We start from the raw sequence: 55,430 nt of genomic DNA, 5'->3' as shown, positions 1-55,430 counted from the left end.
ACCTGGATGACCGCCAGGCCAATCAGGTGCCGTCCGACGACGCTTATCGGACGACCTTTACCTTTGGTCGCGAAGCCATGCTCGAGCTGACCCACAACTGGGGCACCGAGGACGACAATGATTTCGCCTACCACAATGGCAACGACCAGCCTCAGGGCTTTGGTCATATTGGAATCGCTGTGCCCGACGTGTACTCCGCCTGTGAGCGTTTCGAACACCTCGGCGTAGAGTTTGTGAAGAAGCCGGACGACGGCAAGATGAAGGGACTGGCCTTTATCAAAGACCCGGACGGCTACTGGATTGAAATCCTGCAGCCGGACATGATGCAGAAGCAAAGCAAAAACGGCTGATACCCGTCAGCCTGCGGTATCGGCACCTTTCTTGGTGTCGGTGCCGGCTTTTCCTCCGTAGCGGGATGCCACGATCACCGCTGCCGTCAAAATGAACGCCCCGGCAATGCCGATGGGGCCCAGAATCTCGCCCAGAAACACCCACGCCAACAACGCCACGAACAATGGTTCCAGGGTCACGATGATGCTGGACAGTGTTGCAGGCGTGGTTTGCATGCCTGCGAAGAAACTCACGTAGCCGATGCAGGTGGGCACCACACCCACGTACACCACCATCAGCCACTGATGAAACGCCAGGGTGTCCAGGCCTTCGAAGCCGCCGGACAGCCACACCACTGGAAACAGGATCAGGGCCGCGGTGAAAAAGCAGATGAACGCGGTTGTGAACACCGGTGTACCTGTAGAGCTGTAGCGGCTGGTCAGGGTAAAACCTGTGTAAACCAGCGCGGCAAAAAGCGCGATCAAAATGCCAGCGAGGCGCAAGGTGCCCGCGGTGTCCATGTCGCTCAGTACCAGCATAGAGGTACCGAAGATGGCGGCGACCAGAGACAGTACAGTCAGCAGCCCCGGTTTTTCGCCGAGCAGTGGCGCGGCCAGCAAGGCAACGAATACCGGCGGAAGGCACAGGGCAATCAGGGTGGCGATGCCGGCACCGGTGAGATCAACGGCCAGCAGGTAGCTGCCCTGGTAGAACGCCTGGAACAGGCCCAGTGCAGCCAGCGGGATCAGGGCTTTCTTGCCCAGGTGACGCAGGGAGCTGCCCGGCACCCGGGCTCCGGGGTTGGCGCGTTCCAGTTGCCGCTGTTCCCGGCGCATCAGCAGCCAGAAAAACGGCAAGGCGACAGCCAACCGAAGGAAGCCCAGAGTTATGGCTTCCAGCTCGGTACCGGTAAACAGGAATTTTGCGACAATGCCCGTGGTCGCCCAGAGCAGGGCTGCCAGGGCGATCAGTAGAGCGCCTCGAATCATTCAATAATCAACACAATCAGCTCTTTGGGACCGTGGACACCGTAAGCAAGGGTTTGCTCAATGTCCGCCGTTTTGGATGGCCCGGAGATTAGCAGGGCATTGGTGGGCATGCCAGCTTTCCAGTTCTGGACCTGCATGGCCTCGTGGAAAGTGGTGTACAGCTCGCTGGCAAACAGCACCGCTATGTGAATTGGAGCCACCAGGCTCATCAGCCGGGGTTCGTCCGAGTTCGGCCATAGAATCAGCGAGCCGGTTTCGGCGATGCCGCCCCGGGTGGAGGTGATGCTGGCATCCACGTCATTGAACAGAACCGACTGCCAGCTTTCGATGGGCTCGTCGTAAATCAGCAGGTGGGGCAGGTCTTCCCGCCCGAGGGTGGCGGAGCGGAGTTTTACGCCGATCTCATGCTCCTTGGGTATTAGCAGATTGCGAGCGCCGCGAGTGCCGAGTATTTCTGCAAGCCGGTCTACCCAGCTGTCCTCGGTGCAGTGGTGCACCTCGCCGTGAACGGATTCGATCATTTTCTCGAACAGGGCAATCCTTTCGGTGGTTGACCAGTCCGGTCGTTTCAGCACGGAAAAATCGCACTCCGGGGCGGTCAGCTCGCCGCCAGTCCGGTTGCGCAGGCGCTGCAGAATGGTGTCGCGAGAACTCACTGGCCGCGCTCCTTGAGCTGTTCGTGGAGGGTTTTGGGCGCTAGCTTGGGCGAGGTGCGGAACTGGGTCCAGCTGCCCATCTTGCCGGGCTGCAGCATGCGAAAGCGCGCGGCCAGGTTAGTGCCAAACCGATAGGCGCCGGGGTGCGCGTGCATCCAGCTCCAGCCTTTCCAGATCATGGCTTCCACCGCATTGCGCTTGGCGCCGTGACCACGAACCTTGGCTGGGTGCAGTTTGTCGCCATCCACCGATTCCTGGCGCAGGCGCACCAGCAGATCGGGGATCGGGATCTTCACCGGGCATACTTCGCCGCAGGCACCACACAGGCTGGAGGCGCTGGGTAGGTGTCGGCCTTCGTCCAGGCCAATCAGGTGCGGCATCAGAATCTTGCCGATCGGGCCGGGGTAGGTGGTGCCGTAGGTGTGGCCGCCAACGCGGGTATACACCGGGCAATGATTCATGCAGGCGCCGCAGCGGATGCAACGCAGGGTGTCCAGCAGTTCATCGTCCTGATAAATCGACGACCGGCCATTGTCCACCAGTACCACGTGCACTTCTTCCGGGCCGTCCAGCTCTTCGGCCTTGCGGGGCCCGGAGATCATGTTGAAGTAGGTTGTGATGTGCTGGCCGGTGGCAGAGCGGGTCAGCAGGGCGAGCAGGGCAGAGACATCCTCAAGGTTCGGCACCACTTTTTCGATACCCGTAACCGCAATGTGGCACTTTGGCACGGTGGTGGTCATGCGGCCATTGCCTTCGTTTTCCACCAGGCACAGGGTGCCGGTTTCGGCCACGGCAAAGTTCACCCCGGACACGCCGACATCGGCGTTCATGAATTTCTCGCGCAGCTGCAGGCGAGCAGCGGCGGTCAGGTATTCCACATCATTCGACAGGTCGGTGCCGGTTTTCTCGTGCAACAGCTTGGAGATCTCACCGGTGTTCTTGTGGATCGCTGGCATGATGATGTGAGAGGGCGTTTCCTCGGCCAGCTGCACAATGTACTCGCCCAAATCGGATTCAAGGGCTTCGATGCCCTGTTCCTTGAGGTAATGGTTCAGTTCCATTTCCTCAGACACCATCGACTTGCCCTTAATCACTGTCTTGGCATCCCGCGCCTTGCAGATATCGCGCACAATGCGGCAGGCCTCGTCACCGTCCACGGCCCAGTGCACCTTGATACTGTTCTCGGTCAGCTTCTGCTCCAGCTGCTCGAGCAGGTCGGGCAGATTGGCCAGGGCGCGCATGCGCACGTTGGCACCGAGATCACGCAGGGTTTCCAGATCCCAACCTTCAAAGGCGCTCTTGCGCTTGGTCATCAGCCCGTCCATCGCCTTGCGGAAGTTCTGGCGAATCTGCGGGTTGTGCAACGCTTCGTGGGCCCGTGGGTGGAACTCTTTTACATCAACGTGGTGAGGTGAGTGCCGGGCGGTGTCGCTCATGACCGCTCTCCCTTATCGCCGCCGGTGCGGTCCCACAGGAAACTGAGAATGTGCTGGCCGGACATGGCCTTCTGGTTTTTCTCCGCATAGCCATGAATGTTCATCAGGCAGCCGCAATCGGTGGTGACAAACTCCCTGGCGCCGGTGTCCACCAGGGCGTCCACTTTTTCGCTCACCATGGCGCTAGAAATCTCGGGGTGCCGGATGGCAAAGGTGCCGCCAAACCCGCAGCATTCCTCTGCGCGAACCTGCTCAACCAGGTTGACGTTATCGAGTTGGCCCAGCAGTTTCGGCCCCACTTCGGCCACGCCCATTTCCCGGCGTGCAGAACAGGAAGTGTGCATGGCCACGGTGGTGGGCTCGCCCGCATCTTTGAGCTTGATATGGCAAACGTTGAGCAGGAAATCGGTGAGTTCCCAGATCCGGCCGGCCACTTCCGCGGCCCGAACTTCGTCCTCAGTGCCCTTGAACAGGTCCGGGTAGTGCTTGCGCATCATGCCGCCGCAGGAGCCGGAGGGCACCACAATGGGGTAGTCCTCGGGAAACAGACCCAGCTGGGCCCTGGCGACAGCGCGGGCTTCGTCGTGGTAGCCGGAGGTGAAGGCCGGTTGGCCGCAACAGGTCTGGTCCTGCGGGAAAATCACCTCAATGCCTTCGCGCTCGAGCAGCTGAATGCCCGCCATGCCCGCGTCCGGGTAAAACATGTCCACCAGGCAGGTACCGAAGAAATACACTTTGGAGGGTTTCGAGGGGTAAAGCTTAATAGGGTCAGCCATGACGCCGATGCTCACGCTCATTAGTGTTGTTGTTCCACTAATGATAGGAATCGGGAACCGCTGATGCCAGACGACTTTTAGGTAGGTAGTAGTACGTAGGCAGCGGCGGGTGCCGCCGCCCACGGAGCAGATTATTTCACGGCCAGGCGTGCTGCGTTCTTTTCAACGGTGCGTTCGCCAATACCTTTCACATTGGCCAGATCCTGCGGCGCGCTGAAAGGACCATTGGCTTCGCGGTAGGCCACAATGGCTTCGGCCTTGCTCTGGCCAACACCGGTCAGTTCGGCCAGCGTGGCAACATCGGCAGTGTTGATATTGATGGCGGCCGGTTCAGCGTGAGCAAATCCGGTAACCAGGCTGAACAGCAGTACGAGAGTGGCAAAAAAAGGAGTGCGTTTCATCGAAAGTGAGTTCCTGATGCTGAGTTGTCGTCTTTTTAGTGTTGTCGGGACGCAAACAGCCGGAACGAATGCACGGACAGGACCACACTCCTTGTGGTCCCGTTTTCCGTGGCTGACCCTCGCCTGATCCTTCAGGCCATGTGCTCATCCTGAGCACTTCATCCTTGCGATCTTCCCTGCAAGCCCCTGATCCTTAGGGCAACTCCAAATCCCTGGAGTTATCGTCCTTGAGCCAACGATCCTTGCTGGCTTGTCATCCCTGACAGATACGATTCTATCGACGACACATTTTGGCAAAACCGGACAATCGCGCCAGAGCGTGTGAGACATCTCCTACGGCGGTGTAAGTGCTGCTTATCGGATGCCAGAGAGCACCAGCATTGTGCGCACCAATGCTGGGCAAGCAGGACAGGCCAGCGCACAATAAGAAGCATGCTATTTATGCCTGAAACCTGCCATTCCCTTCCCTCGAAATTTTACAAGTCATTGATATTTAATGGATGGGAAAGCTATGACCGAAGGCTTGTGCACCAGCAACGTGCGAACGTGCACCGCAGGTATAGGTTTTGGTGCGTTTTGATGGGGCAAAAGTGCTGATGAGAGTCTTGGGTTTAGCGCTAACTAACTGAAAATAATTGGATTATTTTGGTGCTGGAACGACTAATGCAGAGCAGGAGGTGCTTCAGACGAATTGCACAACCTCCCTAAAAACGAAAAGGATGACGAAATGAGCATCAAAAAACACGTGAAACTGGGCCTCTCTGCACTGGCGCTTTCCATCTCTTTCAACTCCCTGGCCGCCGAAGACCCCATCAAAGTCGGCATCCTGCACTCTTTGTCCGGCACTATGGCGATCAGTGAATCCACCCTGAAAGACACCATGCTGATGCTGATTGAAAAGCAGAACGAGGCCGGCGGTGTTCTGGGCCGTCAGCTTGAGCCGGTGGTTGTGGACCCCGCCTCCAACTGGCCGCTGTTTGCCGAGAAAGCCCGCGAGCTGCTTGCGAAAGAAGAAGTAGACGTAATCTTCGGCAACTGGACCTCGGTTTCCCGTAAGTCCGTACTGCCGGTGGTGGAAGAGCTGAACGGCCTGCTGTTCTATCCGGTGCAGTACGAAGGTGAAGAATCCTCCGAGAACGTGTTCTACACCGGTGCCGCGCCCAACCAGCAAGCGATTCCGGCGGTGGACTACCTGATGAACGACATCGGCGTTGAGCGCTGGGTTCTGGCAGGCACCGACTACGTCTACCCGCGCACCACCAACAAAATCCTCGAGACCTACCTCAAGGATAAGGGCGTGGCCGCCGACGACATCATGATCAACTACACGCCGTTTGGTCACTCCAACTGGCAAGCCATCGTCTCCGACATCAAGACGTTCGGTAACGCCGGCAAGAAAACTGCCGTGGTTTCCACCATCAACGGCGACGCCAACGTGCCGTTCTACCGTGAGTTGGGTAACCAGGGCATCGACGCCGCCGACATCCCGGTGGTTGCTTTCTCTGTAGGTGAGCAGGAGCTGTCCGGTATCGACACCGGCCCGCTGGTTGGCCACCTGGCCGCCTGGAACTACTTCATGAGCGTGGACAACGACGCCAACTACGACTTCATCGACGCCTGGGTTGAGTACACCGGCAACGAAGACGCCGTCACCAACGACCCGATGGAAGCGCACTACATCGGCTTCAACATGTACGTCGAAGCGGTCAAGAAAGCGGGTACTGCTGAGGTGGACGCGGTGAAAGACGCGATCATTGGCGTGAGCGTGCCGAACCTCACCGGCGGCTACGCCACCATGATGCCCAACCACCACATCACCAAGCCGGTACTGATTGGCGAAATTCAGGACAACGGCCAGTTCTCCGTGGTTTGGGAAACCGCCTCCACCGTGGCTGGCGATGCCTGGTCTGACTTCCTGCCGGGTTCCAAGGACCTGATCAGTGACTGGCGCAAGCCGCTGTTCTGCGGAAACTTCAACGTGGTTACCGGCACCTGTGGCGGCAAGGTGGTTGCCGAGTAAGGCCTGAGGCCATCAGCAACCAACTGCGGGCGGGGCCTCGGTCTCGCCCGCGCTTTACCACCGTTTTCGCTCCACCCTCTATTCCCAAGAACAGGACGCAACCATGGGCATCTACCGACTGCTCAGCCATCTGCTGCTCGCCTGCTGTCTGCTCTGGCCCGGCCTTACCCTGGCCCAAGTAGAAGACACTGAAGCACAACAATTACTCACCGCGCTGGCCGATTCCTCCTTTGCCGAAAAGAAAGCGGTGGTGAACCGCATCGCCGGCAGTGGTGATGACCGTGCCCGTTACTGGCTGGAATCCTTCGGCGCCAACAAACTCGGGCGCATCGAAGACAGCGGCCAATTCATCATCGTGTTGTCCAACCGCGGCCGTAACTGGACCGTGGAAGACGCACTGACCAGAGAAAACCTGGGCGAGATCTCCCGCCGCGACATCGACACCATTCGCGTCAACAACGCCCTGCGTAACGAACTCGAAGGCATCCTGTCGGTGATCGATCTGAAGAGCCCCGATGAGGACCAACGACTAACCGCCGCCCGCGCCCTAAAAGGCAGCGTGAGTGGCACCCTGGCCGGGCGCCTGCCAACGCTGATTAGCGAAGAGCAAAGCGCCGATGTACAGGCCGCGCTCACCGAAGCCCTGGCGATTTACCAGGTGGAAGAGCAGGGCGACATTTCTGCCGTGGCCACACTCTCCGGCAGCCTCAACTCCGAAGCTCGCGCCGCCCTGCAACAGGCCATGCGCAGCGATGATCCGGCGCTTTCCGCAGCTGCTTCCAAGGCCATGGAAAGCATCGAGCAGAAACTGAAACTGAACCGTGCCGCCGAAACCCTGTATTTCGGCCTGTCCCTCGGTTCGGTGCTAGTGCTGGCGGCCATTGGCCTGGCCATCACCTTCGGCGTGATGGGTGTAATCAACATGGCCCACGGCGAGCTGATCATGCTCGGCGCCTACACTACCTGGGGTATGCAGCAGCTTCTGCCGGGCCAGCCGGGCCTGGCGCTGATGCTGTCCATCCCCGCCGGATTCCTGGTGGCGGCCCTAGCGGGCATCGCCATTGAACGCACCGTCATCCAGCACCTGAAAGGCCGCCCGCTGGAAACTCTTCTAGCCACCTTCGGTGTCAGTCTGATCCTGCAACAGCTGGTGCGCACCGTGGTTTCTCCGCTCAACCGCACCGTGATCACCCCGGACTGGATGAGCGGCTCGGTGATGATCAACGAAGCGCTGTCACTGACCCTGAACCGCCTTTACGTAGTCGGCTTCGCTCTAGTGGTGTTCGCCGGTCTGATGCTGATCATGCGCAAGACCCGGCTTGGCCTGGACGTGCGCGCCGTTACCCAGAACCGGGCCATGGCTCGTTCCATGGGCATCAAGGCCACCAAGGTGGACATCCTCACCTTCGGCCTGGGTTCCGGCGTGGCTGGCCTGGCCGGTGTGGCGCTGTCCCAGATCACCAACGTCGGCCCGAACCTGGGCCAGGCCTACATCATCGATTCCTTCATGGTGGTGGTGTTCGGCGGCGTCGGAAACCTCTGGGGCACCTTATTGGCCGGCCTGTCGCTGGGCACCATCAACCAGCTGCTGGAACCCTGGGCCGGTGCCGTCCTCGCCAAGATCCTGGTACTGGTTCTGATCATCCTGTTCATTCAAAAACGCCCCCGGGGACTCTTTCCCCAGAAGGGCCGTGCGGCGGAGGGTTAAGGTATGTGGCTAACGCGACCTTTGCGTGAACGCTCCACGCAACTGTTCCTGGGCGTGCTGTTCGCCGCCCTGATTATCGTCACCGCGCTGCACCTGCTGATGCCGCAGGACAGCGCCCTGTATGTGAGTTCCTACACCGTCACCCTGCTGGGTAAATACCTGTGCTACGCGCTGCTGGCGGTGGCGGTGGATCTGGTCTGGGGTTACCTGGGTATCCTCAGCCTGGGCCACGGCGCCTTCTTTGCCCTCGGCGGTTACGCCATGGGCATGTACCTGATGCGTCAGATCGGTGATCGCGGCGTCTACGGCGACCCGCTCCTGCCGGACTTCATGGTGTTCCTGAACTGGCAGGAGCTGCCCTGGTACTGGCTTGGCTTCGACATGGCCTGGTTCGCCTTCATCATGGTGCTGCTGGCGCCGGGCCTGCTGGCCCTGGTGTTCGGCTTCCTGGCGTTCCGCTCGCGGGTGACCGGGGTGTACCTTTCCATCATCACCCAGGCGCTCACCTTCGCGCTGATGCTGGCGTTCTTCCGCAACGAAATGGGCTTTGGCGGCAACAACGGACTGACCGATTTCAAAGACCTGCTCGGCTTTGACCTGCGTACCGACGCCACCCGCCTCGGCCTGTTCCTGGCAACCGGCATCGCTCTGGCCATCGGCTACGTGATCTGCCGAGGCATTGTCACCAGCAAACTCGGCCGCGTCAGCGTGGCCTGCCGCGATGCTGAAGCCCGCACCCGCTTCCTGGGTTACCGGGTAGAGCGTGTGCAGCTGTTCGTGTTCGTGGTGTCCGCCATGATGGCGGGTGTCGCCGGCGCGCTCTACGTGCCGCAAGTCGGCATCATCAACCCGAGCGAATTCTCGCCGCTGTTCTCCATCGAAATCGTGGTGTGGGTGGCCCTCGGTGGCCGGGCCACCCTGTACGGCGCGGTCATTGGCGCCATTCTGGTGAACTACGGCAAAACCGTGTTCACCGGCATCATGCCGGACGCCTGGCTGTTCGCCCTCGGCGGCCTGTTCGTGCTGGTGACCGTGTTCCTGCCCAAGGGCATTGCCGGCCTGCTGTTCGACCGTAAGAAAGCCAAGGAAGAACCCGACACCCCGGCGCAGGAGGCCACAGCATGAGCATCTTTCAGCAGCTGACCAACCGCGACCAGGTGTTCGACTTCCTGGCACCGGAAGTCTCACCGGTGGACGTGCGCCACGGCCCTATCCTGTATCTGGAGGACGTGAGCGTGAGCTTCGATGGTTTCAAGGCCATCAATAACCTCAACCTCACCATCGACGACGGGGAACTGCGCTGCATCATCGGCCCCAACGGCGCAGGCAAAACCACCATGATGGACATCATCACCGGCAAAACCCGCCCGGACACCGGTTCGGTGTGGTTCGGCAGCCGCCATAACCTGCTCACCAAGAGCGAGCCGGACATCGCCTCCCTCGGCATCGGCCGAAAGTTCCAGAAACCCACGGTGTTTGAAGCCCTCACCGTGTTCGAAAACCTGGAACTGGCCATGGCCGCCGACAAGCGCGTGTTTCCCACACTCACCGCCGTGATGAAACCGGAATACCGGGACCGCATCGACGAAGTGGTGGAAATGATCGGCCTGAAGGACCTGCGCGTCGCGCCCGCCGGCATCCTCTCCCACGGCCAGAAGCAGTGGCTGGAAATCGGCATGCTGCTGATGCAACGGCCCCGGTTGCTGCTGGTGGATGAGCCGGTAGCAGGCATGACCGAGCAGGAAATGGAACGCACCGCCGAACTGCTCACCAGCCTCGCAGGCAAGCAGTCCGTAGTGGTGGTGGAGCACGACATGGGCTTTGTGCGCTCCATCGCCCGCCAGGTAACCGTGCTGCACCAGGGCAGCGTGCTGGCGGAAGGCACCATGGACCAGGTCTCAAACGACCCGGAAGTGATCAAGGTGTATCTCGGGGAGGAGGCGTGATGACGACTGAAAACCTGATGCTGAAAGTCGACAAGCTCAATCAATACTACGGCGAAAGCCACACCCTCTGGGATCTGGAGCTGGACGTACCCCAGGGCCAGTGCACCTGCGTGATGGGCCGCAACGGCGTGGGCAAAACCACGCTGATGAAATGCATCATGGGTGAGGAAAGCGTGAAAAACGGTTCCCTTGAATTCGCCCAGGACGTGGAACTCACCGAGAAGAAAATCGAAGACCGCTCCCGCCTTGGCATCGGCTACGTGCCCCAGGGCCGGCAGATTTTCCCGCTGCTGACCGTGGAAGAAAACCTGCGCACCGGCCTGGCCGTGCGCAAAGACGGCCGCAAGAAAATCCCCGAGCGCATCTACGAGCTGTTCCCGGTATTGAAAGAAATGAGGCACCGCCGCGGTGGCGACCTCTCCGGCGGTCAGCAACAGCAGCTGGCCATTGGCCGGGCGCTGGTGATCGAGCCGCGCCTGCTGATCCTGGACGAGCCGGGGGAAGGCATCCAGCCCAACATCGTCGCCCAGATTGGCGAAGTCATCCGCAAGCTGATCAAAGAAGACGGCCTGACCGTACTACTGGTGGAGCAAAAACTGCCGTTCGCCCGCAAATACGCCGACCGCTTCGCCATCCTAGACCGTGGCCGCCGGGTGGCCGAAGGCGAAATTGCCGAGCTCACCGACGAACTCATCAAGAAGCACCTGACGGTATGACGGTCTTCCAGCGCATAGAGCCCGCCGATGGCACCGCGCCCGATTCTGGCCACCGCTTCGACGCGGGCCGGCGCTGGGCGGCGTCTATCGAACTGGGCTTCCAGCTGCGCCCGGACGGCGACAACACCACGACCCGCATGACCGGCATTAGCCACCAGGGGCCTTTGAGAGTGCAGCGCCCGTTCTACCCGGAAGGCCGCAACGGTTGCTGCCACGTGTACCTGCTGCACCCACCGGGCGGACTGGTCAGCGGCGATGCCTTGAGCATCGAGACCGAGGTGGGCGAGGGCGCCCACACCCTGCTCACCACACCCGCGGCCGCGAAACTATACAAAGCCGACAGCCACGGCGTGGCCTGGGCCCAGCACACGAAACTTACGGTCGCCAAAGGCGGCATTCTCGAATACCTGCCCCAGGAAACCCTGGCCTTCGACGGCTCCCGGGGCGAACAGACCACCACCATCGAACTGCAAACCGGCGCCAAATGCCTAGGCTGGGAAATCCTCGCCCTCGGCCGACCGGCCAGCGACCTGCCGTTCGTTACCGGGCATCTGGAACAGAAGTTCCGCCTGCTCATGGACGGCCGCCCTTTATGGCTGGAACGCCAACCCATGGACCCGGCCCACCCAAGATTCAAAGGCCACTGGGGCCAGGGCGGCGCCACCGTGCAGGCCACCTTGTGGGTAGTGGGCCTGGACGACGAAGCCGGCGCCATCGAAGCCCTGAGAGAAACCCTGCCCGAAAACCACCGCTGGGCCGTCACCCGCCGCCGCGGCGTGGTGCTGCTGCGCTACCTGGGGCAGGAACGCAACGAAGCCTGGGCCCTGTGCCAACAAGCCTGGGAACTGCTGCGACCACGGCTCACCGGGCTGCCGGCCAGCGTGCCCAGAATCTGGCTGACCTGAACAAGACTCACATACAGAACAAGAGCCTAAGAGAGAAATAACTGATGGAACTGACCCCCAGAGACAAAGACAAGCTGCTGCTGTTCACCGCCGCGCTGTTGGCCGAACGCCGCAAGGCCAAGGGCCTGAAGCTCAACTACCCGGAAGCCGTCGCCCTGATCAGCGCTGAAATCATGGAAGGCGCGAGAGAGGGCCGCAGCGTGGCTGAAATGATGACCGCTGGCACCAAAGTGCTCACCCGTGAAGACGTCATGGAAGGGGTGGCAGAAATGGTGGATGAAGTGCAGGTAGAAGCCACCTTCCCCGACGGCACCAAACTCGTCACCGTCCACAATCCCATCGTGTAAGGAGCCCGCCATGATCCCTGGTGAATACCAGCTCAAAGACGGCGACATCGAACTCTGTGCCGGCCTCGAGAGAATTCAGATTGAAGTCGCCAACACCGGCGACCGCCCGGTCCAGATCGGCTCTCACTACCACTTCGCCGAAGCCAACCCGGCCCTGACGTTTGATCGCGCCAAAGCCCGCGGCTACCGCCTCGACGTCGCCGCCGGCACCGCCATCCGTTTCGAACCAGGCCAAAGCCGCGAAGTCACCCTGATTCCGTTCAGCGGTAGTCGTGAGATTTATGGATTCAGAGGCGAAGTTATGGGTTCTCTGGAGGACACGAAATGAAAATCACCAGACAAGCCTACGCCGACATGTACGGCCCCACCGTAGGCGACCGGGTAAGGCTCGGCGACACTGATCTATGGATCGAAGTGGAAAGCGACAGCACCCACTATGGCGACGAAGTAAAATTCGGCGGCGGCAAAGTCATAAGAGATGGCATGGGCCAGAGCCAGCGCGCGGACGATACCGTGATGGACACCGTCATCACCAACGCCCTGATCCTCGACTGGTGGGGCATCGTAAAAGCCGACGTTGGCCTCCAGAACGGCCGCATCGCCGCCATCGGCAAAGCCGGCAACCCGGACACCCAGCCAGACGTTACCATCGTGATCGGCCCCGGCACCGAAATCATCGCCGGTGAAGGTAAAATCCTCACCGCCGGCGGCATCGACGCCCACATCCACTTCATCTGCCCCCAGCAGGTCGAAGAGGCTTTGATGAGCGGCGTAACCACCATGCTCGGCGGCGGCACCGGCCCGGCCACCGGCAGCAACGCCACCACCTGCACTCCCGGTGCATGGCACATGGGAAAAATGCTGCAAGCCGTAGACTCCCTGCCCATGAACATCGGCTTCCTCGGCAAAGGCAACGCCTCCCTGCCGGAAGCCCTCGAACTGCAAATCGAAGCCGGCGCCATCGGCCTGAAACTGCACGAAGACTGGGGCACCACGCCAGCCTCCATCGACAACTGCCTCACCGTGGCCGACAAATACGACGTACAGGTGGCCATCCACACCGACACCCTGAACGAATCCGGCTTCGTGGAAGACACCCTGGCCGCGTTCAAAGAACGTTGTATCCACACCTACCACACCGAAGGCGCCGGCGGCGGCCACGCCCCCGACATCATCACCGCCTGCTCCAAGGATTACGTACTGCCGTCGTCCACCAACCCGACCCGGCCCTACACCGTGAACACCATCGACGAACACCTCGACATGCTGATGGTGTGCCACCACCTGGACCCCAACATCCCGGAAGACGTCGCCTTCGCCGACTCCCGCATTCGCCGCGAGACCATCGCCGCTGAAGACATCCTCCACGACCTGGGCGTGATCTCCATGATCGCCTCCGATTCCCAGGCCATGGGCCGGGTGGGCGAAGTGGTGTGCCGCACCTGGCAGACCGCCCACAAGATGAAACAGCAGCGCGGCCTGCTTCCGGAAGACGAAGCCCTGGGCGCCGACAACCTGCGCGCCAAGCGTTACATCGCCAAGTACACCATCAACCCCGCCATCACCCACGGCATCGGCCATGAAGTGGGCTCGGTGGAAGTGGGCAAACTGGCAGACCTGGTGCTGTGGAGCCCGGCCTTCTTCGGCGTGAAACCCGCCGTGATTCTGAAGGGCGGCATGATCGCCGCCGCGCCCATGGGTGACCCGAATGCCTCCATACCCACACCCCAGCCGGTGCATTACCGCCCGATGTTCGGCGCCTTCGGCAAAGCCGCCAGTGCCACCCGCCTGAGCTTTGTCAGCCAGGCCGCCATCGATGCCGGCATCAAGGAAAAGCTGGGGCTGGATAGCCGCCTGTCCGCCTGCAAAGGCGTGCGCACCGTGCGCAAGGGCGATATGAAACTGAACGCCGAATGCCCGCACATCACCGTAGACCCGCAAACCTACGAAGTGCACGCCGACGGCGAACTGCTTACCTGTGAGCCGGCCACCGAACTGCCGCTGGCCCAGCGTTACCACCTTTTTTAAAAAGACAGCTCATGGCTGTTCTAGGAGATCGACATGCTTGAACTCACCCAACGGGTCGGCCCCGTCGAAACCAGCGAAATTCACGACCACCTCACGCTGCCCTTCGAGCTGCGCATGCGCGGCCGCCTGCGGGCGAAAACCGACACCGGCTACGACGTCGGCCTGTTCCTCGATCGCGGCCAGGTATTGCGCGAAGGCGCCTTTTTGCAGGCCGAAACCGGCGAGATTGTCCGCATTCGCGCCGCCGATGAACCGGTCGTTACCGCCCGCATCGAACCCGGCCTGGGCCTGGCGCGGTTGTGTTACCACCTGGGCAACCGCCATGTGTCCCTCGCCATAGGCAGCGACGAAACCGCAACAGATGGCAAGACGGACTGGGTCCGCTTCCCGCCCGATCACGTGCTGGAAGAACTGGCCGAACGCCTGGGCGCTACCCTGGAACACCACCGCGCCCCATTCGATCCGGAACCCGGTGCCTACGCTCAAGCCGGGCAAGGCGAGCACTCCCATTCACATGGACACAGCCACTCTCATAGTCAGTCTCACAGCCACTCACATAGCCATGGCCACGGCAATGACCACACTCACTCTCACTGACAGCAGCCAAACCGCCGTGGGCGACCTGGCCCTGCTGGGCCTGCTGCAACTGGTCAGCCCCGCGCTGCCCATCGGCGCCTTTGCCTGGTCCCAGGGTTTGGAAAGCGCCTTTGAGCTGGGTTGGGTGAACAATGAGAACGAGCTGGGTGACTGGCTGGAAGGCGTGCTGGAAGACGGCCTGACACAATGCGAATTGCCGCTGCTGGTACGCCTGCAGCAGGCCTGGGCCAACCATGACGGCAACGCCGTGGCCGACTGGAACGACTGGCTGCACGCTACCCGGGAAACCGCCGAACTGGTGGATGAAGACCTGCGCCTGGGCGCGGCCCTGGTGCGCCTCCTCGGCAGCCTGGAACTGCTGCCGGAAAAAGGCCTGCTACCCCAAGACCCCGGCTACGTCACCCTGTTTGCCTGGGCCGCCCATGTTCGAGCCGTGCCCGCACGGCAAACCCTGCTCGGCTTCGCCTGGGCCTGGCTGGAGAACCAGCTGGCGGTGGCGTGCAAAGCCATGCCCCTGGGCCACACCGCCGCCCAGCGCCTGACCGAACGGCTGCGCCCGAAACTGGTGATGGCAGTGGATGACGCCTTACAGAAAGAAGATCACGAACTCGGCCCGGTACTGCCCGGCCTGGCGCTCGGCAGCGCCCTGCACGAAACCCAGTATTCACGGCTTTTCAGAAGCTGAATTAACAAAGAACAGAAACAGGAGAACACGCCATGAAACATTGTCTGAGAGTTGGAGTCGGCGGCCCGGTAGGCTCCGGTAAAACCGCCCTGTTGCGCCAGCTGTGCAAGGCCCTGAAAGACCACTACGACATCGCCGTAGTCACCAACGATATATACACCCGGGAAGACGCCGACTTCCTCCTGCGCCACGAAGCCCTGGATGCCGATCGCATCCTCGGCGTGGAAACCGGCGGCTGCCCGCACACCGCTATCCGCGAAGATGCCTCCATGAACCTTGCGGCCATCGACGACTTGCAAGGCCGCCACCCGAACCTGGAACTGGTACTGGTGGAATCCGGCGGCGACAACCTCTCCGCCACCTTCAGCCCGGAACTGTCCGATCTCACCCTGTACGTGATCGACGTGTCCGCCGGCGACAAGATCCCCCGCAAAGGCGGCCCCGGCATCACCAAATCCGACCTGCTGATCATCAACAAGATCGACATCGCCGAACAGGTGCACGCCTCCCTGGAGGTGATGGACCGAGACTCAAAGAAAATGCGCGGCGAACGCCCCTTCGTGTTCACCAACCTGTACGACGGAGTAGGGCTGGAAACAATCATCAGCTTCATTCTGGAGCGTGGCATGTTGCCTGAGCGCCGCCCCGGAAAAGTTGCTGAACCCGCCTGAACCAACTGATTAAACGATTAACGCACTACGGAGATACAACCATGAAACTACGCAACCAACTCGCCCTGACTGCCAGCCTGATCTTCGCCTCTGGCGCTGCCTGGGGGCACCCGGGGCATGAGGCCATTGGGGATGTTTTGCATATTGAGTATTTGGTGGCGGCTGGGGCTGCAGTGAGCATAGCGGTGTATGGGATGATGAATCGTAGGCGTAATGGGAGGAGCTGAATCAGTTGTCGCAGTTTTGTTTATACCTCTAGCAAAAGACTATGGGACGCAGAATGCTGTACCGCGTTGCAGTGCAGTATTCTGTTATCAAGATTTTATGATTTTTGTAACGAGAGCAGACAGATAGGTCTGAGATGGTCTAATGTAGGTAGCTAAATGCTACGGACGCGCTGACTATTAAGGATGACTGTAGATGGGGCTCTCAGACACCAAAAGGCCACTTGCAGAGATGCGATATTGCCTACTCCTCGTTTTGCCTACTTGTATTACGCAACTCCATTCGAAATTGAGCATTTAAGTCTAGTCGCATTACCCATCGCTCGCCCGCTTGCCCATGAGTTACCACTGTCGTAGATCGTTAAATAAGATCAAAAATTAATCTTGGGTAAATAGTTTCAGCCAGACATCGCTGTTTTAGTTCATCAAATTCACTAATAATATAACGTTATGGTGTTGGTTTTTTTATGAAGAATATACTGCATATTTCGGACTTTCATCTTTCTGGTGGACCTAATGGTCTTAGCCCTAAAATTGCTAAAGAGGTTGTAGGGGCGTTAAAAAAAGATGTTGACGAAATGTCTCTAGAGATGAATGGCTCAGTTGATACTATTTTCATAACCGGTGATCTTACTTTTTCAGGAAAAAAAGAAGATTTTGAGAAATTCAAAAGTATCGTTGTCGATGACCTTTCAGGTCACTTCGGTTTAGAGAGAGACGATATATTTATCGTTCCTGGAAATCATGACTGTGATAGAAGTTCTATCTCAAGGACAGAGAAACCTTTCAGAGACAAGCAGAGCTTCAAAGAAATAGACGAGTTGTGCAGCGATGTCCAACTGGAGAAAGAAGGTTGGCCACGAATAGAGGCATTTTATAATTGGTTTAATGATAACTTTAGGGAAAATAAAAATAGTATTTATAATTCTAAGTTGACTAATATTTATAAGATTTCAAATAATTTATTCGTTGTAGGTGTGAGCTCGGCGTGGTTGGCACAGGATGATGAAGATGAAGGTAAGCTTGTAATAGGTGCTTCTCAAATAAAGTTGATAAAAGAAAAGGTCCCAAAGTCAGCTGATATAGTCTTATTGATGCATCATCCGATTGATTGGTTGCACCCAGAAGAAATTAGTCGATTTTCTAATGTTGTTGAAAAGAGAGTTTGTGCTCTCTTCTTTGGGCATATGCATGAATTTGGGCAAAGCTTAGAAGCCAACTTCCAATATGATATAACGTTGAAGCTTCAGGCAGGAACTTTTGATTCAAGACATAAAAGTTCTGGGTACTCGTTGGTAAGCCTTCAAAAAGAAAATGATTTTTCTTATGGGGAGGTCTTTTACAGAAAATACAATGGACTTGAGCGAAGTTTTGAGTCGTGGATTGAGCGAGGAGAGAATGGCAGATTTTCTTTTTCGACGGTTGGAGACCTAACTTTTGATAAAGGTAAGTTTGCAAAGTCGTCATCGCTTAAGCTTCAAGAATTAAATGATGGTCTCATAGTGAATTTAGGGGTGTCGAAGTCCTCTAAAAAGAATATTTCTAGCTTATTCGTAGAGCCAAATTTATCAAAGCCGCACGCGTCAGGGTTAATAAAGTGTAAATCAGATTTTAGCAAGGTTTCTGAAATCGAGAGCTATGAAGGTGTTTGTTTCGTATTTGCTGGTCAAAATGAGGGGAAAAGTTTCTTTATTGATTATCTTTTAGCGAATGGATTGGAGCGTCAATCGAAGAGAGTTTTCGACAAGATTGTTATAAAGCTTGACGCTGAGGTTGGCGATCTTAAGGGTGAAGCTAAGATCTTAAAAAAACTATCTGGTTTCTATTTTGATGACGATATAAGTACTTCGTTCGAGAGTTTTGTTAAGCGCAGCATTAAGGCCGGTAATGCTATCATACTAATCGATAATATTTGTCGCTCAAAATTTAAGTTCGAAATTTTTGAGTTTGTTGAATCTTTTTCTGGGTGTAGTTTTATTTTTACTTGCAGTGCCAGTTCTGAAATGGAGTTGCTAGAAGATATTAGGGGGTTCGAACGAAATGATGTCGCTCTTGTTGGTTTGGGTGGCGCGAAGCGTAAGAATGTACGGCAAATGATTTCGAATTGGACGGCTTTATCACCTATCGGATCGGAAAAAGCAATCTATGATAGTTTGATGGGTGTAATAAATAAGTCTCAGCTGCCTCATAATAATTTCATTTATTCAATGTTGCTGGCAATTTATGAAAATGAAAAGGAGTTGAGTAAAATTTTTAATGAATCAGATATCATTGAAAATTTTATAGAAATTCTGCTTAGAAAACATAATATGAATACGCCTGCGGACAAGCCGCAATATAAGGACTTGCTGAGGTTCATGGCATTTCTTGCTAAGCATGCGATTCTTGATTCGATGTATGTTTTCTCAAAAAACGATCTTGTTGACGTGGCAAGAGACTATAATAAAAAAACATTCCATGATTTTTCTTATGAAGATTATTTTTATCCGCTGATAAATTCTGGGATATTGAAAAAGTCAGAGGGTGGTTTCGTATTTTCTCAAAGCTGTTTTATGAACTATGCTGCAGCTTATTACATGAGTATGGATTCAAATTTTAAAGATCATGTGGTGAACGATCTAAATTACCTAAAATACAATGGAATTATTGAATATTTTGCATGCCAGAATCCATCTAATCAAGAAGTATTAAAATTTGTCGCAGATAGGGTTGTAGAATTAAGGTGTGATATTTCGAAGTTGATGCTTGAGAAGTATTCGGTTGACGTTGAATCCATTGATTATGAAAATATTGATGATTTGTCCGTTTTGGACTTGGCGGCAAGTTCTGATGATTTCGAGAGTCAGTTAAGCTCTGTGAAGGCTGACCGGGAAAAGAATGATGAGATAATGGATGAAATCGCTCCGCTGAAATCGAATAGGGGCGCTGCCGACTCGAGTGCGCATGCCATTGACTTGGACGCACAGACGACTATTTCAAATTCGGAAAGCAAGTTGAGAGAAGCGGTCTCTCTCTATGGCAGGGTCCATAGGAATATGGAGGCACTGATAGATTCTGAGCTCGTAATAGAGCATTTTGGATATTTGATTGACTCATATCTCTATCTTGTTAAATTTAATTTAGCCAGAATGGATGATAATATTCTCATTCCCCTCATTGTTCCAATGTTAGATGACTACTTCAAATCTGAGAATGACGAATCTAAGTCCAAAGCTGAGCACATAAACGCTATTAAAGGCCTTATTTCACTAGTGCGAAGTATCGTTCCAAGCATGGTTCAGGCGCAAATGACTGAGGATCTTTCTTCGAAGAAGCCAAGAATTGTTAAGATAATAAATACTTACTCAGAGGACTGTGATGACGAGCTCTCATCAGTAATGCTCAAGTATGTGCTGATGGATTTAGAGAAGTTTGATTTCAAAAAAGATCTTTGGCCTATCGCTAAATCAAAAAGTAAATTAGTTAAAAATACTATTTTCTTTAAATTGGTCCAAATTCTCATGCTTGATCATGAGCTCAACTCAAATGATCGAAAGGTTATCGAAAAGTTTGTCAAAAAGTTGGTCGAAAAGAATAGAGATATATACCGAGATGTGTCGACAGTGAAATCGTTGAAAACCTTTAACGCTGTTTTAGGTTAATGCTGCTAGATTACGTTTTGTAAAGGGTGTTGTTTTTTTGGGAAGGATTTCTTCAAGGAGGCTGTCTTTTTACCGGTTAAATTTCATTGGCGGTTTTTGGCTTTAAAGGAACGCTCGTGATCTTATTGGGTCTAGAATCATAGCGTTTTCCTGATTTTCCGTTTAACGGACTGCGAAGCTTAGTGAGTAGTTCCGTTCGCGATGCGCTGGATCGATAAGAGGGCGGTGATTGGGGGGGCGAGCAACGTACCCCTGAAAAAAACTCCGCACCTCTTCGAGCCTGTGTGTGGCGGGCCGTTCAGGTGAATTTGGGCACCTTGGGTCGACTGCTGATTGCGCCAGAGGCGATGAGTTTCGGTCAGCAACTAGGCTTTGATCTGTTTAGAATTTTGCAGCTGCTTATCATTCTATGGCAGGCCTATTGAGCTCTAAGTCCGTGTGCCGCACCCGATCAATAATCCCACACAACGCATCCAACCCATCCGTCAGCGCAGCCGGCCCCGGCTGAAGAATCAGCGGTGACTTGATCTCATACAAGTGGCCGTTCCTCACTGCGGGAATGTCACTCCAACCGGGCCGCTCAGCCACCTGCTCCGGCCGGAACTTACGCCCGCACCAGGAACCGATGATGATGTCCGGTTGGCGCTGGATGACGTCCTCGGGATTCTCAATGATGCGTTCCCTGGCGCCGGGCTCGGCGGCCCGTTCCGGGAAGATATCCTCGCCACCGGCAATACCGATCAGCTCAGACACCCAGCCTATGCCGGTGATCATCGGGTCGCCCCATTCCTCGAAGTAGACCCGCGGGCGGTTAGGTCTCGCTCTTTCCGCTCTGATTCGTTCAACCCAGTCGGACAGCTCCTGCGCGTAGGCGTCGGTTCGGTCGGCGAGGCCCAGCATGCCGCCGAGGGTTCGGATCATGGATAGGATTCCGGCCACAGTGCGCTGGTTAAAGATATGCACGGCCACGCCACTGCGCACCAGTTCGGCGGCGATGTCGGCCTGCATGTCGGAGAAGCCCACTACCAGGTCTGGCTCCAGCTCCAGAATCTTCCCGATCTTGGCGGAAGTGAAGGCAGAGACTTTGGGTTTTTCCTTCCGGGCTCGCTCGGGCCTTACGGTAAACCCGGAGATGCCAACGATACGGTCCTCGGCGCCGATGGCGTAGAGGGTCTCGGTGGTTTCTTCGGTAAGGCAGACAATGCGTTGGGGATAATTCATAGGGATGCGGGCTCTAAATAATTGACGACACGGGACGCGAAGGATTTTACTAGGCTTTGCGGCATCATTTCTTTCATGATGGGAGAACGCTATGGCAGGTGGATGGTCACGGGATGGAGCGGTTCAGGATCAAATTGACGCCAGCGTCGACGACGAAGTGCAACGCGCACGGAGCCAGCTGGGTGACGGTGAGAGCGCGGTCTATTGTGACGAGTGTGACCAGGCGATTCCCGAAGCTCGCCGCCAGGCCATTCCGGGCGTTCGGCTGTGCATTGCCTGCCAGTCCGCTCTTGAAAAGCAGGAAGGGGCATCACGTGGCATTAATCGACGTGGCAGCAAAGACAGCCAGCTGAGGTGAATGCATTTCCCGCCCGCCATGTTTTATCGAATTAACGAACGCAGCGACAGGCTCTTATTATGCAGTTAGAAAAAGCAAAGAAGCGTATTGCAAAGCAGGTCAAGAAGGGCTTTCACGGCTATCCGTTAGTGTCGCTGGAGTATTTTGGTAAAGGGGGCGTGGGTAAAGCGCCGGATACAGCCACTGAAGTTGTTATTTCATTCACCGAGGAAGAGGGTGCAGAGCCGCAGAAGCAAGCGTTTGTGAGCAGCGGCGACGCCCGGGAAGATGAAACGATTCAATCCACTCTCCTGAAAATCATTGAGCGGGCGGATGCTAAAACGGTGACGGAGATCGACGGCGTTTCTAATCTCCCTTCATGAACTTCGCTATTACTTCGATCTTGACGCTATTTTCCGCCTGTATGTCGGAAAAGCCTAAAAGCAGGCTGGTTCGCCAGCGCCGGCGAAACCAGCCAATTCGCACTTAAGGTCATTGAGCGCTGAAGGGAACACAGGTCAATGGCTGGTAGACAGCTTTGGCAGCGTCACGTGAAAAAAGGATTTGATGTTGGCTTTCAATGACGCCGCCATCCGCGCGATGTGCTCACTACGCTGTTGCTTTGCAAGCTGGGTGTAGTAATTCATGTCTATAGTGCCGTCTTCGTTCAGTTTCGGAGCTTGGTAACTCATGATGCTGTGTCCTCGTTTGATAAGTGAGTCATTTCGATAGGGAGCATACTAATGAGTATGAGGCTGTTGAAAAAGCGATCGTTTCTCAGCAGACTGATGAATTAATCTCATCAATCGAGAAATGTTATGCGCCACCTGCCACCCCTCAATGCGCTTCGGGCATTTGAATCAGCCGCAAGGAACCTCAGCTTTGCCGCAGCTGGCAAGGAACTTTTCGTGACGGCATCGGCGGTCAGTCATCAAGTGAAGACACTTGAAGAGTACTTGGGTCTTTCACTTTTTAGCCGAAGCAAGCGAAAGGTGGCGTTGACCCCGGCAGGCGAGCAATACCTGACATCTGTCAGGCACGCGTTCGACGAGATTGAGATGGCCACCCAGCGACTGACTGAGAACCAGGAATCCAACGTGGTCAAGATCAGCGTTGCCCCCAACTTCCTCACCCGCTGGCTGATGCCACGCATGGCGCGATTCCAGGCCTTGTACCCGGATATTGAACTGGAAATTAACGCGTCCATGGGGCTGCTGGATTTCGATCGCACCAATACCGACATGGCGGTCTATTTCGGGAGTGGTGAATGGGACGACATCGAAGTGCATTTTCTGCGCAGAGTAATGCTGGTGCCGGTGTGTAGCCCGAAGCTATTGGACGGTGAGTTACCGCTGGAAAAGCCTGAAGACCTGGCTAAACACACGTTGATCTATGTCAGCAAGCGGAAGTGGGAGTGGGAGAACTGGCTGCAACAGGCAGGCATGGATTTTATATCCGCCCGGGGCAGTCTACAGATGTCCAGTGGGCAACTGGCCACGGCGGCGGCCCAGGAGGGCCTGGGAGTTGCGCTGGCTGATAGCACTCTGACGTCCCGTGAGATTAAATCGGGGCAGTTGGTGGTGCCTTTCGACATTAAGCTCGACACGAATCGGGCCTTCTATCTGGTCTACCGCAAACAACGTCCGCTGACCGTTGGGATGAAAGCCTTCAAGGAGTGGCTGATGAGCGAGATGTAGGGCAACCGAAAACTGGGGTTCAAAAACCGATACAGAGTCATCGCGGGTTTTGCGTTTGTGCAGGCTTCAGCGGGCGAACTCCCGTCAGAGCGGCGCCATGAATCAGGCCCAGATTAGCCAGTGGCTGCAGTCACAGGGTGTTCGTTAGGGCGTCGCTTGAGGCGCACTGTCTGATTTTCGAGTGTGGTTTTCCCAGCCTGTTCTAAACTTTAAAAACGACCATAGGCTGGCCCAGGGCCATGCTCCAGAAGGGGCTTGAACCTCCGGGCAGGAGGGCACCGATGAAAAGGCACCCAACCATCGTTAAGCCGGGTGATTATGAGAGTGCGCTGAGTGTAGTTGGTACCGAAGTTACTGTTCTCGCCGCAAAGAATGTCACACACGGGCAAGAGTTCACCTTTCAGCGTGGGGAGAAGGGCATGGGACCGCCCCCGCACAGTCATGAATGGGACGAAGCGTTTTTTGTCCTTGAGGGAAGCGTTGATTTCACTTGCGACGGCAAACGGGAAACCTGTGTTGCGGGCACTTTTGTTTTTGTGCCTGGCGGAACGGTGCACTCATTCGAGTATGGGCCGGATGGCGGCCAAATGCTGGAGGTGACTGGTTCAGGCAGTAAGGCCACCCAGATGTTTGCAGCGGTGGATAAAGAAATTCCCCCAGGCCCGCCGAACATTGAGACCATCACGGAAGTACTGAGTCAAAACGGCGTGACGTTGCACTTATAGAGCAAAGCCGCGACACATTCTCTTAAAATTTTATTGCCTGTGGGAAAACGGCGGAAAATCTGTTTCTCTGATGGATATAACACCATAGATTTGATTTACTGAATCAACTGGTTGTTCACCTGGCACCCAGGTAACCATCTCAGACCTTCCCATAGGTAACCTTTGTGAATAGGCATCTTTTGAACGGATTGGCAGCGCCGTTACAGATCGCGCTCCTGATCGCAGTGTTTGTTGTGCCTGGCGTCTCGCATGGCAGCACCAAACTGACGTTTGCGTTCAGTGAAAAATCAGCGCCATACAGTTCGTTGCTTGATGAGAAGGCCGTCGGGCTGTTCCCGGAACTGTTGCAATTGACGTTCGATTTTATTCCCGATTACACCGCGGCAGGTTTGGTGATGCCTTGGGCGAGGGCGCAATACAACGTCAGGCATGGCCTCAACGCTGGTTTTTTGACCTACCCGTCGGATAAGCGACAGGATTACGCAGTCTTTTCAGCGGAACCGCTCTTCACGCAGGACTTTGGTCATTTGGTTTACTCGGCGGACAATCCGAATATTGACGTGATCGAATCTGCGACTAGCTTTGCTGACCTGTCTGGCCTGGTAGTGATCGTCGAAAATGGGTCCAGGTGGGAAGATCAGAATATTCCCGGCTATCTGGAGCGTGTGCCTGGCCAGCACATGGATGCGATGATGCACCTTCTAATGCTGCGCCAGGTTGGGGATTTCCTGGTGCAGCCGGCGGAAGACGCCCGGCTTATTGCCCGACAACTTGGTTACGCGCAGAAGCTGAAAGTTCGCAAGGTCGATTTTATTCCAAACTCACAAATCCCCTTTCACATTGGCGTCTCACGAAAGCTTCCCTATGCCAGGGACGTGATCAAGCAGATTGATGCGGTCATGCAGAGCCCCGAGTTTGAGTCACAATCGAACGCCCTGATTGAAGGTTATCGATAACGCAGTGTTACTTCCTCCCTGCAGTCAGCACCACAGCTGGCTATAATGGCGCACTTTGAAGCAGCGCAGAGAATCCTATGCCAATCGAAAAGAATCAGGTGGTCTTGTTCCACTACAGTGTCCGTGATGAACAGGGCACCGAAGTTGAAAACTCCCGTGGCGGCGAGCCAAACGCTTACCTGCATGGCCACGGCGGCATTATTCAGGGCCTGGAAGAAGCCCTGGAAGGTCGCGAGGCCGGTGATACGTTCAGCGCCACCGTCACTCCGGAAAAAGCCTATGGTCCGCGTAAGCCCGATGCTATTCAGCGTGTGCCGATTAAGCATTTGATGGGGGCCAAGCGCTGGAAGGCGGGCATGATCGCCCAGGTGAAAACCGAGAAGGGCCCGCGCCATGTGCTCGTTGCCAAGGTCGGCCACAAGTTCGCCGATGTCGACACCAACCATCCGATGGCCGGTAAAACCCTGACCTTCGATATCGAAGTGATTGAAGTGCGCGCTGCCGATGCGGAAGAGCTGTCGCACGGCCATGTGCACGGGCCGGGTGGGCACCATCACTAACGGAATAGACCGAGCCTAGGGAGGGCGATCGTGCCGATCGGGGATCCAGACAGCTGGACGCTGTTGCAGAGCATTGGAGTTTTCGGTGTCTGTGCCTTGGTGATTGCGATCGCAGGCACTCGCATCACCCGCGTGGTCGACCAGCTGGCCGACCGGACCGGGCTGGGTGAGGCGACAGCGGGAGCCGTGCTTCTGGGGGCTGCGACCTCCCTGAGTGGTTCGGTGCTCTCGGTAACGGCCGCCTACCGGGGGCACCCGGAGTTGGCTGTGAGTAATGCCCTTGGGGGCATCGCGGTGCAGACCTTTTTCCTGGCCATTGCCGACATGGTCTATCGTCGTGCGAACCTGGAACACGCGGCTGCCTCAGCCCCTAACATGATGCAGAACGGACTGCTGATCGCGCTCCTGGCGTTGATCCTTTTAGCTCCGAACTTGCCGGAGGTGACTGTCTGGGGCATCCACCCGGTTACCCCGATACTGCTTGGCTTCTATGTCTACGGCACCCGGCTCATCCAGAGTGCTGGCAAGAAACCCATGTGGCGCCCGTCCATTACCGGTGAGACCCGGCAGGACGAGCCGGAAAGCGAGAGCCAGCTACCATCATTAAGCCGTCTATGGACAGAGTTCGCGCTGCTCATGGCAACGCTTGGAGCGGCTGGCCTGGTACTGGAGCCCGCCGCGACGACAATCAGCTCGGAAGCCGGGTTGAGCCAGACAATCGTCGGTGTTCTTCTGACCGCGGTCAGTACGTCCATTCCGGAGCTGGTCACGTCCGTTGCCGCAGTAAGGCGGGGTGCGCTCACACTCGCGGTGGCCGGTATCATCGGCGGGAACGCTTTTGATACGCTTTTCATGGCCGCCTCGGACATTGCCTACCGGGATGGCTCTCTTTACCACACGATGACCGCCGACTCGGAACGCTGGGTCGCACTGACTCTGTTGATGGCCGCCATTCTGATCATGGGGCTGATACGTCGGGAACGCTATGGCGTGGGACGAATCGGTTCAGAGAGTCTGGCCATTATGGTGCTCTACGTGCTTGGTGTGGTGTTGATGTTCACTGGCTGAGTGGGGCGTTCAACTGCAATTCTTTGAGGAGTAAAACTGCGATGAGCTGGGAAGGCAAAACCGCACCCGATTTCACACTGCAAGACCAGGAAAGCCAAGAGCATACTCTGTCGGATTATCAGGGGCAGAAGGTGTTGCTCTACTTTTACCCGCGTGATGCCACGCCTGGTTGTACCACCGAAGCCCAGCAGTTTCGGGATCGTTTGGACGAGCTCAAGAGTCACGGCGTGCAGGTACTGGGTGTAAGCCGGGACACGGTCAAGTCACATGAAAAGTTCGCTCTGAAAGAGTCGCTGAATTTCCCGATTCTGGCGGACCCTGAAGAAGTTGTGGTGAACCAGTACGAAGTGCTCAAGCAGAAGAATATGTACGGTAAACAGGTGATGTCTGTTAACCGGGAGTCTTTCCTGATTGATGAAAAGGGCGTGATTGTGCGCCATTACGGCAAGGTGAAACCGGCGGAGCATGTGCAGGAAATACTGGATGACCTGACGTAACGGTCGCCCTCTGCTCGTGGCCAGGGCCGGCCACGAGCATGGCAAGCTCAGCTCCGATCAAGTCACTCTTCTGCGCTCATCGACGACGATTCCATATCATCCTTTTTCTTCATGCCTGACTGGTCGCTCATTTCCGAATCATCTTGTCCTGCTGCATTCTCTTCATTGTATTTGGATTTTTTCGCCTCCTGGTGATGCTCGGAATCCTGGTTTTCGGATTTGGCATGGTTGTCCATATCCTGTTCGCCCAGATCCTTATTATCACTGCCGTGATGGGCGGCGAGCAGAGCGGTTGAGCCCAGGGCTATAGCGGGTGTGATCAAGGCATAAAACGCGAGTGCATGTAGCTTTTTCATGGCATTCTCCTTCGGACACGATGTCCCGATAGTTTATTAAGCTGGGCGTACGACATTGTGTTTGTCACCTCAGCATAGATGTTGCAGAGCGAAGGCCTCACTGACTAAATCCGTTCAACTGGAATAACTGAGCTTAGACCAAACCATGAACATCGGCGTTATCGCAGACACCCACAGCAAAATGCGCCCCGAGGCCCTTGAGGTTCTGAAAGGCTCAGATCTGATCCTGCACGCCGGTGACGTCGGGCGGGATGAGGTTCTGGAAGCGCTGGAAGCGATCGCGCCGGTGGTTGCAATTCGCGGCAACATCGATAAAACCGGCCGAGCTGCGACGCTTCCTGATGTTCTGGATCTGGAATACCTCGGCCACGCGTTCTACATGCTTCACGACGTCAAAACCCTCGACTTCGATCCCCAAGGCCGTTACCGCGTGGTGATTGCCGGCCATTCCCACAAACCCCGCAACGAGTGGATAGGCGACGTGCTCTTCTTCAATCCCGGCGGCGCCGGGCCGCGGCGCTTTACGCTGCCGATCACGGTAGGGCGGCTGCAGGTGAGCGAAGACGGTGTGGCGGGAGAGATTATTGAGTTGCCGGTTTGAGCTGGCTAGCTAATGTCACGTCTTTTCGCAGGCAGTTAATCAAGTGCCTCGGGACGTTCGCTTAGCGTGACGCATTCGGTAGCCATTGAAAGCAACCTGCTGCAAGATTGCGAGCTTCCCTTCAAGGATTGAAGGAGCAAAGGAGCAAAGGAGCATGGGAGCAAAGGAATGACGAAAAGCATCGTATTATTGGGCGACCTGGGCACGGATCACGCCGGTTTCCCGCCAACGCCGGTGATTGCCGGTTCCCCTGATGTGTTGATTGACGGCAAACCCGTTGCCCGCGTTGGCGATCCCCTCGTGCCACACACCAAGCCCAAGCATCCGACGCATCCCCGTACCATCGCTGCTGGCTCGTCCACCGTTCTGATTAACGGCATCCCCGCTGCCGTAACCGGCGGCGCGATTTCATGCGGCGGTGTCACCATCGGCAGTGGCAGCGTGGTCATTGGTGACACTCATTCGCCAGCCAGGTTCACCGGTAATTCTCCGAGTCCGGCAAAGCCAGCTACACGGGCAGAAGCCTCCTTTGCGCGCGCTTCTGCTGACCAAGCGTCGGAGCAGGTGCAGGCCGAGCAGGCCAGCGGGCTGGTTGGAAACGGCAGCAGTGTCGTTGCAGGAAGCTCGGCTGTGGCAGGCATGTCCGATGGGAATTCCAGTAAACAAACGCAGAACGCCAGTGTGGAGCCAGGTTTCCACGTAGTTCAACGCCCGATGAGCCGAAATGCCTTGTTGGCCTCGCTCTACGGCGACGCCTCGGCAAAGCCTGACAGCTTTGATCGATTGAACCCTGGCTTAGGCGACTCGGTGCTGCCCGGTGAGATGATTGTTTTGGGTGACCCAGAGGCCACGGCGTGTACCTTGGAAGAAACCGACCTGATGGCGGTGGCCGCGCAGGTGAATGCCCAGGTGCGGTCGCTTGATGAGGACGAGTCGCAGTTTCTCATCAAGCATTACGATCTGCTGGAAGTCATCACCTCGACAAGCTCAGCAGGGGTTGGCGCTGGGGCGGTAATGGTTTCCAAGCAGCTCGATCACATCAAAACGACGTTGATGGAGGTGGAGCGTCTCCACCAGGACAGCTACCGCAAGCATGGTCATCTGAATCATCAGGATTTCTTCGAAAAACGCCGGGCGCTTTTTAAGAAGCTGGATTTCGCATTGGGCAGTTTGGCAAAGCGGGGGATGTCTCTTGATGACGACCCAAAGCTTAAACGGGCATTGGGCCTCTCATCGAAGAGTATCGTTAGACATTGGAAAAAGGCTGGCGTTGGAAATATACCGGGTTATGCGACGCACTATGAAAGATTGGCGTCTGGGTCAAAATACGTAAGTAGGGTGGGTCACCTTGGCATTCTTCTGGATTCGTCGACGTCCGCGTTCAGAATCCATGAGGCTTGCACGGTGGGAACTGGCAAACAATGTCAGGTTGTGTCTTATCGGGAAGGCGGCAGATTGACCGGTTCTGTTGCGGGCGGCGCTATTGGTTCAGGTGCTTCTCTAGTGTGTCTGGCTTTTGCAATCACATCGGCTGGCGTAGGTGGTGTGGCCTGTGCAGTTATTGTCGGTGGTCTTGGTGCTGCGACTGGAGGCAATATCGGTGCAGACGAGGGAGAGCGATTTGGCGAAGTGTTGAGGGAAACCATTCATGAGTGAGGAACGATTGGTCGCACTGGCTGAGGTGACAGGTGTTATCTCCTTGATAGGTGGTTTCATTCTACTCCTATTGATGGTCACTCTTTTCTTCCGAAAAACCGCGGAAGTGGAGCACCGCATTGCCACGCCCGGAAAACAGTTGGAGTTCATTCGGCTCATTTGGGGCAATGGTCCTATTGGTCGCTGGATGAGGGTTATGCATGTCTACGCTTTCTTTGCGTTCCGCAACCTCCCACGCATTGGGCCGCGTATTGAGGCCAGAATGGGAGATGAGCAAGAGCCACTGCCACTTTCTCTGAAGCTTTGGGTGCTATTGCCATTCACCGTGTTCGCGGTTTTCATGTTCCTGTTTTTTCTGTCAGGTTGGTATCTTGGAACGTTCGACTAGCCAATACGCGGATCGTGAAATCGGATTATTGGGCAACAAAGGCCGAAACAACCGTAGCTCCTGTTTTCTCGATCAGCTCTTGTGCCGAGGTGGCATAATTCAGCCTCCCAACACCATCAACGGAGCGAATCCATGCCTCTTGCTGAAAAGATCTGCCTTTCTGCGGCGTTTTTGTTTTTCATGATCTTGCTGATTGTTGGGGAAGTGGGCGGGGCACTCGTGCTGGGCACGGGTGCGATGCTGGGGATCTGGAGCAGTTAGGGCGTAGCAAGGCTTGGGCAGGCTTTCTGGTATCATGCGCGTTTAAACGCCTTCACAGGAAAGCCTTATGTCTCAACTTCCGCCGTGCCCCCAATGCGGTTCCGAATACACCTACGAAGATGGTGAACAGATGGTGTGCCCCGAGTGCGCCCACGAGTGGAATAAAACTGAGACGGCTGCCGCAGAAGCCGCGAGCCTGATTCGCGATGCTAACGGCAACGAGCTGCAGGACGGCGACACAGTTACCGTAATCAAGGATCTGAAGGTCAAAGGGTCCAGTTCCGTGGTCAAGGTCGGCACCAAGGTAAAGAACATTCGCCTGGTAGACGGCGACCATGACATCGATTGCAAGATCGACGGTATCGGCGCCATGAAATTGAAGTCGGAGTTTGTGAAAAAGGTTTGACGAGTTGATGAAAACGGTCGGTCGAGCGAGTGTGGTTGCGTTGCTTTTGGCGGTAGCCAGCCCGAGCATTGCTGAGATCTACAAGTGGGTGGATGAAAACGGCAAGGTTCATTTCAGCGACCGGAAAAATCACAGCGTTAAGCAGGAAGTGGTCAAGGTAAAGCCAAGCGCCTCCGACTGGTCAGGTTTTGATATCCAGATCAAAGCGGTTGATGTGGCGTTGAGCGAGCAGGAGCACCAGCAGATCGAAGACGGCGTGAACAACGTTTACGAGTTTTTTGATCGGGTGATGTTCTTTGATATGTACAAGACAGTGCCCGTGAACATATTGATTTTTAAAGGTGTGGGGGAATACCAGCAATACCTGGCCAGCCTGGGCAATGGCTGGATGATGGCTTCGTATGGCGTGTACATACCTGGCAGGCAACAGATCGTTGTCTATGTGCAGGAGGACAGAAACCGCACGTTCGAAACGATCAAGCACGAGGTCAGTCACGCGGTGCTAGATACCATTGTTCCCTACGCGCCGACCTGGCTGCACGAGGGGCTTGCCGAACAAATGGAGATGCTGGAGCGCGATCACACCGGGTTGTACTTCAAGCGCCATGCCGAGAATGCCTGGTTCGTCGCCAGGGCCCGCGAAGATGGCCGTTTAAAGGATATTGATCAGCTTTTGAAAATGCAGAGCAACAAGTGGCGGCATTCGGATCAATCAGGGCAGGGCTACGTGCGGGCCCAGTCCGGCCAGTTTGTGTCGTTCCTGCTCGCCAAACCAACCCGGCGGAATTTTCTGGTGCGGCTGATGCACAACTTCAACCGGGGCGATCGAACCCTGGCCTATTACCTGGTGGATGACAATTACACGGGCGGGGTGAAGGTGCTGGAATCAGACTGGCGGAGCTGGTTGTACCGTCAGGGTGAGAGCATTGTTCGGCTTTGACTCCAGCACTTGTTTCCAAACGAGAACGCACGATTGCTGGCAAGGGGTCAGAGCCCCTTGTCAGCAACCTGTTTAACGGGGAGCCATTCGGTCTCGCCCTCAATAAGACTTTTTTTGTCTCCAATTTGAATGGGGATCTGCCAGCGCTTGATCACACTAGGCTGGGATGGATTTTCCACCCGGTTGGAATAGCCTGCTCGCGGTTCAATCCAGCCGTAACTCTTGCCGCCTGAAACCTGTGCCCAACTAGCTTCCGCGGCGTCGGTGTTTTCGACAAACGAAGGAGCGCCTGCTGGGGCAGCACTGGCCCAGGTTTGGCTGTGGCGGTTCACGTCCACGCCCTGTTGCGAGAAACGCAGGAAGGGTTCGCCTTGCTCGCCCATCAGGGTGAGCGGCGAATCGCCGTTATAGGACAGGAACAGACCCGGGCGGGAACTGCCGGGCATGGCGCGCACCAGAGCCTGGCCTTTCAATGCACCGAGATCGGCAACTTTTGCCTGGATGATGCCTGCGGCATTGGGGCGATACTCGAAATGGCCGGAGATCGTGCTTTGCGTATCTCCAAGCTGTACGGGAATCGACCATGTTCCGATGGGCGCGGGTTCACCGCCGTCGACCACCTGGTGAGGGACATCAACTCCGTCGGTGCGCAGCCGAAGATCAAACCAGCCCCAGTTCGGGGTGGTCTCAACCACAGCCCAGCGCGGGTTTTCAGACGCTTCTGCGGGAATCGCACCGGGCGCCATGATGGTGTTGGTGCGGTGGAACTCAGCGGCGCCCAGATCGCCCTTGGCCTTGTCAGGGCCAATGCGCAAAAAGGGCCTGCCGTTTTCATCCTCTACAATCAGCATCTTGTCGGTAGGGTTGCCCACGAGCAGCTGCGGCGCAAGGGTTCTGCGCAATTGCACGCGCAGATCCGACAGTTCCGGCGGTATCGGATCGAGCACGGCATGCACGCTGCCTTTGTCTTCGCCAGAGTTTTCACCATGGCCATGAGCAAAGGCTGTCCACAGCAGGGTGAGGGCAGCGGTTAACAGGGCGACGTAGCGCCGGCCCCGAAGGGGCCGGCTAAGGTTAAGGCAACGCATTACTGGCCGTCGACTTGATTGGTGAAGTCAACCAGCAGGTTCTCCGTCACTCCTGGCAGGCTGGCGATGGTGTCCCCAAGGACTGAGGTACCACCATCAACCGCAACGCCAAGTTCGTTCAGCAGTTGCGGTGAGCCGTCCCGAAGCTGACCCAGTGTCGGTACGGCGCTGGTGGCACCTGAACCCAGATCGAAGATCGGATCCAGCAGCGATCCACCGTTGTTGCCGCTGTTCAGCAGGCCGCCGACCAGGCCACCAATCAAGCCGCTATCGTCGCCATCTCTTTCAGGAGCTGGCTCAAGCTGAGTGACAAGCGGGCTGCCTGAATCGCTGGGATTAGCGATCACGCTGACCGGTGTAGAAGTCGAGGGCAAGCGCATACCGTCTTCGGCTTCATAGCTGACAAACAGCATGTATTGTCCCGCTGGCAGCACCGCACGGTTGCCCGTCATCTTCACTCTCACCTTCTTGTTTCTGCGATCGACGATCGGCAGTTCAACGGCGCGCTGGTCGCCATCAATCAGGTGCGTTGTGGCCTTGCGGCGGATGAGCATAACCTGGTCGATGTCTGACCGGTCTGTGCGGATGTCGAAAACGCCGCCATTGGTTAGCAGCGCAACAGGCGCTTTCTCAATCACCGGACGATCGTCACGGGTTGCGTACGGGGGCGTGTAGATCTCGAATGACGGATCGCGCCCGGCATAGTCTGCAAAGCCCAGCTCATCGAGGTTGATGAACGATGCGTAGGCGGTGTTGATAGGCGAGTGGCCGCCGATCAGTACACGTCCATCCGGCATCAGCACAGCGGTGTTGTGATAGGTGCGTTCACGGTTTGCTGAGGCCATTGGCTCCCAGGTTTCGGTTTCGATGTCGAAACGCTCGGATTGGATGATGGCACCTTCCAGACCGGTTGCGACCACACCATCACGCGTGCCACCAGAGAAGACCATAACGCTGTTGTCCGGCATCATGACGCCTGAGCCGTACCAGCGTGGCTGGTTGAGCGAGCCCGTCAAGCGCGACTCATACGCCATGTCGTCACCGTTTGTGGCAACGGTATCGATGCGCGACGATGAGACCGGCAGATAGCCGCCCGGGCTGCCGGCTGCAACATATGTTGGTACGCCGCCTGCCGTCAGGAATTCAGAGGTGTGGTAACCACCATTTGCGTCCGGACGCAGCGGTAGCTGGATCGAGAAGGTGGAACCGCGCATGCCGGCGCCTATGGCACGCTCAAGTGAGCGATCATCAACGGGGGTTTCGAGCAGCTGCCCGATCGCCGCGGTCGGGTCGCTGAGGGTCTGACCCACCAGATCGCCCAACAGGTTCTGCACCTGATCCGGGTCCATATTCGTCGGGTTTAGAGTGGTGCTCAGCTCTGACAGCCCCAGCTCATTAACGCGAAGTGGCAGGCCGGCATAGCCCAGATCCGTCCACCGTTTGGTTTCAGGATTATAGGTTCCAACGATGTTCCAAAGTGCCTGATCGTAAGCCTGGCCGAAGGGGTTGAAGGCCTGGCCGCCGGCGTTGTAGTAAACATGGCCGTTAGGCAGCAGGTGCATCCGTGGGAAAAGTGGAAGCGAGCGCTGCGCCGCTGAACCGTTGTTGCTCCAGGTGCCGTTTTCAGCATCGTAGGTCTCGGTCTGCGCTACGTTTCGGCCGGATTGGATCGGGTCTTCCGGGTAAACTGGCTTGAGCAACTTGGTGACACCACTGGCGACAAAAATATCGCTGTTGGCCAGGCTGACCAGGCTCGGATACCAGCGACCAAATTCCATGTCGCCACTCTGGGACCAGGTGTTGGTCGCAGGGTCGAAAATGCGGGAAGCCTTCAGGCCTTCGAGTTCCACAACACCCACCGGCAGGCCATCAATGCCTGGCTCGGAGTAGTAGTCGGTACCGCCTACGGCCATCATTCTGCCATCCGGCAGAAACACCACATCCGCGCAGAAAAGCGCGCCGTCGTTAATGTCGGTATTGTCAGCGGTGTCCAGCAGGCCACCGGTCAGTGTGGTGCTGTCATTTCCGTCGGGGTTGGCGCCGCCGTCAATGGGGGAGGGCTTTACCCAGCTGGCCTGATCGTTGCCGTCCAGAGTCATAACGCGGGACTGATCGTTTACAGAGACCTCGCCGAACTGGGCAATAACCGCCAGCTCTGCGTTTTCTGTTCCTTCCAGTGCATTCAGGTAAAGGAAGCGGCCGTCGCCAAGCACGGCAATGGTGCCTGCTGCTGGTTTGCATTGAAGGCTTCCGCTGGCATCAACAATGCACCGGTCACTTGTCGCAATCTGGGCACCATCCACCTGAATGGTGGGCTCTGCAAAAGGATCGCTAAAGAAGCCAACGTTGCCATTCACTTCAGATGGCTGTCCATCGCCTGCACTGCTGCCATCACCCCCGAGTAAACCACCTAAAAGCCCGGCATGGGCCGGCATTGCTCCCGCGATGACAAGTGTTATTGCTGACGTTAACGCTGCTCTCTTGTATCTTTTGTCGAGTCGCATTCCGCTGTCTCCTGGCTGAGGCCGCTTTTCAACGGTTCGGCCATTTTATTGTGTTTGTCGTTAGGCCTATCAGACTTAACGCCCACTCCTGCTACGGGGTAGGCTGCGGCAGAGATGCAGAAAATTTCACATTTTTTTTAAATTCGCGCACAAAGCAGGTCTGTGTTGATCTCGCTGATCGATTTGGCGCCTGTGAGCACCATGGCAACCCGCATTTCCTTCTCGATCAACTCCAGCAGGTTGCTGACACCGGCCTGGCCGTCGACCGACAGAGCGTAGATAAAGGCGCGGCCGAGCAAGGTGCAGTCGGCACCCAGCGCCAGCATGCGTACTACATCAAGGCCGGTGCGGATGCCGGAATCCACCAGGATTTTCAGGTCGCCTTTGACCGCATCGGCAATGGCCGGTAACGCGCGGGCGCTGGACGGAACGCCGTCGAGCTGACGACCGCCGTGGTTCGATACCACGATGCCGTCGGCACCGAAGCGAACGGCATCGCGGGCATCCTCCGCATCCAGAATGCCTTTAATGACCATCGGGCCATCCCAGAACTCGCGAATCCACTCCAGATCTTTCCAGGAGATGGACGGATCGAAGTTGTTGCCCAGCCAGCCAATGTAATCTTCCAGGCCAGTGGTTTGGCCGCGATAGGCGGAGATGTTGCCCAAATCGTGCGGCTTACCGCGCAGACCAACGTCATAGGCCCAACGCGGGTGTGTCATTGACTGCAGGTAGCGGCGCATGGCCGCGTTGGGACCGCTCATGCCGGAGTGCGCGTCCCGGTAACGGGCACCGGGGGTCGGCATGTCGACGGTGAACACCAAAGTGGTGACGCCGGCGGCCTTGGCGCGCTCCAGGGCGTTTTTCATGAATCCGCGATCTTTCAGCACATAGAGCTGGAACCACATGGGGCGGTTGATAGCCGGAGCAACTTCTTCAATCGGGCAGACCGAAACCGTGGACAGGGTAAAGGGAATGCCCTTGTCCGCCGCTGCGCGCGCTGCCTGCACCTCGCCTCTGCGGGCGCACATGCCGGCGAGGCCTATCGGCGCAAGAGCCACTGGCATGCTCAGGGTTTCGTCGAACAGCCGGGTTTCCAGGCTGAGGTCTTCCATGTTTTTCAGCACCCGCTGACGCAGGCCAATGTCGGCCAGATCCGCGACGTTGCGCTTGAGCGTGTGCTCGGCGTAAGCGCCGCCATCGACATAGTGGAACAGGAAGGGCGGCAAGCGGCGCTGGGCGGCGGCGCGGTAGTCGGTCGAGGCTGAAATGATCAACGCGGATTCCTCATGAGTTGTTGAACGTGCCACGGTCGGCAAGCGTAAATTGGTAATACCAATTTACAGGTTTTAAGCGAATAGATTAGAAAAGCATCAATGCCATGTCAAACATTGAAGATGTAGACTTTCGTTCAGAAACTGACATTTCGGTTGATCAAAAGAAAGTCAATGGTTACTCTTTTTGTAAATTGGTAAGACCAAAGGTTCGGCAATGGAAATGGGGCATATTCGCCAACATCGGCTCTCCGACAATATTGTCGAGGAGCTGGAAACCATGATTCTGGAAGGCACATTGCAGCCGGGACAGCGTTTGCCGGCCGAGCGTGCGCTGGCGGAGCGGTTCGGCGTGTCGAGGCCGTCGGTACGGGAGGCGGTGCAAAAACTGGTGGCCAGGGGGCTGCTCATCAGCCGCCAGGGTGGCGGTAACTATGTCAGTGACTCACTGGGTTCGAGTTTTAGTGATCCGTTGCTGGCTCTGATTGAAGGCCGCCCCGAAGCCCAGCACGACTTGCTGGAGTTTCGCCATACCCTGGAAGCCGACTGCGCCTACTACGCCGCCCGGCGCGCCACAGACCTTGACCGCGCGCAGTTGCAGAGCGCCTTTGACGAGCTGCAGGTCTGCTACGCACGTGAGGGTAAGGCAACGCGCGCTGAAGAAGGCGCCGCCGATGCGCGTTTTCACCTGGCGATTGCCGAGGCCAGCCACAACTTCGTGCTACTGCACACCATTCGCGGCCTGTTTGACCTGCTCAAGCGCAGTACGGTGACCAATATCGGGGGCATGTATGAGCTGCGCAGTGAGACCCGGCAATCGCTGGTGGCACAGCACCAGGCTTTGTTCGACGCCATCATGGAAGGCCGCGCCGATGATGCCCGGCGCATCGCCGGCGAACACATCAGCTACGTGCAGGGCATGTTGGAAGAACGTGAGGAAGAAAGCCGCCGGCTGGCCCGCGCTCAGCGGCGCGAGCGGCCGGACAGTCGCTGAACGCGAATCTGGCTTAGTGGAGGCCTACGTTAGAGCGGAGTCTCTGATCAAACCATTGTTAGCTGGCATCACGCTGGTCCGCAGCATTCACGCCGGCACAGCATTCCTCGCGCAGGAAGCCAATTAGGTTCTCCAGATGCTGATATTCGGGGATGCAGATGATGGTGCGGCTGTGCTTCTCCTGCCGGATCAGGCCAACCTTCGCCATTCGCGCCAGGTGGTGCGACAGTGTCGAGGCCGGAATGCCCAGTTCTCTTTGAATATCACCTACTGAAGCACCCTCATGCCCAGCTCTTACCAGGAAGCGAAACACCGACAAGCGATGGCTGTTACCTAACTCGGCTAAGCTGGCGGCGACGTTTTCGTGATCCATCAAAAGTCCTCTGAGTATTATTCGATAATTCTAGAATTGTAGTTGACGAAGTTGATGCTTGCAATCTATGCTCAAGTCATTAATTCGATGATTCTAGAAATATGGAGAGTGTCGCAATGTCAACTCAAGTTCAAGATGCCCTGGGCATGTTCGTGTTCCTCGCGGTCGAACTGTCGGTTCTTTTCATAGGTATCAGTCTTCTGGTGGGGGTGCTCCAACGCCGTATTCCGCCCGCAAAGATTGAGGTGATGCTGGGTTCCAGTCACGGCCGGGGCTATTTGCTCGCCGCTGGCCTGGGGGCCATCACTCCGTTTTGCAGTTGCTCCACGATTCCCATGTTGAAGGGGCTGATTCGGGCAGGTGCCGGGTTTGGGCCGACGATGGTGTTTCTTTTTTCCTCTCCGCTGCTGAACCCCATTGTGGTTGTGCTGCTGGTGGCTACCTTTGGATGGGCGCTTACCGCCATCTACGTGGCTGCCGCATTTGTGGTCTCCGTGGGGGCAGGGTGGTTGCTGCACACGCTTGGCTTTGAGCGTTATGTGCGGGGCACTGCGTCTTGCAGTGATGGTTGTGGTAGCTCAGTAACTGCTACCGCTCCTCCGGGCAAATACAACGGTTTGTGGCAGGAAGCCTGGTCAGATTTTGTGAAAGTGTCGCCCTATCTGTTCATTGGCATTGCTATTGGCAGCCTGATTTATGGCTTCATGCCCATGGGGCTGCTGGAGCAATACGCAGGCCCGGAGAATGCCTTTGCCATCCCGGTGGCCGCGGTGATTGGCGTTCCCCTTTATATTCGCGCGTCAGCGGTGATACCCCTGGCAGGCGCATTAATGGTCAAGGGTGTCGGGGCGGGCACGGTATTGGCGTTAATCATCGGCAGTGCCGGCGCCAGTTTGACCGAGCTGGTTTTGTTGCGCTCGCTGTTCACGCTCAAGCTCCTGGCAGCGTTTGTTGCCGTCATCTTTTCCATGGCAATGGTTGCTGGGTATGCTGCATTTCTGTTTTTTTAATCGGCCGTAAAATGGAAAGATCGTTTGGGCGGGCAGGTAACGGTGCCGTACTTTGCTAGTATGTCCGCCTTTTCACCTGGATAGCGATTTGGCTCTGCACATGAATGCTCCCTTTAAACTGCGGCCTTACCAGCGCGAAGCGGTTGATGCCACGTTGAAGCACTTCCGCAGATCGGATGAGTCTGCAGTTATTGTGCTTCCGACCGGTGCGGGGAAGAGTCTGGTCATTGCCGAGTTGGCCCGTCTCGCCAAGCGTAAAATCCTGGTGCTGACCCACGTCAAAGAGCTGGTGGAGCAGAACCACGCCAAGTACCAGAGCTATGGGTTAGAGGGCGGCGTATTCTCCGCCGGGCTGAAGCGCAAGGAAAACCGGCATCAGGTGACCTTCGCCAGCGTGCAGTCGGTATCGGCAAATCTCGATCAATTCAGGGATGAGTACTCATTGGTCACCATCGATGAGTGCCATCGGGTCAGTGGTGAAGAGACCAGCCAGTACCAGCGGATCATCGAGCTGCTGCGGCAACAGAATGACGCCCTGAAAGTGCTTGGGCTAACCGCTACGCCTTATCGGTTGGCCATGGGCTGGATCTATCGCTATCACTACCGGGGCTTTGTTCGCGGCTCTCGTGAAGAGCAAGATAAGCCCTTTGTGCACTGCATTTACGAACTCCCGCTGAGCTACATGATCAATCGGGGCTTTCTCACCAGGCCCGAGTTGGTGAATGCGGCGGTGGCGCAATACGATTTCTCCGCGCTGGCTCAGGACCGCTTTGGCGAATACGCCGAGAAGGACGTTAACCAGTTGCTGAGCAAACATCAGCGGGTGACTCGGGCCATCATTGAACAGGTGATGGAGCTGGCCGCTGAGCGCAAAGGGGTGATGATCTTTGCTGCAACGGTGGATCATGCACGGGAGATCACCGGCTATCTGCCGCAACACCAAACCGCCCTGATCACCGGCGCGACCGATATGAATGACCGGACGTTGCTGATTCAGCGTTTCAAGCAGCGGCAGTTGAAGTACCTGGTGAATGTATCGGTTCTGACCACGGGCTTTGATGCGCCCCATGTCGATTTCATCGCCATTCTTCGTCCTACCCAGTCGGTCAGCCTGTACCAGCAGATTGTGGGCCGGGGTCTTCGGCTGGACGAAGGCAAACAGGATTGCCTGGTGATCGATTACGCGGGTAACCATGTGAACCTGCATCACCCTGAGGTGGGGGAGCCGAAACCGAATCCCGACAGTGAGCCGGTGCAGGTATTCTGCCCCGGCTGTGGTTTCGCCAATATCTTCTGGGGCAAAACCGACGGTGACGGCCGCGTGATCGAGCACTACGGGCGCCGGTGTCAGGGGTTGATAGAGGGGGTGATAGAGGGACTGCTGGAGCCCGTGGAAGAGAATGGGGCAGGGGCACAGAGCGAGCGCCCTGAACAGTGCGACTACCGTTTCCGTTTCAAGGAGTGCCCACACTGCGGTGGCGAGAACGATATCGCGGCCCGCAAGTGTCACCAGTGCCAGCAAGCCATTATCGACCCGGATGATCAGCTCAAGGATGCCCTGAAATTGAAGGATGCCATGGTGATTCGTTGTGCCGGGATCACCTTAAGTGCCTCTAATGGCAGCAGCGACAGCAAGCTGAAGATCACCTATCACGGCGAAGATGGGGAAGAGCTCAGCGAATCGTTTGATTTCAGCAAGCCGGCACAGCGCCATGTGTTTAACAAACTGTTCGGGCGGCGTTTCGCGAACAGCCAGGCGCCGAAGGAGTTCAAAGGGGCTGACGAGGTGCTTGAGATGCAAGCGCTGTTGCCAGCCCCGGATTTCGTTATTGCCCGCAATCAGAAGCACTATTGGCAGGTGCAGGAGCGCATCTTTGATTATCGGGGTAACTATCGTAAGGCCTATTAGGCGCAAGGCCGGTCAAGTTAAGCCCGCACTTCGTCTCTGACTCTGATGTGGCTGGCTTCCGGCAACCCACTTCATCCACGCCATGTCTAAAGGAACCAGCACGTTCAGTGCGAACAGCGCCCAACCCAGTGGCTGCAGGCTCTCCGCAAACCACACCATCAGGGCAAGTGACAGCAGGCCCCAGGCTACATCGACGCCAATCATCAGATTGAAGTATCGCTCCAGCCACCGTGCATTCATGGCCATGGCGGCCATATCCACGCACCAGAGCAGCATTACCACGCCAACCACCAGGTAGAAGGTTGCGCCGGGGCCGCCCGCCCACTGGGCAATTGGGCCCGCGGCCAGAATGAGCGCCAAGGCAAGGGGCGTGGAGAGGAAAACGTCGCTCAGGATGATTTGCCTGGCACTGAATCGGCGAACAAAGTTATTCATAGGATCACCTCAATCGGGTTTCGCAATGGGTTTGACTACACTTCTAAGCTTCTACCCGGGCGGTGAAGGTCTCAATTACCTATGAGGTAATGGTAAGGACTACCTTGGGCTAGGATAATCGCTGGACACTCGGAATTTTACAGGTAGCACGATGAGCGCCTTTGGTACGCTTTTTAGAGAGATGCGGCAGGGTAAACGCTTGAGCCAGATGGATTTTGCTCTGGAGTGCGAGGTGTCGGCGAAACACATCAGCTTTCTGGAAACAGGGCGAAGCAAGCCCAGCAAAGGCATGGTTCTGCATCTGGCCCAGATGCTACAAACCGATTTGGCAGGAACCAACCGCCTGCTGTCGGCGGCGGGGTATAGCCAGGTTTACTCCGACCAGGATCTGACTTCGCCAGGCATGGCTATGATCAAAGACGCCCTTGAGCACCTGTTGCAGGCGCATCTGCCTTACCCGGCCGTGGTGTTCGATCACGAATACTATTTGGTGATGGCCAACCAGGCCATGCGGGAGATGATGGTAAAAATGGTTGGGTTGGGCGCTCAATTCCCTTCAAGGCCTAACTTTTTGCTGTCGCTGCTGGATGACAAGGGCATGAAACCCTTTGTGGGCGACTGGGAAAATATCGCCTGCCATATGCTGCAGCGCGTTTACCATGAGCACCTGGCCGGCCCCTTCAGGGATCAGCCTAATCGATTGCTGGAGCAGGCACTGACCATGCCGGGTGTTCCGGAACACTGGAAAAGCCACGTGGTGGAGCATCTGGACTATCCGGCGATTCCTTTTACTCTGAACCTGGGCGACCAACAACTCAGCATCTTCTCGACCATCGCAACCATAGGCACGCCCCTGGATGTTACCGCGCAGAATCTGCGGATTGAGCATTTTTTTCCTATGGATGAACGCAGTAAGGCTTATTGGCAGGACTGAGGCGGATACTAATTAAACAATTTTATCTTATTTAGGATACTATGGATGTCTGAGGTTGGTGAATGAGCCAACGAATAGCGAGGAGAGCAGAATGAGCAAGAAAGCCGAAAAAGCGACATTAACGTCAGCCACCATTGAAGAGCAGACTGCTGCTTTCCTCAAAGCTGGCGGTTCCGTTGAGCAGATTGGCAAAGGCGAGAGTGGACAACTTTCTTACTCTGCGTCAAAGCAGGCAAACCAGAAGAAGTAACAGGGGCAGGTTGATCCAGCCCTGATTTTGAAAGTGCCCGGCCTGAACGCCGGGCATTGCCGATCAGATGCTCCAAGCCGGAACTGATCTGGACCCACTTGGTTTTATCCCCCTTCCCGTAATAGCACCGCCGGATTAAGTCGCATGGCCTTCAGTGTGGGCAACAAACCACCAAGCAGCGCCAGTGAGCTGACGATACCCGCCACCATTGCACCCAGCCACCAGAGATCGCCGGCCGGCAATTTCAGTGCAAGATCCGCCAGGGGCAGGGCTATTAGTGCCCCAAGTGCGGTGGCGAAGACGGTCGCAAGGAAAGTCAGCAGCCCGGTTTCCAGGAGCATGGATTGCCGAATGGCTTGGTGCCTGGCTCCGAGACAGTGCAACAGGTTGGCCTCGTAGAGTTGTCGTCGGCGGCTCACACTGACCACGCTCGATAGCACCAATAGGCTTGCCAGCAAGCTGACGGTAGCCACGGCGGCAAGACCCGCCGCGGCCTTGTTGAGCAGGTTGCCGGCGGTTTGCAGCCAGTCGGCGGTGCGCAGGGTGATCACGTTGGGGATGTTTCGTGCCAGCCACTGTTGGGACGTCTTTGCAGCAGGGTCGCTTTGATACACCGCGCCAACGTACCGGCTGATGAGGTTGTCCAGAGCGCCGTCTTGCAGAATGCCTTCGAACCAGAATCGAGTCTGAAGACCTTTCTGTCGGTAGATGGCCTTGATCTCTGCGGTAATCGGCTGGCCTTGGGCGGTGAACTCCACCTGATCTCCAGTCGACAGTCCCAGCTCGTTCGCTTCCCGATCTTCCATGGCCATGAACACTGGCGCGCCCTTGGGTGCGGGCGACGTCCACCATTGTCCGGATACCAGTTCCAGACCCTCCGGGTTGCCGGAAAGGTAGCTGAGCTTGTATTCGTCGCCCATGGCCTCGCGCCTGGCTTGTGAGTCGTTGGCGAGTAGCTCCGCAATGGGTTGCTCGTTGACCTTGGCAAGTCGAGCGCGAACCAGCGGCAGAAGCTCGGTGCTGCTGGAGGCGTCCAGGGAGGTCAGGCCGCTCTCCAACTCTTCCATCTGGTCCGGAAACACGTCATAGAGAATCAGTGCGGGGGATTCGGCCGGTATGGTGGTTTCCAGTGCCCTGAGCAGCGTGGTGACCAGAAGAGTACAGGCGACCACGAGTGTCAGTGCCGTACCCAGGGATAATAGCGTGGCCCGCAGCGGTGAACCGGGCCGATGGAGATTAGCCAGGGCCAGCCGGCGGGCAAAGTTGCCACCGGCAAAGCCGCTGTTTTCCAGTGTTTTTGCACCATGGCGCAGGCCTTTTATCAGCCCTTCCAGCAGACCCCAAAGTACGATCACCGCTAATAAAAACAAGAAGCCCAGCTCAGGGGAGGGTAGCCCCAGGAGTGTAGCGCCGATATACGCAGCCAACAGCAGATAGCTGGCTATACGCCATTTGCGTGGCTCATGGCTGGCGGCCTGAACCTGCCCCCGGAACAGCCCGGCGGGTGGTGCGGCCAGCGCCTTGGCCAGGGAAGGCAACGCGAAGACATAAGCGGTGAGCACTGCAAACAGCCAGCTGAGTAGCAGCGGCAGCAGCCAGAGCTGCAGCCAGGAGGAAGCGCCCTCCGGCCCCGCCAGTGCAAAGGCATCGCCCGCCACACCGATGGCAACCGCTGCAAGTCCAAGGCCTATGGCGCCGCCGATCAGCCCCGCCAGGCTGCCCATAAGACCAATCTGCAACAGATAGATGCCCACCAGTGGTCGGCGTCTCAGTCCCAGGGTCTGCAGGGTGGCGATGGTGCCGAGTTTTTCATCCAGGTAAGCGCGAATACTGTTGGCAACCCCGAGACCGCCAATAAACAGGGTGGTGAAGGCAATCAGAATCAGTGCGGTGGCAATCTGGTCCAGCCGTTCGGCGATGCGTTCGCTGCGTTCGGCAAAGGTGGTGATGTCCCAGCGGGTGTCAGGGAAAGCCTGTTCGAATTCTTCCAGCCACAGGTCCAGGTCGCGCTCGGTCTGTATCCGGTACTCGTAGTCAACGCGGCTGCCGGGGCGGATCAATTGGGTGGCATTCACCGCTTGCTCGGAGATCATCACGGGTAGGCCGCGCCAGTTGGCGTTCAGGCTCCGGTCAGGCTGTTTCTCAATCAGCCCGGTGATGCGGAAGGTGGCGGCACCGATCTGGAGCTCATCTCCGACTGTCTGTTCCAGGCGCTCGGCCAGCAACGGATCGATAACCGCGCCCCAGAACTCCCCTTGCCTTGCCGTCAAGTCTGTACGGGATTGGTTTGGTGCCAGTTGCAGCTCGCCGTAAAGAGGGTAGGCTGCATCTGGAACCAGAATCTCGGCCCGGAAAAAGCCATCGCCCGATTCACTGCTAACAATGGTGTCGAACTCGCGCACCAGCGAGATTCGACCGGTTTGGCGAATCCACTCGAGTACGTCATCCGGTAGGGGCTCGTTAGTGTCCAGTTCAACGTCGCCCCCCAGTATGGCCCGGGTGTCGGCCAGCAGGCTTTGCTCGATAACCCGGTACAGGCTGGCCGTGGCCGCCACCAGGGTGACGCCCAGAATCAGGCAAGCCAAAAAGACTTTCAGTGCGGAAATTCGCGAACGCAGATCGGTGATTGCGAATTTCAGCATCCATAGGATGCGGGTGGAGGATGCGCTGGTAGAGGCTTTACGCTTCATACAATCGCCCACCGTCCATTTGCACGCGATGCTGGCAGCGTTGGGCAACGCGCTCGTCGTGAGTCACCAGCACCAGGGTGGACTTACTCTGTTCGTGCAGATCGAACAGCAGAGACAGCACCTTTTCACCGGTTTCCTGGTCCAGGTTGCCAGTGGGCTCATCTCCCAGCAGCAGGCTTGGCTGGTGCACCAGCGCCCGGGCAATGGCCACCCGTTGTTGTTCGCCGCCGGAGAGCTGCTCCGGGTAATGCTGCAGCCGGTGGCTAAGGCCTACAGAGTCCAACATTGACAAGGCTTGTTCCCGGGCCTTGGGCTGTCCGGCGATTTCCAGCGGCAGGCTGACATTGCCGAGTGCGGTCAGCCCCGGCAGCAGGTGGAAGGACTGAAAGATGATGCCGAGATGCTCACTGCGCCAGTCGGCCAGAGTGTTGGAGTCCATCTCGCTGAGTCGCTGGTCGCCCACCAGTATTTCACCGCTGGTGGGGCGCTGCAGGCCAGACAGCAGCAGTAGCAGTGAGGTTTTGCCACTGCCAGACGGCCCGGTGATCGCCAGTGTGTCGCCCGGCGGCACCGTGAGTGAGGCGTTTTTAAGCACCGATACGGCCCCTGAGTCTGTCGGATAGCTCAGATTAATGTCGCTGATCTGCACACTGGTGGACACAAAAGTACCTTTTTCAAGAAGTTCGAATCGAGACCTACGAATCATAGACGGAACTGGTGCACCGGAAAAAGAATCGGCTACTCGTTTGAGTTAATGAGTTGCATTGGCCGACAAACGGAAGGGCGAAAGTTTTGAGCGGCCCGAATAAGCTCTGGAGTAAGGTGAAACGTAGATGTCAGAATGCTACATACAGCCTGACACTGAGTGTTCATGCAGTGCGCATCTCTTTTTATCTTCAGGACGACTTTCTATGGTAGGTGCTTTTAACTTGGTAACCCCGACGGAAATCGTATTCGGGCGGGGCTATATAGCCCAACTGAACGATCGGGCAACGAAACTGGGTACGCGAGCACTGATCGTGCACGGCAGCAATCCTGGTCGGCTGGCTGCGGTGTTCGAGTCATTGACCACGGTTGAGATCGTGCAAACCCTGTCGGTTGAAAAAGAGCCCGACCTGAATGCGCTCACGGCTGCGGTCGATCAGGGTAAGAAGCTGGGTGTCGATCTGGTGCTTGGCATTGGTGGCGGCTCGGTGATGGATTCCGCCAAGGTGCTGGCGGCCATGCTGCCGAGTGACACCGAGTTGATGCGTCACCTGGAGGTGGTGGGAGACGGTCTGCCTTTAACGGCCAAGCGCCTGCCGCTGATTCTGGTTCCAACCACCTCGGGTACCGGCGCCGAAGTCACCCGCAACGCAGTGATCGATATTCCGGACGCCCAGCGCAAGGTCAGCCTCCGGGATAACCGGTTGCTCCCGGACCTTGCCCTGATTGACCCCGCACTGACTGATAATTGCCCCCGGCACGTCAGCTTGCACTCGGGGCTGGACGCCATTACCCAGGTAATTGAGCCTTACCTTTCGTCTCGCGCCAACCTGTTCACGGACATGCTGTGCAAGGAGGCGATTCCCAAGGGCCTTGCGGCGTTAAAGCAACTGATGAGTGGGGAGTCCAAAGAGGCCCGTGATGCCATGGCTCAGGTCAGCATGTTTGGTGGCCTGGCCCTCGCCAACTCAGGGCTGGGTGTTGTCCACGGCTTGGCAGGCCCGCTGGGCGGCTTGTGCGGTGCGCCCCACGGCGCCATCTGCGGCGCGCTGTTACCGGCGGGCATTGCGGCCAATCGTGACGCTGTGACGGAAGCGGAACACAAGGCTCGTATCGATCAGGTAATCGATTGGATTGCCGAGGTTTTTGAGACCAACTCGGACCAGGCGTTGCCGCGCTTCCATGAATGGATTATCCAAAGTGGCCTGTCCGGGCTTGAGTCGATTGGGGTGACCGACGAGCACATCATTGCAGCCTCGAAAGCGGCTGCCAGTTCTTCCTCCATGAAGGCGAATCCCGTGGTGCTGCCAGCGGCAACCATTGAACACATCATGCGCCAGTCGTTTTGATCAACCATCGTTTTGCCTGGGACAAAAGATGATTAAACCTAGCTGCTACAGCTGTCGGAAAAGGTTTGAGCCAGCTGAACTCAGGCTCTCATACTCTAAGAATTATTGTGAGCAATGCGGAGTGGGGCTGTTTGGCGAGGAGTACTTTAATTTTCCTGAAAAGCCTTCCCCAACTACCCGAGCAAACTTGGTTATGCATTTGTCCGTGATTGTTTTGGGCGCTGCCGGTTTTTGGTTGTTCGCGCATTTTCTGTGGTGATGTAAGTCATTGGCAACATTGCTCCGGAGTTGCGCCTTGTGCGAGTCTGGTCCCTCCTTTTGTTTGTAAAGCAGCACAGGAGAGAAGAAGAATGAACACCAAGCTCAAGAAGTCTGTTGTTATTTCTGTAGTCGCTGGGTTTTCAATGCAGCTCGTCGCCTGTGGCACGATCCTTTACCCGGAGAGAAAGGGGCAGCACTCCGGACACCTTGATCCGGCTGTCGTGATACTGGATGGCATTGGCCTCTTGTTCTTCCTGGTGCCCGGGGTTATCGCCTTCGCGGTCGATTTCAGCAATGGCACCATCTACCTGCCTGGCGGCGTGGCGTCGGTCGATTCAGATAAAGTGAATGCTATTCAAATCTCGGGTGAGGTCACGAACGAGAAGATCGAGCAGGCCATCTTTGAGCAAACCGGAGAGGAAGTTCGCCTGGACGACGAGGCTATTCAATCGCGGGAAGGGACCACAACTTTGAGTGCCCTGAATAGGGAAGTGCGCTTCCTGTAAGGGCCTCAGCCACTGTTTCCGGTGCTTAGATTGCAACCGCAACGGATTGTGGTTTTCGGACTAATCCAGCCATGAGAAATCTGGCTGGCCAGGCTGGCTAAGCGCCTGGATCATGTCATCGGGGTAGGTGCCCCTGTAGTACTGTGCAAGCGTTCCATCCAGCTTCATCTTGTCGAGGGTGTCCTGCCAGAGCTCAACCTTGGCATCCTCGGTATCCAGTGACATGGCAATGTACAGGTACCTGATTGAGGTGATGTAGGCTAGCACCACATCATCCTGGGCATACTCTGAGTCGGCAAGTAACGGTATCCGCCCTATGTCGCTGGTCACCCAGGCGTCCACTCGGCCGTGCATGAGCATTTTCAGGCACTGCGCAGGCTGGGTTGGCTGCTCCAGATTGGTAAAACCCAACGCTAACAGTGACTCCCCGCCAGAGCTTCCCCGATAGGCACATATACCCTTTAGCTTACGCGCATCGTCCAACGTCTCTATCGCAATATCATTATCTTGACGCACAAAAAAACCGGTGGCGACGCGCTTAATCGGACCGACCCATGTGAACTGATCTTCCCGAAGTTCTGTTCGGGCGGTTTCAAACAGGGCGACATTGCCCCCTTTTTGAGCCATTCGATAACCCCGCGCCCAGGGAAGGATTGCAATGTCTCCGGGTTCACCAGCCCGCCTCATCAGTTCTCGGACCAACTCGGCAGTAGGGCCTGTGACACGGCCGTTCTCATCCAGATACTCTCCTGGAGGCGAGTGCTCTGTTATGACCTTCATCGGTTCGCCCCATGTTGGGGGACTGATCAGTCCGATGATTAGAAATATTCCGGTCAGAACTACATTATCCGCACGATCATTCCAAACCATTCGTGATTCCTGTGTCCCGAAAATGGGCGCGCCATCAAAATAACTCGAACCTGTTCTGGGTCAGAGTAGCTAGCCGGAAAGAACTTGTCTGCAAAAAGAAGTAAAACTGTTACGCATTTATCTCTTGGTTCCCTGTGTCAGAAACTCCTGCAGCATGCTGTAACTGAGCCCCCAGATGCAGTAATCCTGATACCGACAGCAGGGCATGTTCAATGTGCCCAGAGGCGTGCGCCAGGGCAGCCTGCTCTGGTTCTCTTCCGCGGAGAGGTAGGCGAGGGGAACCCACACCACTTGCTGAACTTCGTGGTTCAGCGAGACAGTATGCGGGCCTTGCCATTCGTAGACGTAGGGTGTGATCACCATGGGGCGCCAGCGGCTATGGTGGCGGGTAATCAGATCGGATAGCCGAGCCTGGAAGCGGCCGTGGCGAATCAGGTCAACTCCGGTTTCCTCAAGAGTTTCCCGTTCCGCGGCCGACCGGGTTGTGGCGTCTTCCGGCTGGAGTCGGCCTCCTGGGAAGGCCATGTCTCCGGACCAGGGATCGCCTTCCCGGCGGGCCCGTTGGATGAACAGCAATTCTGTTCCACCGTTTTCAGCTTGTCGGTAGATCAGCGCTACGGAGGCGCGGGTCAGGCGCCGCCGGAGCGGTAGCTTCTTGGGCCGCAAGGTGCTGGCCCAGCGTTTGGTTGCCACAGTGTGCTGTCCTTTGGAGGCTGGTAGTGACCAGATTATCCAATCACTTGGCCGGCGTCCAAAGACTCTGCAACTGCCCAAGCAAGGTCGAGCCCACGCCCTGTTCACCGAAAAAACCCAGCACTATCGGCAGGAACTGCTGAATCATGGCGGGATCCATGCCCAGGGCAGAGAACGCCGATTGCACCCCACTCATGGAGGAAATGTTGGAGAGCAGGTTTTTACTCAGGCCGCTGCTGCCTCCCAGGAGGCTGGACAGACCGGTGGCGTTGCCACTCAGGGTGCTCATGGTGTTAGCGCCAAGCTGATTCTTCGCGAGCTGCAACATGGCTCCGGTACCGCCGACGGCTTGTGCTTGGGAAACACCAAGCTGACTCTGCAGTTGGCCGACCAGTTGCTGTGCTTCGCCTTTAACTTGCGTTGCTGAGGACAGTGCTGCAGTACCTTTGGTCAGGCTGTCGTTCAGGCTGTAGGCGTCAACGGTTGGGGTGAATAGATAGATGCTTGAAACCAGGAGGAATTGCTTGAGGATGGTATTCATTTAAATGTCCCTATGGATGTGTTTCAAGGTTAGCAAGCTACATATGGGGGCGGTTCTCGGAAAACAAAGTGGAGCAAATAGCGATATTTTCCCTGGGCAACTGAAATTCCAGGGAAAACCGAAGGGCGTTGAAGCCCTCCGCTATCACTCAGGCGAAGTCGTACTCGCCGCCTTTCTCAAGGGCTGTCTGGTAAGCCGGCCGGGCGTGTACGCGCCCCACCCAAGCGGTGATGTTTGGTCGATTCTTGCCAACGATTCCCCGCGCCACCGAGGCTTCCAGCGGGAAGCTCATTTGGATATCCGCCGCGCTCAGGTTATCCCCCAGGAACCAGGTGTTTTTCGCCAGATGGGCTTCAACAAAGTCCAGGTGGGTTTTGATCATTGGGCCGATGAAGATCTCGTTGGTTTTGTCAGAGATACCCTTGGCGACCGGCTTGATGAAGAACGGCATCGGGCTGGTTTTCACCTTCTCAAACACCAGGCGCATCACCAGCGGCGGCATCAGGGAGCCTTCGGCGTAGTGCAGCCAGTAGGAGTAGTCCAGCCAGGCCTGGCCGCCGGCTTCCGGCAGCATGGTGTCTTTGCCGTAGGTGTGGGCCAGGTATTCGATGATGGCGCCTGATTCCGCCACCACCAGATCACCATCAGTAATCACCGGAGATTTACCCAGCGGGTGTACCTTTTTGAGGCTGGCCGGTGCCAGCATGGTCTTGGGATCACGCTCGTAACGCTTGATCTCATAGGGCACGCCCAGCTCTTCGAGCATCCAGAGAATGCGCTGTGAGCGGGAATTATTCAGGTGGTGCACTGTGATCATGTAGAAACTCCGTTCGTTAGATTAAACCCGATTTGATCATGTCAAAGGTGTCCAGAATCCGTGCCACATACTGGTCCTTTGGGCGAAAGCTGCTTTGGGTGCTCAGTGAGACATCCCGTTCCAAGTGGTCCAGCAGCTTGTGCAGACGCCGGCGATGCAGGCCTATGGCTGCCTGCACCGGGTCCGAAATGACTCCGGACAATGCTGCAAAGGCTGCCAGGGCGGCCATGACCGCTACCATCACACTGGCGGTGGTCGCCAGCGAGGGCTCTGGTGGAAATACGCTGTAGTACCAGCCGCCGATCGTTTCGCCCAGAATAAAGTCCCGGGCGGCCATGGTTTTGGCCAGAATGGACGCAAGCACCACCCCGAGTCCAATGCCACCGGGCGTGAATTTCTGGAACGCGAAGGCGCCCAGCACGGTGCAGGAAATGCTGTTGGTGATATCGGCAGAGGCCGTCCGGGTTACCCGGTACTGGCTGAGCGCGTCGGCGACCAGTGGCTCAATGAGCTTGATGAAGCGTTGGGGATCGACCGGCTCGGAGCTATGGCGGGCGTAAACGGCTTCCAGAGCCTCAATCAGGTAGCTCTCCAGCAGGCTGTTTTCGGAGGGGGTCTTCACCCGGCCCTTGTTCAGCAATTCGTGCTGAATCAGGCTTGAGATGTGCTCCTGCACTCGGGTGGTAAAGCCTGCGGGCACGCGATCGGCCAATCGATGCAGCCAGCCAAGGCCTGCTCGATTGCGAACCAGGATTTTCACCAGGCAGGCCAGGGCGTAAACCGGTGCCCACAGCAAATTGATGGGCGCTCGTATCATGTCCCAGCCCAGCGCCATCCGGTTGGTGGCAATGGCTCCCGGGTAGTGAAAATGACGGTCGATAAACGCCGGTACCCGCGCTCGGCAGTCGTCGAAGTAGCCCTGGATGCCTGAACGGATGGCCTGCTTTATCTCGGCTTCGGAGATAGTGTGTTCGCTCGATGTGGCATCGGACATAGTGGCAGGCGTGTCTGCAGGTAAATAAGTGGTCAGGGCCTGTCACCGCATGGGCGCAAACCGGGCCGTTGTTTTCAGGGCAGTTACTGTATCAGGAATTCGCTGGGCTAAGGCAGCTCAGTGACAGGTCCTTCTCCAGCCGGCAGGTGTTGAAGCTCCGCTCCAGGTTTTGCTCAGTAAACACATAGGTAGGAGATTGAACCTGTCCCGATTTTCCGTTAAATCTGGGGCTTAGTATACTTCTACTACCTTAACCTCTTTCCACAACTCAAACACACGCAACAGGAGCCTGATAATGGCGGAAGGATCGCTCAAGGAACAATTGGCCAGCGCGGTAAAAGACGCGATGCGCAACAAGGACAAACTCCGGCTTACCACCCTGCGTATGGCGCAGGCTGCGGTGAAACAGATCGAGATCGATGAGCGTCGGGATTTGAGTGACGAAGACGTTCTGAAGGTGCTGGATAAAATGCTCAAGCAGCGCCGGGATGCCGCCAGTCAGTACGACGATGCCGGCCGCCCGGAGCTGGGCGACAAAGAGCGTGCGGAAATGGTGATCATCGAGGAGTTCATGCCCGCTGCACTGTCCGAGGATGACCTGGATAGCCTGATCCGATCGGCCCTTAGTTCCACCGACGCACAGGGCATGCAGGACATGGGCAAAGTTATGAACGAACTGAAGCCCCAGGTCCTGGGTCGGGTTGATATGGGCCATTTGAGCAAGAAAGTGCGAGCAGCGCTGGCGGGTTGATGAGTGCCCCGGGCTTCGCTGACTTGAATTGTGCGTGCAGTGCACTCAGCTATCAGAGACAGCCATGACATTTAGCGAGTCAGGAGAGCCGTTATGCATGTGTTCATAGCAGGAGCCAACGGACAGATCGGACAACACCTGTTGCAGGAAATGGCAAACAGCGACCATGAGGCACGTGCGCTGATCCGGCACCCGGACCAGGGGCCGGATTTGCAGCAGCTGGGCGCCACGGAAACCGTGGTGGGCGATCTTGAGCACGACTGTAGCGAGGCCATGAGAGGCTGCGATGCGGTTATTTTTACCGCAGGCTCCGGCCCTCATACAGGCCCGGATAAAACCATCGATGTGGATCAGGATGGTGCTATCCGGCTGGTGGATACCGCCAGGGCGATGGGTATCAAACGGTTCATCATGGTAAGCACCATGCGCGCGGAGGAGCCGGAAAAAGGGCCTGAAAAACTCCAGCATTACCTGAGGGCCAAGCACAACGCCGATGAGCACCTGAAGAACAGCGGCCTGAATTACACCATTGTTCGACCGGGCCGGCTCACCGATGAAGACGGCTCTGGCACGGTTGCGCTCAGTGCCAGACTGGAGGAGTTCGGTGAAATTCCTCGCCAGGATGTTGCCCGGGTGCTGCTGGCGGTGCTGGATTCGGACAACACCACTGACGCTGTGTTTGATGTGGTATCTGGTGATACGCCAGTACCTGAGGCATTGGCGAAACTCTGACAGTGTCCCGCCGCTACCAGCTGAGCCTTACGCTCCCGAAGATGGCATCGCCCAGGCGCAAATCGAGCGTGCCTTCCTCGGAATCCTGGTAGCGGACTCGGGTTTCAACGCTCGCCCCAATTCCCAGAATCACCACCGGCCAGCGCTCATCACCGGAACGGATTCGGTAGGTCAGCTCTGTTCGCCACTCCCTCATGTAGAGCGCGCTTTCGACTTGCTGAGTTTTATCCAGGGTAGCCCAGCGGTCCCCCATACGTTCCATCCGAAAAGCCCACCGGTTATTAGGGCTGTGCCATCGCAGTCGCACCGGAAGATCAATTAGCCAATGGCCGCGGTTGTTGATGAGTTGCCACCGCAACCGGGGCATCCAGCGGAACGAGCCAAAGCGATGATCGCCTCCGATGCCCAGGCTCAGGTCAGAACTCTCATCCAAGGCCCGGAATATGGCAACGCGGCCATTCATCACTTCTTGATGAAAGGCTTGTTCCTTGAACATATTGGAGGTGCCGGCGAGGCTGGTCCGCGCCTCTACACGGTAAAGCCCGTGTTGCCGGTCACCTCCCAGGGTTATCCGGTGCAGGTGGCCATTGTGCGCAGGATCACCGGTGCGGAGACGCAGAGCCTGGTAATCGTAATCGAGGCCGAATGAGCCAGCGGGAAATTGTCGACGCCAGCCTAATCCTCGTTGAACTCGAGATATTTCATCTGATGCCGGTACATCACCTTGCCAGTCGTAGGATTGCCATTGGCGATAGAGCAGGTAGGCGTGGTCTGAGGCTTGGCTGGTGCGAGGCATGACCAGGGCGGCTGTCAGAACAACCACCAGAGGGAAAAAACGCGGTGTCGGCAGACCTGTGAATTGCATGATATTTGCCCTACGCTTGTAGCCATAACGTAGTCAGCCCAAGCGGTGTTCAGACGCCTATGCCCGATAAAGAGCTTCGCACCAAATCCGATAAACAGTCTATCGAACAGTTTATCCATCAGGTCCAGAAATTGCCCAAGGGCGGCGGGGTTAAGGGCCGGCTGATCTTCGCCCTGGACGCCACCGCCAGCCGGGAGGCAACCTGGGACGAGGCCTGCCACTTGCAGAGTGAGCTATTCCTGGCCACCAAGGATCTGGGTGGCCTGGCCATCCAGCTGTGTTATTACCGAGGCTTTCGGGAGTTTAAGGCAACCGGTTTTGTTACGGAAACCGGCCAGCTGCTGAGCCTGATGAACGGTGTGTCTTGCCTGGGTGGCCGCACCCAGATAAGCCGGGTGCTGGCCCACGCGGTGAGTGAAACCCGCACCCAGCCTGTGAAAGCTGTGGTGTTTATTGGCGATTGCTGCGAGGAACCGGTGGACGAGCTTTGCCATACCGCCGGTGAACTGGGCATGCTGCGCACCCCGGTGTTCATGTTCCACGAGGGCGACGATGCCCATGCCCGGGCGGTGTTCCAGCAGGTGAGCAAACTTTCGGGCGGCGCCTATGCGCCGTTTGATCGCAACAGTCCGCAAGTGTTGAAGGATCTTATGGCTGCTGTTGCGGTCTATGCGTCTGGTGGAGCCAAGGCCCTGGAGGATTTTTCCAGCCATAGCTCTGCGGAAGTGAAGCGCCTGACAAAGCAAATCAGATAAGGTAGATAGCGACAATGGTGGGCCGATTAGCCCGGAGTTCCGAGTGCAGATAACGCTAATTTTTCTCGTGATGTCGTTGTTTGCGGCTTTGTGGCTGCGCAGCCTGCCGCGGAAACAACGGGGGCCGGCGGCCATCAAATTGTCGTTAATCGTGGGTACCGTGATCGTAGTGCTGTTGGCTGTGACTGGCCGTTTGCACTTTTTGTTCGCCTTACTGGCGTTTCTTTATCCGCTGCTGCGCCGGGTGCTGCCGTCTCTTCTGACGGGAGGCCTGACCGGCGGCGCCAAGGCCAAGCCGGGCAACCAGTCCCATGTTTCCAGCGAAGTTCTGGAAATGAGCCTGGACCATGACTCCGGAACCATGGACGGCACGATTTTGACGGGC

At 56.7% G+C, this 55,430-nt stretch carries 60 protein-coding genes (2 of these 60 running past the window's edge); 39 read left to right on the top strand and 21 right to left on the bottom strand.

Going from position 1 to position 55,430, the window contains the following annotated elements; translation table 11 throughout:
- Positions 1–350 carry the 3' portion of a lactoylglutathione lyase gene (gene gloA / locus QUE89_RS13845; protein ID WP_286220658.1) on the top strand. 199 nt of this gene lie to the left of the window's left edge, so 350 of the gene's 549 nt are visible here — the last part of the coding sequence; the start codon falls outside the window, past its left edge; the stop codon is at positions 348–350.
- Between the two features lie 6 nt (positions 351–356).
- On the opposite strand, the gene QUE89_RS13840 is transcribed toward gloA, so the two are convergent.
- The 5 genes from QUE89_RS13840 to QUE89_RS13820 form a co-directional block, all read right to left on the bottom strand.
- The gene (locus QUE89_RS13840) at positions 357–1,319 is read right to left on the bottom strand and encodes a DMT family transporter (protein WP_286220657.1); all 963 of its coding nucleotides are present in this window, start codon (positions 1,317–1,319) and stop codon (positions 357–359) included.
- Positions 1,316–1,975, bottom strand: coding sequence for a LutC/YkgG family protein (locus QUE89_RS13835; protein ID WP_286220656.1), 660 nt, complete (start codon positions 1,973–1,975; stop codon positions 1,316–1,318). The genes QUE89_RS13840 and QUE89_RS13835 overlap by 4 nt, the downstream gene beginning before the upstream one ends.
- A complete protein-coding gene (locus QUE89_RS13830) occupies positions 1,972–3,411 on the bottom strand; it encodes a LutB/LldF family L-lactate oxidation iron-sulfur protein (protein ID WP_286220655.1) in 1,440 nt (479 codons plus the stop codon). The genes QUE89_RS13835 and QUE89_RS13830 overlap by 4 nt, the downstream gene beginning before the upstream one ends.
- On the bottom strand, positions 3,408–4,187 hold the full coding sequence (locus QUE89_RS13825) for a (Fe-S)-binding protein (RefSeq protein WP_286220654.1): 780 nt from the start codon (positions 4,185–4,187) through the stop codon (positions 3,408–3,410). The genes QUE89_RS13830 and QUE89_RS13825 overlap by 4 nt, the downstream gene beginning before the upstream one ends.
- A 131-nt stretch (positions 4,188–4,318) precedes the next feature.
- Positions 4,319–4,588: a ComEA family DNA-binding protein gene (locus QUE89_RS13820; RefSeq protein WP_286220653.1), complete on the bottom strand. Its 270-nt coding sequence runs from the start codon at positions 4,586–4,588 to the stop codon at positions 4,319–4,321.
- Between the two features lie 727 nt (positions 4,589–5,315).
- Here QUE89_RS13820 and urtA point away from each other — a divergent pair.
- The 13 genes from urtA (at position 5,316) to QUE89_RS13755 (ending at position 20,076) form a co-directional block, all read left to right on the top strand.
- Positions 5,316–6,608 (top strand): urea ABC transporter substrate-binding protein, encoded by a 1,293-nt coding sequence (gene urtA / locus QUE89_RS13815; protein WP_286220652.1) that lies wholly within the window; start codon positions 5,316–5,318, stop codon positions 6,606–6,608.
- A gap of 103 nt (positions 6,609–6,711) precedes the next feature.
- The gene (urtB, locus tag QUE89_RS13810; protein WP_286220651.1) at positions 6,712–8,316 is read left to right on the top strand and encodes an urea ABC transporter permease subunit UrtB; all 1,605 of its coding nucleotides are present in this window, start codon (positions 6,712–6,714) and stop codon (positions 8,314–8,316) included.
- Positions 8,317–8,319: 3 nt separating this feature from the next.
- Entirely contained in the window at positions 8,320–9,441 is a 1,122-nt protein-coding gene (gene urtC, locus QUE89_RS13805) for an urea ABC transporter permease subunit UrtC (RefSeq protein ID WP_286220650.1), read from the top strand.
- Positions 9,438–10,262, top strand: a complete 825-nt coding sequence (gene urtD / locus QUE89_RS13800; RefSeq protein WP_286220649.1) for an urea ABC transporter ATP-binding protein UrtD — start codon at positions 9,438–9,440, stop codon at positions 10,260–10,262. The genes urtC and urtD overlap by 4 nt, the downstream gene beginning before the upstream one ends.
- A gap of 17 nt (positions 10,263–10,279) precedes the next feature.
- A complete protein-coding gene (urtE, locus tag QUE89_RS13795; protein ID WP_286222896.1) occupies positions 10,280–10,978 on the top strand; it encodes an urea ABC transporter ATP-binding subunit UrtE in 699 nt (232 codons plus the stop codon).
- On the top strand, positions 10,975–11,883 hold the full coding sequence (locus tag QUE89_RS13790; RefSeq protein ID WP_286220648.1) for an urease accessory protein UreD: 909 nt from the start codon (positions 10,975–10,977) through the stop codon (positions 11,881–11,883). The genes urtE and QUE89_RS13790 overlap by 4 nt, the downstream gene beginning before the upstream one ends.
- A 44-nt stretch (positions 11,884–11,927) precedes the next feature.
- Positions 11,928–12,230 carry an urease subunit gamma gene (ureA, locus tag QUE89_RS13785; RefSeq protein ID WP_286220647.1) on the top strand — a complete coding sequence of 101 codons (303 nt, stop codon included), beginning with the start codon at positions 11,928–11,930 and terminating at the stop codon, positions 12,228–12,230.
- Between the two features lie 10 nt (positions 12,231–12,240).
- Positions 12,241–12,558, top strand: coding sequence for an urease subunit beta (locus tag QUE89_RS13780; RefSeq protein ID WP_286220646.1), 318 nt, complete (start codon positions 12,241–12,243; stop codon positions 12,556–12,558).
- On the top strand, positions 12,555–14,258 hold the full coding sequence (gene ureC, locus QUE89_RS13775) for an urease subunit alpha (protein WP_286220645.1): 1,704 nt from the start codon (positions 12,555–12,557) through the stop codon (positions 14,256–14,258). Before QUE89_RS13780 ends, ureC begins: the two co-directional genes overlap by 4 nt.
- A gap of 33 nt (positions 14,259–14,291) precedes the next feature.
- A complete protein-coding gene (ureE, locus tag QUE89_RS13770) occupies positions 14,292–14,855 on the top strand; it encodes an urease accessory protein UreE (RefSeq protein ID WP_286220644.1) in 564 nt (187 codons plus the stop codon).
- Positions 14,833–15,540 (top strand): urease accessory protein UreF, encoded by a 708-nt coding sequence (locus QUE89_RS13765; RefSeq protein WP_434784072.1) that lies wholly within the window; start codon positions 14,833–14,835, stop codon positions 15,538–15,540. Before ureE ends, QUE89_RS13765 begins: the two co-directional genes overlap by 23 nt.
- A gap of 32 nt (positions 15,541–15,572) precedes the next feature.
- Entirely contained in the window at positions 15,573–16,211 is a 639-nt protein-coding gene (gene ureG, locus QUE89_RS13760; RefSeq protein ID WP_286220643.1) for an urease accessory protein UreG, read from the top strand.
- Between the two features lie 691 nt (positions 16,212–16,902).
- Positions 16,903–20,076 carry a metallophosphoesterase gene (locus QUE89_RS13755; protein WP_286220642.1) on the top strand — a complete coding sequence of 1,058 codons (3,174 nt, stop codon included), beginning with the start codon at positions 16,903–16,905 and terminating at the stop codon, positions 20,074–20,076.
- A 402-nt stretch (positions 20,077–20,478) separates the two neighbouring features.
- Here QUE89_RS13755 and QUE89_RS13750 read toward each other — a convergent pair whose 3' ends face one another.
- A complete protein-coding gene (locus QUE89_RS13750) occupies positions 20,479–21,297 on the bottom strand; it encodes a cobalamin-binding protein (protein WP_286220641.1) in 819 nt (272 codons plus the stop codon).
- A 91-nt stretch (positions 21,298–21,388) separates the two neighbouring features.
- On the opposite strand from QUE89_RS13750, the gene QUE89_RS13745 reads away from it, so the two are divergent.
- Together QUE89_RS13745 and QUE89_RS13740 are read left to right on the top strand one after the other, a co-directional pair.
- Positions 21,389–21,655, top strand: a complete 267-nt coding sequence (locus QUE89_RS13745) for a DksA/TraR family C4-type zinc finger protein (protein ID WP_286220640.1) — start codon at positions 21,389–21,391, stop codon at positions 21,653–21,655.
- A 59-nt stretch (positions 21,656–21,714) separates the two neighbouring features.
- A complete protein-coding gene (locus tag QUE89_RS13740) occupies positions 21,715–22,017 on the top strand; it encodes a hypothetical protein (protein WP_286220639.1) in 303 nt (100 codons plus the stop codon).
- A gap of 135 nt (positions 22,018–22,152) precedes the next feature.
- Here the strand turns inward: QUE89_RS13740 and QUE89_RS13735 are convergent, their stop codons facing one another.
- A complete protein-coding gene (locus QUE89_RS13735) occupies positions 22,153–22,326 on the bottom strand; it encodes an RSP_7527 family protein (protein WP_286220638.1) in 174 nt (57 codons plus the stop codon).
- A 126-nt stretch (positions 22,327–22,452) separates the two neighbouring features.
- On the opposite strand from QUE89_RS13735, the gene gcvA reads away from it, so the two are divergent.
- The 6 genes from gcvA (at position 22,453) to bcp (ending at position 27,137) form a co-directional block, all read left to right on the top strand.
- Positions 22,453–23,331: a transcriptional regulator GcvA gene (gene gcvA, locus QUE89_RS13730; RefSeq protein ID WP_286220637.1), complete on the top strand. Its 879-nt coding sequence runs from the start codon at positions 22,453–22,455 to the stop codon at positions 23,329–23,331.
- Between the two features lie 281 nt (positions 23,332–23,612).
- Entirely contained in the window at positions 23,613–24,056 is a 444-nt protein-coding gene (locus tag QUE89_RS13725; RefSeq protein WP_286220636.1) for a cupin domain-containing protein, read from the top strand.
- A gap of 164 nt (positions 24,057–24,220) precedes the next feature.
- Positions 24,221–25,012: a substrate-binding periplasmic protein gene (locus QUE89_RS13720; RefSeq protein WP_286220635.1), complete on the top strand. Its 792-nt coding sequence runs from the start codon at positions 24,221–24,223 to the stop codon at positions 25,010–25,012.
- A 77-nt stretch (positions 25,013–25,089) separates the two neighbouring features.
- Positions 25,090–25,572, top strand: coding sequence for an FKBP-type peptidyl-prolyl cis-trans isomerase (locus QUE89_RS13715; RefSeq protein WP_286220634.1), 483 nt, complete (start codon positions 25,090–25,092; stop codon positions 25,570–25,572).
- Positions 25,573–25,602: 30 nt separating this feature from the next.
- Entirely contained in the window at positions 25,603–26,640 is a 1,038-nt protein-coding gene (locus QUE89_RS13710; protein WP_286220633.1) for a sodium:calcium antiporter, read from the top strand.
- 41 nt (positions 26,641–26,681) lie between these two features.
- Positions 26,682–27,137: a thioredoxin-dependent thiol peroxidase gene (gene bcp, locus QUE89_RS13705; RefSeq protein WP_286220632.1), complete on the top strand. Its 456-nt coding sequence runs from the start codon at positions 26,682–26,684 to the stop codon at positions 27,135–27,137.
- 62 nt (positions 27,138–27,199) lie between these two features.
- Here the strand turns inward: bcp and QUE89_RS13700 are convergent, their stop codons facing one another.
- Positions 27,200–27,493: a hypothetical protein gene (locus tag QUE89_RS13700; RefSeq protein WP_286220631.1), complete on the bottom strand. Its 294-nt coding sequence runs from the start codon at positions 27,491–27,493 to the stop codon at positions 27,200–27,202.
- 145 nt (positions 27,494–27,638) lie between these two features.
- Between QUE89_RS13700 and QUE89_RS13695 the strand changes: the two genes are divergently transcribed.
- The 6 genes from QUE89_RS13695 to QUE89_RS13670 all read left to right on the top strand — a co-directional run bounded on the left by QUE89_RS13695 (position 27,639) and on the right by QUE89_RS13670 (position 31,745).
- Complete coding sequence (locus QUE89_RS13695; protein WP_286220630.1) at positions 27,639–28,094, top strand: metallophosphoesterase family protein; 456 nt, start codon at positions 27,639–27,641, stop codon at positions 28,092–28,094.
- 168 nt (positions 28,095–28,262) lie between these two features.
- Positions 28,263–29,750 (top strand): type VI secretion system PAAR protein, encoded by a 1,488-nt coding sequence (locus QUE89_RS13690; RefSeq protein ID WP_286220629.1) that lies wholly within the window; start codon positions 28,263–28,265, stop codon positions 29,748–29,750.
- Positions 29,743–30,138: a hypothetical protein gene (locus tag QUE89_RS13685; RefSeq protein ID WP_286220628.1), complete on the top strand. Its 396-nt coding sequence runs from the start codon at positions 29,743–29,745 to the stop codon at positions 30,136–30,138. Before QUE89_RS13690 ends, QUE89_RS13685 begins: the two co-directional genes overlap by 8 nt.
- A gap of 132 nt (positions 30,139–30,270) precedes the next feature.
- Positions 30,271–30,399: a hypothetical protein gene (locus QUE89_RS13680; RefSeq protein ID WP_286220627.1), complete on the top strand. Its 129-nt coding sequence runs from the start codon at positions 30,271–30,273 to the stop codon at positions 30,397–30,399.
- Between the two features lie 67 nt (positions 30,400–30,466).
- Positions 30,467–30,805 carry a zinc ribbon domain-containing protein YjdM gene (locus QUE89_RS13675; RefSeq protein ID WP_041339467.1) on the top strand — a complete coding sequence of 113 codons (339 nt, stop codon included), beginning with the start codon at positions 30,467–30,469 and terminating at the stop codon, positions 30,803–30,805.
- A gap of 7 nt (positions 30,806–30,812) precedes the next feature.
- A complete protein-coding gene (locus QUE89_RS13670) occupies positions 30,813–31,745 on the top strand; it encodes a DUF4124 domain-containing protein (protein WP_286220626.1) in 933 nt (310 codons plus the stop codon).
- A gap of 47 nt (positions 31,746–31,792) precedes the next feature.
- Here QUE89_RS13670 and QUE89_RS13665 read toward each other — a convergent pair whose 3' ends face one another.
- The 3 genes from QUE89_RS13665 to lldD form a co-directional block, all read right to left on the bottom strand.
- Complete coding sequence (locus tag QUE89_RS13665) at positions 31,793–32,833, bottom strand: hypothetical protein (protein WP_286220625.1); 1,041 nt, start codon at positions 32,831–32,833, stop codon at positions 31,793–31,795.
- Positions 32,833–35,337, bottom strand: coding sequence for a galactose oxidase early set domain-containing protein (locus tag QUE89_RS13660; protein WP_286220624.1), 2,505 nt, complete (start codon positions 35,335–35,337; stop codon positions 32,833–32,835). Before QUE89_RS13660 ends, QUE89_RS13665 begins: the two co-directional genes overlap by 1 nt.
- 137 nt (positions 35,338–35,474) lie before the next feature.
- Positions 35,475–36,614 (bottom strand): FMN-dependent L-lactate dehydrogenase LldD, encoded by a 1,140-nt coding sequence (lldD, locus tag QUE89_RS13655; RefSeq protein ID WP_286220623.1) that lies wholly within the window; start codon positions 36,612–36,614, stop codon positions 35,475–35,477.
- A gap of 214 nt (positions 36,615–36,828) precedes the next feature.
- On the opposite strand from lldD, the gene QUE89_RS13650 reads away from it, so the two are divergent.
- Positions 36,829–37,605 (top strand): FCD domain-containing protein, encoded by a 777-nt coding sequence (locus QUE89_RS13650; RefSeq protein WP_286220622.1) that lies wholly within the window; start codon positions 36,829–36,831, stop codon positions 37,603–37,605.
- A 58-nt stretch (positions 37,606–37,663) separates the two neighbouring features.
- Here QUE89_RS13650 and QUE89_RS13645 read toward each other — a convergent pair whose 3' ends face one another.
- Complete coding sequence (locus QUE89_RS13645) at positions 37,664–37,978, bottom strand: ArsR/SmtB family transcription factor (protein WP_286220621.1); 315 nt, start codon at positions 37,976–37,978, stop codon at positions 37,664–37,666.
- 116 nt (positions 37,979–38,094) lie between these two features.
- Here QUE89_RS13645 and QUE89_RS13640 point away from each other — a divergent pair, with 116 nt between their 5' ends.
- Complete coding sequence (locus tag QUE89_RS13640; RefSeq protein WP_286220620.1) at positions 38,095–38,988, top strand: permease; 894 nt, start codon at positions 38,095–38,097, stop codon at positions 38,986–38,988.
- Positions 38,989–39,088: 100 nt separating this feature from the next.
- Positions 39,089–40,897, top strand: coding sequence for a DNA repair helicase RadD (gene radD, locus QUE89_RS13635; protein WP_286220619.1), 1,809 nt, complete (start codon positions 39,089–39,091; stop codon positions 40,895–40,897).
- A gap of 12 nt (positions 40,898–40,909) precedes the next feature.
- Here radD and QUE89_RS13630 read toward each other — a convergent pair whose 3' ends face one another.
- Positions 40,910–41,332: a hypothetical protein gene (locus QUE89_RS13630; protein WP_286220618.1), complete on the bottom strand. Its 423-nt coding sequence runs from the start codon at positions 41,330–41,332 to the stop codon at positions 40,910–40,912.
- Between the two features lie 208 nt (positions 41,333–41,540).
- On the opposite strand from QUE89_RS13630, the gene QUE89_RS13625 reads away from it, so the two are divergent.
- Together QUE89_RS13625 and QUE89_RS13620 are read left to right on the top strand one after the other, a co-directional pair.
- Positions 41,541–42,266 (top strand): helix-turn-helix transcriptional regulator, encoded by a 726-nt coding sequence (locus QUE89_RS13625; RefSeq protein WP_286222894.1) that lies wholly within the window; start codon positions 41,541–41,543, stop codon positions 42,264–42,266.
- Between the two features lie 91 nt (positions 42,267–42,357).
- Positions 42,358–42,516 (top strand): PFL_1563 family small protein, encoded by a 159-nt coding sequence (locus QUE89_RS13620; RefSeq protein WP_169745956.1) that lies wholly within the window; start codon positions 42,358–42,360, stop codon positions 42,514–42,516.
- A gap of 104 nt (positions 42,517–42,620) precedes the next feature.
- Here QUE89_RS13620 and QUE89_RS13615 read toward each other — a convergent pair whose 3' ends face one another.
- Positions 42,621–45,206, bottom strand: a complete 2,586-nt coding sequence (locus tag QUE89_RS13615) for an ABC transporter permease (protein ID WP_286220617.1) — start codon at positions 45,204–45,206, stop codon at positions 42,621–42,623.
- Complete coding sequence (locus QUE89_RS13610) at positions 45,196–45,867, bottom strand: ABC transporter ATP-binding protein (RefSeq protein ID WP_286220616.1); 672 nt, start codon at positions 45,865–45,867, stop codon at positions 45,196–45,198. Before QUE89_RS13610 ends, QUE89_RS13615 begins: the two co-directional genes overlap by 11 nt.
- 268 nt (positions 45,868–46,135) lie before the next feature.
- Here QUE89_RS13610 and QUE89_RS13605 point away from each other — a divergent pair, with 268 nt between their 5' ends.
- On the top strand, positions 46,136–47,260 hold the full coding sequence (locus tag QUE89_RS13605) for an iron-containing alcohol dehydrogenase (protein ID WP_286220615.1): 1,125 nt from the start codon (positions 46,136–46,138) through the stop codon (positions 47,258–47,260).
- Between the two features lie 350 nt (positions 47,261–47,610).
- Positions 47,611–48,027 carry a polyribonucleotide nucleotidyltransferase gene (locus QUE89_RS13600; protein ID WP_286220614.1) on the top strand — a complete coding sequence of 139 codons (417 nt, stop codon included), beginning with the start codon at positions 47,611–47,613 and terminating at the stop codon, positions 48,025–48,027.
- Positions 48,028–48,087: 60 nt separating this feature from the next.
- Here the strand turns inward: QUE89_RS13600 and QUE89_RS13595 are convergent, their stop codons facing one another.
- The 5 genes from QUE89_RS13595 to QUE89_RS13575 all read right to left on the bottom strand — a co-directional run bounded on the left by QUE89_RS13595 (position 48,088) and on the right by QUE89_RS13575 (position 51,942).
- A complete protein-coding gene (locus QUE89_RS13595; RefSeq protein ID WP_286220613.1) occupies positions 48,088–48,807 on the bottom strand; it encodes a substrate-binding periplasmic protein in 720 nt (239 codons plus the stop codon).
- 207 nt (positions 48,808–49,014) lie between these two features.
- Positions 49,015–49,590: an NUDIX hydrolase gene (locus tag QUE89_RS13590; RefSeq protein WP_286220612.1), complete on the bottom strand. Its 576-nt coding sequence runs from the start codon at positions 49,588–49,590 to the stop codon at positions 49,015–49,017.
- Positions 49,591–49,633: 43 nt separating this feature from the next.
- On the bottom strand, positions 49,634–50,131 hold the full coding sequence (locus tag QUE89_RS13585; protein WP_286220611.1) for a DUF2780 domain-containing protein: 498 nt from the start codon (positions 50,129–50,131) through the stop codon (positions 49,634–49,636).
- Between the two features lie 148 nt (positions 50,132–50,279).
- The gene (locus QUE89_RS13580) at positions 50,280–50,948 is read right to left on the bottom strand and encodes a glutathione S-transferase family protein (RefSeq protein ID WP_286220610.1); all 669 of its coding nucleotides are present in this window, start codon (positions 50,946–50,948) and stop codon (positions 50,280–50,282) included.
- Positions 50,949–50,964: 16 nt separating this feature from the next.
- A complete protein-coding gene (locus QUE89_RS13575; RefSeq protein WP_286220609.1) occupies positions 50,965–51,942 on the bottom strand; it encodes a DUF6635 family protein in 978 nt (325 codons plus the stop codon).
- A 295-nt stretch (positions 51,943–52,237) separates the two neighbouring features.
- Between QUE89_RS13575 and QUE89_RS13570 the strand changes: the two genes are divergently transcribed.
- The gene (locus tag QUE89_RS13570) at positions 52,238–52,693 is read left to right on the top strand and encodes a GatB/YqeY domain-containing protein (protein ID WP_286220608.1); all 456 of its coding nucleotides are present in this window, start codon (positions 52,238–52,240) and stop codon (positions 52,691–52,693) included.
- 93 nt (positions 52,694–52,786) lie between these two features.
- On the top strand, positions 52,787–53,425 hold the full coding sequence (locus tag QUE89_RS13565; RefSeq protein ID WP_286220607.1) for an SDR family oxidoreductase: 639 nt from the start codon (positions 52,787–52,789) through the stop codon (positions 53,423–53,425).
- Between the two features lie 13 nt (positions 53,426–53,438).
- On the opposite strand, the gene QUE89_RS13560 is transcribed toward QUE89_RS13565, so the two are convergent.
- Entirely contained in the window at positions 53,439–54,290 is an 852-nt protein-coding gene (locus QUE89_RS13560; protein WP_286220606.1) for a hypothetical protein, read from the bottom strand.
- A 59-nt stretch (positions 54,291–54,349) separates the two neighbouring features.
- Between QUE89_RS13560 and QUE89_RS13555 the strand changes: the two genes are divergently transcribed.
- Positions 54,350–55,045, top strand: a complete 696-nt coding sequence (locus QUE89_RS13555) for a VWA domain-containing protein (protein ID WP_286220605.1) — start codon at positions 54,350–54,352, stop codon at positions 55,043–55,045.
- A gap of 70 nt (positions 55,046–55,115) precedes the next feature.
- Positions 55,116–55,430, top strand: the start of a protein-coding gene (locus QUE89_RS13550; protein WP_434784112.1) for a DnaJ domain-containing protein. 369 nt of this gene lie beyond the right edge of the window; the window shows 315 of its 684 coding nt (coding positions 1–315); it begins with the start codon at positions 55,116–55,118; its stop codon lies off the right edge, out of view.

It is taken from the genome of Marinobacter sp. LA51 (assembly GCF_030297175.1).
GTDB classification, from domain to species: Bacteria; Pseudomonadota; Gammaproteobacteria; order Pseudomonadales; family Oleiphilaceae; genus Marinobacter; species Marinobacter apostichopi.
The sequence above is the reverse complement of the archived record's forward strand: the minus strand, read 5'-3'. Positions and strand labels throughout refer to the sequence as shown.

Excerpts from the sequence above, each read along its gene's own strand:
- QUE89_RS13840 (WP_286220657.1), bottom strand. The coding sequence starts at position 1,319 with ATGATTCGAGGCGCTCTACTGATCGCCCTGGCAGCCCTGCTCTGGGCG.
- QUE89_RS13830 (WP_286220655.1), bottom strand. The coding sequence starts at position 3,411 with ATGAGCGACACCGCCCGGCACTCACCTCACCACGTTGATGTAAAAGAG.
- QUE89_RS13825 (WP_286220654.1), bottom strand. The coding sequence starts at position 4,187 with ATGGCTGACCCTATTAAGCTTTACCCCTCGAAACCCTCCAAAGTGTAT.
- QUE89_RS13820 (WP_286220653.1), bottom strand. The coding sequence starts at position 4,588 with ATGAAACGCACTCCTTTTTTTGCCACTCTCGTACTGCTGTTCAGCCTG.
- urtA (WP_286220652.1), top strand. The coding sequence starts at position 5,316 with ATGAGCATCAAAAAACACGTGAAACTGGGCCTCTCTGCACTGGCGCTT.
- urtB (WP_286220651.1), top strand. The coding sequence starts at position 6,712 with ATGGGCATCTACCGACTGCTCAGCCATCTGCTGCTCGCCTGCTGTCTG.
- urtC (WP_286220650.1), top strand. The coding sequence starts at position 8,320 with ATGTGGCTAACGCGACCTTTGCGTGAACGCTCCACGCAACTGTTCCTG.
- urtD (WP_286220649.1), top strand. The coding sequence starts at position 9,438 with ATGAGCATCTTTCAGCAGCTGACCAACCGCGACCAGGTGTTCGACTTC.
- urtE (WP_286222896.1), top strand. The coding sequence starts at position 10,280 with ATGCTGAAAGTCGACAAGCTCAATCAATACTACGGCGAAAGCCACACC.
- QUE89_RS13790 (WP_286220648.1), top strand. The coding sequence starts at position 10,975 with ATGACGGTCTTCCAGCGCATAGAGCCCGCCGATGGCACCGCGCCCGAT.
- ureA (WP_286220647.1), top strand. The coding sequence starts at position 11,928 with ATGGAACTGACCCCCAGAGACAAAGACAAGCTGCTGCTGTTCACCGCC.
- QUE89_RS13780 (WP_286220646.1), top strand. The coding sequence starts at position 12,241 with ATGATCCCTGGTGAATACCAGCTCAAAGACGGCGACATCGAACTCTGT.
- ureC (WP_286220645.1), top strand. The coding sequence starts at position 12,555 with ATGAAAATCACCAGACAAGCCTACGCCGACATGTACGGCCCCACCGTA.
- ureE (WP_286220644.1), top strand. The coding sequence starts at position 14,292 with ATGCTTGAACTCACCCAACGGGTCGGCCCCGTCGAAACCAGCGAAATT.
- QUE89_RS13765 (WP_434784072.1), top strand. The coding sequence starts at position 14,833 with ATGACCACACTCACTCTCACTGACAGCAGCCAAACCGCCGTGGGCGAC.
- ureG (WP_286220643.1), top strand. The coding sequence starts at position 15,573 with ATGAAACATTGTCTGAGAGTTGGAGTCGGCGGCCCGGTAGGCTCCGGT.
- QUE89_RS13755 (WP_286220642.1), top strand. The coding sequence starts at position 16,903 with ATGAAGAATATACTGCATATTTCGGACTTTCATCTTTCTGGTGGACCT.
- QUE89_RS13750 (WP_286220641.1), bottom strand. The coding sequence starts at position 21,297 with ATGAATTATCCCCAACGCATTGTCTGCCTTACCGAAGAAACCACCGAG.
- QUE89_RS13745 (WP_286220640.1), top strand. The coding sequence starts at position 21,389 with ATGGCAGGTGGATGGTCACGGGATGGAGCGGTTCAGGATCAAATTGAC.
- QUE89_RS13740 (WP_286220639.1), top strand. The coding sequence starts at position 21,715 with ATGCAGTTAGAAAAAGCAAAGAAGCGTATTGCAAAGCAGGTCAAGAAG.
- QUE89_RS13735 (WP_286220638.1), bottom strand. The coding sequence starts at position 22,326 with ATGAGTTACCAAGCTCCGAAACTGAACGAAGACGGCACTATAGACATG.
- gcvA (WP_286220637.1), top strand. The coding sequence starts at position 22,453 with ATGCGCCACCTGCCACCCCTCAATGCGCTTCGGGCATTTGAATCAGCC.
- QUE89_RS13725 (WP_286220636.1), top strand. The coding sequence starts at position 23,613 with ATGAAAAGGCACCCAACCATCGTTAAGCCGGGTGATTATGAGAGTGCG.
- QUE89_RS13715 (WP_286220634.1), top strand. The coding sequence starts at position 25,090 with ATGCCAATCGAAAAGAATCAGGTGGTCTTGTTCCACTACAGTGTCCGT.
- bcp (WP_286220632.1), top strand. The coding sequence starts at position 26,682 with ATGAGCTGGGAAGGCAAAACCGCACCCGATTTCACACTGCAAGACCAG.
- QUE89_RS13700 (WP_286220631.1), bottom strand. The coding sequence starts at position 27,493 with ATGAAAAAGCTACATGCACTCGCGTTTTATGCCTTGATCACACCCGCT.
- QUE89_RS13695 (WP_286220630.1), top strand. The coding sequence starts at position 27,639 with ATGAACATCGGCGTTATCGCAGACACCCACAGCAAAATGCGCCCCGAG.
- QUE89_RS13690 (WP_286220629.1), top strand. The coding sequence starts at position 28,263 with ATGACGAAAAGCATCGTATTATTGGGCGACCTGGGCACGGATCACGCC.
- QUE89_RS13685 (WP_286220628.1), top strand. The coding sequence starts at position 29,743 with ATGAGTGAGGAACGATTGGTCGCACTGGCTGAGGTGACAGGTGTTATC.
- QUE89_RS13680 (WP_286220627.1), top strand. The coding sequence starts at position 30,271 with ATGCCTCTTGCTGAAAAGATCTGCCTTTCTGCGGCGTTTTTGTTTTTC.
- QUE89_RS13675 (WP_041339467.1), top strand. The coding sequence starts at position 30,467 with ATGTCTCAACTTCCGCCGTGCCCCCAATGCGGTTCCGAATACACCTAC.
- QUE89_RS13670 (WP_286220626.1), top strand. The coding sequence starts at position 30,813 with ATGAAAACGGTCGGTCGAGCGAGTGTGGTTGCGTTGCTTTTGGCGGTA.
- QUE89_RS13665 (WP_286220625.1), bottom strand. The coding sequence starts at position 32,833 with ATGCGTTGCCTTAACCTTAGCCGGCCCCTTCGGGGCCGGCGCTACGTC.
- QUE89_RS13660 (WP_286220624.1), bottom strand. The coding sequence starts at position 35,337 with ATGCGACTCGACAAAAGATACAAGAGAGCAGCGTTAACGTCAGCAATA.
- QUE89_RS13650 (WP_286220622.1), top strand. The coding sequence starts at position 36,829 with ATGGAAATGGGGCATATTCGCCAACATCGGCTCTCCGACAATATTGTC.
- QUE89_RS13645 (WP_286220621.1), bottom strand. The coding sequence starts at position 37,978 with ATGGATCACGAAAACGTCGCCGCCAGCTTAGCCGAGTTAGGTAACAGC.
- QUE89_RS13640 (WP_286220620.1), top strand. The coding sequence starts at position 38,095 with ATGTCAACTCAAGTTCAAGATGCCCTGGGCATGTTCGTGTTCCTCGCG.
- radD (WP_286220619.1), top strand. The coding sequence starts at position 39,089 with ATGAATGCTCCCTTTAAACTGCGGCCTTACCAGCGCGAAGCGGTTGAT.
- QUE89_RS13630 (WP_286220618.1), bottom strand. The coding sequence starts at position 41,332 with ATGAATAACTTTGTTCGCCGATTCAGTGCCAGGCAAATCATCCTGAGC.
- QUE89_RS13625 (WP_286222894.1), top strand. The coding sequence starts at position 41,541 with ATGGATTTTGCTCTGGAGTGCGAGGTGTCGGCGAAACACATCAGCTTT.
- QUE89_RS13620 (WP_169745956.1), top strand. The coding sequence starts at position 42,358 with ATGAGCAAGAAAGCCGAAAAAGCGACATTAACGTCAGCCACCATTGAA.
- QUE89_RS13615 (WP_286220617.1), bottom strand. The coding sequence starts at position 45,206 with ATGAAGCGTAAAGCCTCTACCAGCGCATCCTCCACCCGCATCCTATGG.
- QUE89_RS13600 (WP_286220614.1), top strand. The coding sequence starts at position 47,611 with ATGAACACCAAGCTCAAGAAGTCTGTTGTTATTTCTGTAGTCGCTGGG.
- QUE89_RS13595 (WP_286220613.1), bottom strand. The coding sequence starts at position 48,807 with ATGAAGGTCATAACAGAGCACTCGCCTCCAGGAGAGTATCTGGATGAG.
- QUE89_RS13585 (WP_286220611.1), bottom strand. The coding sequence starts at position 50,131 with ATGAATACCATCCTCAAGCAATTCCTCCTGGTTTCAAGCATCTATCTA.
- QUE89_RS13580 (WP_286220610.1), bottom strand. The coding sequence starts at position 50,948 with ATGATCACAGTGCACCACCTGAATAATTCCCGCTCACAGCGCATTCTC.
- QUE89_RS13575 (WP_286220609.1), bottom strand. The coding sequence starts at position 51,942 with ATGTCCGATGCCACATCGAGCGAACACACTATCTCCGAAGCCGAGATA.
- QUE89_RS13570 (WP_286220608.1), top strand. The coding sequence starts at position 52,238 with ATGGCGGAAGGATCGCTCAAGGAACAATTGGCCAGCGCGGTAAAAGAC.
- QUE89_RS13565 (WP_286220607.1), top strand. The coding sequence starts at position 52,787 with ATGCATGTGTTCATAGCAGGAGCCAACGGACAGATCGGACAACACCTG.
- QUE89_RS13560 (WP_286220606.1), bottom strand. The coding sequence starts at position 54,290 with ATGCAATTCACAGGTCTGCCGACACCGCGTTTTTTCCCTCTGGTGGTT.
- QUE89_RS13555 (WP_286220605.1), top strand. The coding sequence starts at position 54,350 with ATGCCCGATAAAGAGCTTCGCACCAAATCCGATAAACAGTCTATCGAA.